The organism is Sphingobacterium sp. SGR-19 (assembly GCF_011043555.1).
Taxonomy (GTDB): Bacteria; Bacteroidota; Bacteroidia; order Sphingobacteriales; family Sphingobacteriaceae; genus Sphingobacterium.
The window spans coordinates 173,014-230,684 of the sequence record NZ_JAAKGS010000009.1 but is presented as its reverse complement, the minus strand read 5'-3'; the positions used below and the strand labels follow the sequence as shown (position 1 = coordinate 230,684).

At 41.0% G+C, this 57,671-nt stretch carries 53 protein-coding genes, 1 tRNA gene and 1 pseudogene; 26 read left to right on the top strand and 29 right to left on the bottom strand.

All coding sequences use genetic code 11. The annotated features are described in order from the left end of the window. Positions 1–258: 258 nt before the first annotated feature. Positions 259–456, top strand: coding sequence for a hypothetical protein (locus tag G5B43_RS16305; protein WP_206367396.1), 198 nt, complete (start codon positions 259–261; stop codon positions 454–456). On the opposite strand, the gene G5B43_RS19440 is transcribed toward G5B43_RS16305, so the two are convergent. The 7 genes and pseudogenes from G5B43_RS19440 to G5B43_RS16275 all read right to left on the bottom strand — a co-directional run bounded on the left by G5B43_RS19440 (position 453) and on the right by G5B43_RS16275 (position 5,001). Next, the gene (locus tag G5B43_RS19440; protein ID WP_240904895.1) at positions 453–659 is read right to left on the bottom strand and encodes a hypothetical protein; all 207 of its coding nucleotides are present in this window, start codon (positions 657–659) and stop codon (positions 453–455) included. The genes G5B43_RS16305 and G5B43_RS19440 overlap by 4 nt on opposite strands. A gap of 63 nt (positions 660–722) precedes the next feature. Next, positions 723–809: pseudogene (locus tag G5B43_RS19705) on the bottom strand (hypothetical protein); the annotation flags it as partial. A gap of 222 nt (positions 810–1,031) precedes the next feature. Further along, a complete protein-coding gene (locus tag G5B43_RS16295) occupies positions 1,032–1,265 on the bottom strand; it encodes a hypothetical protein (protein ID WP_165295860.1) in 234 nt (77 codons plus the stop codon). A 1,184-nt stretch (positions 1,266–2,449) separates the two neighbouring features. Beyond that, positions 2,450–3,496, bottom strand: coding sequence for an ACR3 family arsenite efflux transporter (gene arsB / locus G5B43_RS16290; RefSeq protein WP_165295859.1), 1,047 nt, complete (start codon positions 3,494–3,496; stop codon positions 2,450–2,452). Between the two features lie 3 nt (positions 3,497–3,499). Further along, positions 3,500–4,114, bottom strand: coding sequence for a low molecular weight phosphatase family protein (locus tag G5B43_RS16285; RefSeq protein WP_165295858.1), 615 nt, complete (start codon positions 4,112–4,114; stop codon positions 3,500–3,502). Positions 4,115–4,133: 19 nt separating this feature from the next. After that, positions 4,134–4,598, bottom strand: coding sequence for a DUF6428 family protein (locus tag G5B43_RS16280; RefSeq protein ID WP_165295857.1), 465 nt, complete (start codon positions 4,596–4,598; stop codon positions 4,134–4,136). A gap of 70 nt (positions 4,599–4,668) precedes the next feature. Beyond that, positions 4,669–5,001 (bottom strand): ArsR/SmtB family transcription factor, encoded by a 333-nt coding sequence (locus tag G5B43_RS16275; protein WP_165295856.1) that lies wholly within the window; start codon positions 4,999–5,001, stop codon positions 4,669–4,671. Between the two features lie 243 nt (positions 5,002–5,244). On the opposite strand from G5B43_RS16275, the gene G5B43_RS16270 reads away from it, so the two are divergent. Continuing rightward, on the top strand, positions 5,245–5,538 hold the full coding sequence (locus G5B43_RS16270) for an RNA polymerase alpha subunit C-terminal domain-containing protein (RefSeq protein WP_165295882.1): 294 nt from the start codon (positions 5,245–5,247) through the stop codon (positions 5,536–5,538). 23 nt (positions 5,539–5,561) lie between these two features. On the opposite strand, the gene G5B43_RS16265 is transcribed toward G5B43_RS16270, so the two are convergent. Continuing rightward, positions 5,562–6,428: an alpha/beta fold hydrolase gene (locus tag G5B43_RS16265; protein ID WP_165295855.1), complete on the bottom strand. Its 867-nt coding sequence runs from the start codon at positions 6,426–6,428 to the stop codon at positions 5,562–5,564. A gap of 138 nt (positions 6,429–6,566) precedes the next feature. Between G5B43_RS16265 and G5B43_RS16260 the strand changes: the two genes are divergently transcribed. From G5B43_RS16260 to G5B43_RS16235, 6 genes are all read left to right on the top strand, one after another. After that, positions 6,567–7,166: a TetR/AcrR family transcriptional regulator gene (locus G5B43_RS16260; protein WP_165295854.1), complete on the top strand. Its 600-nt coding sequence runs from the start codon at positions 6,567–6,569 to the stop codon at positions 7,164–7,166. Positions 7,167–7,247: 81 nt separating this feature from the next. Continuing rightward, positions 7,248–8,456, top strand: coding sequence for an efflux RND transporter periplasmic adaptor subunit (locus tag G5B43_RS16255; RefSeq protein WP_165295853.1), 1,209 nt, complete (start codon positions 7,248–7,250; stop codon positions 8,454–8,456). A 12-nt stretch (positions 8,457–8,468) separates the two neighbouring features. Next, positions 8,469–11,666 (top strand): efflux RND transporter permease subunit, encoded by a 3,198-nt coding sequence (locus tag G5B43_RS16250; protein ID WP_165295852.1) that lies wholly within the window; start codon positions 8,469–8,471, stop codon positions 11,664–11,666. Positions 11,667–11,682: 16 nt separating this feature from the next. Then, positions 11,683–13,101: an efflux transporter outer membrane subunit gene (locus G5B43_RS16245; protein ID WP_165295851.1), complete on the top strand. Its 1,419-nt coding sequence runs from the start codon at positions 11,683–11,685 to the stop codon at positions 13,099–13,101. A 178-nt stretch (positions 13,102–13,279) separates the two neighbouring features. Beyond that, complete coding sequence (locus G5B43_RS16240) at positions 13,280–14,749, top strand: tetratricopeptide repeat protein (RefSeq protein WP_165295850.1); 1,470 nt, start codon at positions 13,280–13,282, stop codon at positions 14,747–14,749. A 268-nt stretch (positions 14,750–15,017) separates the two neighbouring features. Continuing rightward, positions 15,018–15,575, top strand: a complete 558-nt coding sequence (locus G5B43_RS16235) for a hypothetical protein (protein WP_165295849.1) — start codon at positions 15,018–15,020, stop codon at positions 15,573–15,575. 69 nt (positions 15,576–15,644) lie between these two features. Here G5B43_RS16235 and G5B43_RS16230 read toward each other — a convergent pair whose 3' ends face one another. The 11 genes from G5B43_RS16230 to G5B43_RS16180 all read right to left on the bottom strand — a co-directional run bounded on the left by G5B43_RS16230 (position 15,645) and on the right by G5B43_RS16180 (position 29,388). After that, positions 15,645–16,292 (bottom strand): DNA alkylation repair protein, encoded by a 648-nt coding sequence (locus G5B43_RS16230; protein ID WP_165295848.1) that lies wholly within the window; start codon positions 16,290–16,292, stop codon positions 15,645–15,647. 1 nt (position 16,293) lies between these two features. Then, complete coding sequence (locus G5B43_RS16225; protein WP_165295847.1) at positions 16,294–16,674, bottom strand: DUF5367 family protein; 381 nt, start codon at positions 16,672–16,674, stop codon at positions 16,294–16,296. A 69-nt stretch (positions 16,675–16,743) separates the two neighbouring features. Beyond that, the gene (locus tag G5B43_RS16220; RefSeq protein WP_165295846.1) at positions 16,744–17,622 is read right to left on the bottom strand and encodes a helix-turn-helix domain-containing protein; all 879 of its coding nucleotides are present in this window, start codon (positions 17,620–17,622) and stop codon (positions 16,744–16,746) included. Positions 17,623–17,683: 61 nt separating this feature from the next. After that, positions 17,684–18,025: a hypothetical protein gene (locus G5B43_RS16215; RefSeq protein WP_165295845.1), complete on the bottom strand. Its 342-nt coding sequence runs from the start codon at positions 18,023–18,025 to the stop codon at positions 17,684–17,686. Between the two features lie 146 nt (positions 18,026–18,171). After that, positions 18,172–19,641, bottom strand: a complete 1,470-nt coding sequence (locus G5B43_RS16210) for a TlpA disulfide reductase family protein (protein ID WP_165295844.1) — start codon at positions 19,639–19,641, stop codon at positions 18,172–18,174. Between the two features lie 13 nt (positions 19,642–19,654). Further along, positions 19,655–21,067, bottom strand: a complete 1,413-nt coding sequence (locus G5B43_RS16205) for a RagB/SusD family nutrient uptake outer membrane protein (protein WP_165295843.1) — start codon at positions 21,065–21,067, stop codon at positions 19,655–19,657. An 11-nt stretch (positions 21,068–21,078) separates the two neighbouring features. Then, positions 21,079–24,600, bottom strand: coding sequence for a SusC/RagA family TonB-linked outer membrane protein (locus G5B43_RS16200; protein WP_165295842.1), 3,522 nt, complete (start codon positions 24,598–24,600; stop codon positions 21,079–21,081). 20 nt (positions 24,601–24,620) lie between these two features. After that, complete coding sequence (locus G5B43_RS16195) at positions 24,621–25,748, bottom strand: FecR family protein (protein WP_165295841.1); 1,128 nt, start codon at positions 25,746–25,748, stop codon at positions 24,621–24,623. A gap of 77 nt (positions 25,749–25,825) precedes the next feature. Continuing rightward, a complete protein-coding gene (locus tag G5B43_RS16190) occupies positions 25,826–26,407 on the bottom strand; it encodes an RNA polymerase sigma factor (protein WP_165295840.1) in 582 nt (193 codons plus the stop codon). Positions 26,408–26,560: 153 nt separating this feature from the next. Then, positions 26,561–28,282, bottom strand: coding sequence for a protein-disulfide reductase DsbD family protein (locus G5B43_RS16185; protein ID WP_165295839.1), 1,722 nt, complete (start codon positions 28,280–28,282; stop codon positions 26,561–26,563). Positions 28,283–28,302: 20 nt separating this feature from the next. After that, positions 28,303–29,388 (bottom strand): PLP-dependent cysteine synthase family protein, encoded by a 1,086-nt coding sequence (locus G5B43_RS16180; protein WP_165295838.1) that lies wholly within the window; start codon positions 29,386–29,388, stop codon positions 28,303–28,305. 151 nt (positions 29,389–29,539) lie between these two features. Between G5B43_RS16180 and G5B43_RS16175 the strand changes: the two genes are divergently transcribed. Further along, positions 29,540–29,998, top strand: a complete 459-nt coding sequence (locus G5B43_RS16175) for an Lrp/AsnC family transcriptional regulator (protein ID WP_165295837.1) — start codon at positions 29,540–29,542, stop codon at positions 29,996–29,998. A 70-nt stretch (positions 29,999–30,068) separates the two neighbouring features. Here the strand turns inward: G5B43_RS16175 and G5B43_RS16170 are convergent, their stop codons facing one another. Together G5B43_RS16170 and G5B43_RS16165 are read right to left on the bottom strand one after the other, a co-directional pair. Beyond that, positions 30,069–33,017: a M16 family metallopeptidase gene (locus G5B43_RS16170; protein WP_165295836.1), complete on the bottom strand. Its 2,949-nt coding sequence runs from the start codon at positions 33,015–33,017 to the stop codon at positions 30,069–30,071. A gap of 25 nt (positions 33,018–33,042) precedes the next feature. Then, positions 33,043–33,489: a protein-disulfide reductase DsbD domain-containing protein gene (locus tag G5B43_RS16165; protein ID WP_165295835.1), complete on the bottom strand. Its 447-nt coding sequence runs from the start codon at positions 33,487–33,489 to the stop codon at positions 33,043–33,045. A gap of 281 nt (positions 33,490–33,770) precedes the next feature. Here G5B43_RS16165 and G5B43_RS16160 point away from each other — a divergent pair, with 281 nt between their 5' ends. Next, a complete protein-coding gene (locus G5B43_RS16160) occupies positions 33,771–33,983 on the top strand; it encodes a hypothetical protein (RefSeq protein WP_165295834.1) in 213 nt (70 codons plus the stop codon). Positions 33,984–33,989: 6 nt separating this feature from the next. Here the strand turns inward: G5B43_RS16160 and G5B43_RS16155 are convergent, their stop codons facing one another. Further along, positions 33,990–34,772 carry a hypothetical protein gene (locus tag G5B43_RS16155; protein ID WP_165295833.1) on the bottom strand — a complete coding sequence of 261 codons (783 nt, stop codon included), beginning with the start codon at positions 34,770–34,772 and terminating at the stop codon, positions 33,990–33,992. Between the two features lie 161 nt (positions 34,773–34,933). On the opposite strand from G5B43_RS16155, the gene G5B43_RS16150 reads away from it, so the two are divergent. From G5B43_RS16150 to G5B43_RS16135, 4 genes are all read left to right on the top strand, one after another. Beyond that, complete coding sequence (locus G5B43_RS16150; RefSeq protein ID WP_165295832.1) at positions 34,934–35,293, top strand: DUF2200 domain-containing protein; 360 nt, start codon at positions 34,934–34,936, stop codon at positions 35,291–35,293. Further along, on the top strand, positions 35,290–35,859 hold the full coding sequence (locus tag G5B43_RS16145) for a Crp/Fnr family transcriptional regulator (RefSeq protein ID WP_165295831.1): 570 nt from the start codon (positions 35,290–35,292) through the stop codon (positions 35,857–35,859). The genes G5B43_RS16150 and G5B43_RS16145 overlap by 4 nt, the downstream gene beginning before the upstream one ends. A 52-nt stretch (positions 35,860–35,911) precedes the next feature. Further along, positions 35,912–36,700 carry a DJ-1/PfpI family protein gene (locus G5B43_RS16140; protein ID WP_165295830.1) on the top strand — a complete coding sequence of 263 codons (789 nt, stop codon included), beginning with the start codon at positions 35,912–35,914 and terminating at the stop codon, positions 36,698–36,700. A 102-nt stretch (positions 36,701–36,802) separates the two neighbouring features. Continuing rightward, positions 36,803–37,102, top strand: coding sequence for a zf-TFIIB domain-containing protein (locus G5B43_RS16135; protein WP_165295829.1), 300 nt, complete (start codon positions 36,803–36,805; stop codon positions 37,100–37,102). A gap of 306 nt (positions 37,103–37,408) precedes the next feature. Here the strand turns inward: G5B43_RS16135 and G5B43_RS16130 are convergent. The 5 genes from G5B43_RS16130 to serC all read right to left on the bottom strand — a co-directional run bounded on the left by G5B43_RS16130 (position 37,409) and on the right by serC (position 42,337). Further along, positions 37,409–37,481, bottom strand: a tRNA-Lys gene (locus tag G5B43_RS16130). A 114-nt stretch (positions 37,482–37,595) separates the two neighbouring features. After that, positions 37,596–38,771 (bottom strand): diaminopimelate decarboxylase, encoded by a 1,176-nt coding sequence (gene lysA / locus G5B43_RS16125; protein WP_410528492.1) that lies wholly within the window; start codon positions 38,769–38,771, stop codon positions 37,596–37,598. Between the two features lie 32 nt (positions 38,772–38,803). Then, a complete protein-coding gene (locus G5B43_RS16120; RefSeq protein ID WP_165295827.1) occupies positions 38,804–40,117 on the bottom strand; it encodes an aspartate kinase in 1,314 nt (437 codons plus the stop codon). Between the two features lie 184 nt (positions 40,118–40,301). Next, complete coding sequence (locus G5B43_RS16115) at positions 40,302–41,249, bottom strand: D-2-hydroxyacid dehydrogenase (protein ID WP_165295826.1); 948 nt, start codon at positions 41,247–41,249, stop codon at positions 40,302–40,304. Between the two features lie 17 nt (positions 41,250–41,266). After that, positions 41,267–42,337 carry a 3-phosphoserine/phosphohydroxythreonine transaminase gene (gene serC, locus G5B43_RS16110; protein WP_165295881.1) on the bottom strand — a complete coding sequence of 357 codons (1,071 nt, stop codon included), beginning with the start codon at positions 42,335–42,337 and terminating at the stop codon, positions 41,267–41,269. 336 nt (positions 42,338–42,673) lie between these two features. Between serC and gyrA the strand changes: the two genes are divergently transcribed. Genes gyrA through G5B43_RS16095 form a run of 3 tightly spaced genes read left to right on the top strand, consistent with a single transcriptional unit; the run spans position 42,674 to position 47,512 of the window. Continuing rightward, positions 42,674–45,229: a DNA gyrase subunit A gene (gene gyrA, locus G5B43_RS16105; protein ID WP_165295825.1), complete on the top strand. Its 2,556-nt coding sequence runs from the start codon at positions 42,674–42,676 to the stop codon at positions 45,227–45,229. Next, on the top strand, positions 45,171–46,337 hold the full coding sequence (locus tag G5B43_RS16100) for a tetratricopeptide repeat protein (protein ID WP_240904893.1): 1,167 nt from the start codon (positions 45,171–45,173) through the stop codon (positions 46,335–46,337). Before gyrA ends, G5B43_RS16100 begins: the two co-directional genes overlap by 59 nt. A gap of 2 nt (positions 46,338–46,339) precedes the next feature. Continuing rightward, on the top strand, positions 46,340–47,512 hold the full coding sequence (locus tag G5B43_RS16095) for a tetratricopeptide repeat protein (RefSeq protein ID WP_165295824.1): 1,173 nt from the start codon (positions 46,340–46,342) through the stop codon (positions 47,510–47,512). 48 nt (positions 47,513–47,560) lie between these two features. Here G5B43_RS16095 and G5B43_RS16090 read toward each other — a convergent pair whose 3' ends face one another. Next, positions 47,561–48,064, bottom strand: a complete 504-nt coding sequence (locus G5B43_RS16090; protein WP_165295823.1) for a lipocalin-like domain-containing protein — start codon at positions 48,062–48,064, stop codon at positions 47,561–47,563. A gap of 121 nt (positions 48,065–48,185) precedes the next feature. Here G5B43_RS16090 and G5B43_RS16085 point away from each other — a divergent pair, with 121 nt between their 5' ends. From G5B43_RS16085 to rplI, 4 genes are all read left to right on the top strand, one after another. Beyond that, positions 48,186–49,067 (top strand): cupin-like domain-containing protein, encoded by an 882-nt coding sequence (locus G5B43_RS16085; protein WP_165295822.1) that lies wholly within the window; start codon positions 48,186–48,188, stop codon positions 49,065–49,067. Between the two features lie 113 nt (positions 49,068–49,180). Next, on the top strand, positions 49,181–49,549 hold the full coding sequence (gene rpsF / locus G5B43_RS16080) for a 30S ribosomal protein S6 (RefSeq protein ID WP_165295821.1): 369 nt from the start codon (positions 49,181–49,183) through the stop codon (positions 49,547–49,549). Next, complete coding sequence (gene rpsR, locus G5B43_RS16075) at positions 49,549–49,812, top strand: 30S ribosomal protein S18 (RefSeq protein ID WP_148920887.1); 264 nt, start codon at positions 49,549–49,551, stop codon at positions 49,810–49,812. The genes rpsF and rpsR overlap by 1 nt, the downstream gene beginning before the upstream one ends. Before the next feature lie 12 nt (positions 49,813–49,824). Further along, positions 49,825–50,268 (top strand): 50S ribosomal protein L9, encoded by a 444-nt coding sequence (gene rplI / locus G5B43_RS16070; protein WP_165295820.1) that lies wholly within the window; start codon positions 49,825–49,827, stop codon positions 50,266–50,268. Positions 50,269–50,324: 56 nt separating this feature from the next. On the opposite strand, the gene glmM is transcribed toward rplI, so the two are convergent. After that, positions 50,325–51,707, bottom strand: a complete 1,383-nt coding sequence (gene glmM / locus G5B43_RS16065; RefSeq protein ID WP_165295819.1) for a phosphoglucosamine mutase — start codon at positions 51,705–51,707, stop codon at positions 50,325–50,327. Positions 51,708–51,913: 206 nt separating this feature from the next. On the opposite strand from glmM, the gene G5B43_RS16060 reads away from it, so the two are divergent. The 5 genes from G5B43_RS16060 to G5B43_RS16040 all read left to right on the top strand — a co-directional run bounded on the left by G5B43_RS16060 (position 51,914) and on the right by G5B43_RS16040 (position 57,652). Next, complete coding sequence (locus G5B43_RS16060) at positions 51,914–52,513, top strand: phosphatase PAP2 family protein (RefSeq protein WP_165295818.1); 600 nt, start codon at positions 51,914–51,916, stop codon at positions 52,511–52,513. Continuing rightward, positions 52,510–53,313: a ZIP family metal transporter gene (locus tag G5B43_RS16055; protein WP_165295817.1), complete on the top strand. Its 804-nt coding sequence runs from the start codon at positions 52,510–52,512 to the stop codon at positions 53,311–53,313. The genes G5B43_RS16060 and G5B43_RS16055 overlap by 4 nt, the downstream gene beginning before the upstream one ends. 146 nt (positions 53,314–53,459) lie before the next feature. Next, a complete protein-coding gene (locus G5B43_RS16050; RefSeq protein WP_165295816.1) occupies positions 53,460–53,696 on the top strand; it encodes a ferrous iron transport protein A in 237 nt (78 codons plus the stop codon). Between the two features lies 1 nt (position 53,697). Then, positions 53,698–55,800 (top strand): ferrous iron transport protein B, encoded by a 2,103-nt coding sequence (gene feoB, locus G5B43_RS16045; RefSeq protein ID WP_165295815.1) that lies wholly within the window; start codon positions 53,698–53,700, stop codon positions 55,798–55,800. A 229-nt stretch (positions 55,801–56,029) separates the two neighbouring features. Continuing rightward, positions 56,030–57,652 carry a DUF4139 domain-containing protein gene (locus G5B43_RS16040; protein ID WP_206367395.1) on the top strand — a complete coding sequence of 541 codons (1,623 nt, stop codon included), beginning with the start codon at positions 56,030–56,032 and terminating at the stop codon, positions 57,650–57,652. Positions 57,653–57,671: the final 19 nt, after the last annotated feature.

The following is a 57,671-nucleotide window of genomic DNA, read 5'->3' as shown; positions in this document are numbered from 1 at the left end:
AGCATTATTACTTCTCAAATTTACTATTTATTTCGGGATTATGAATGTACATTGGCATTAAAGGCCTGAACGATTTCTGTAAATTTTCGTTTTAGAGCGATATGCTCATCCGCTATTGGCTTTGGTATCGGTACGCGTGCCGAGCTTCTGTCAAATTTCAGGACTGGGAAGCAAGTGGAAATCAGTAAAAAAAACGCTAAATATTACCGGACTGCAAAACGATAGATCCTCGCGAAATGTCAATTCGTAAAAAAGGTTGTGAATATAGATTTACAGCATTACGATTGGACAGATGAGGTGAAAAATATCAAGTGTCCGATATTTATGGCCATCGGTGATGCCGACGGCGTACGGTATGAGCATGCATTGGAATTGTTTCGCACCAAAGGTGGTGGAAAACAAGGGGATTACCACTCATATCGGTATGATGCAACAGACGGAACACACCATTGCTAGGTTTTTTCCATGGCGAACTGTGTAATTTGCTTTTGTAAGTTTTCCTGTATTGCTTTCAATTGCATTTCACCAAATTCGGCGATAAGCAATTCGTCGATTGATTTAGATTTTATACTGGATAAAATATACTGATGTTTTTGTTCGGTATCACTAAGGATGTTGATAACGACTTGCTTATCTCTGTAATCTATGTCATGGTACATTAAAAGAGTTGGTTTATACAGTAATTCGTAAAGATGGAACAATACTTTTTCTCCTTCAGGAGTGAGACTTACCAGCTTTGCTCTCTTATCATCAGGATCGGGGCGTTCAGATATATATCCTTGTTTTTTTAACCGGTTAAGCGTATCAATTCCAGTGTTCCCTAATTTCCTTCCCGGATAGCATTGGCTTCAATATTTTTGAAATACATTATCAGTATCTTCGAGGTTAATGCCCCTAAGATAAAAAAACATATGCTTTATATCCTGTCCTATCCTGCAGTGAATTTATCGATACTATGGGAAGGCTTAATGCTTACAGACCATTTTTGACATCGGTCCGAAACGGAATAGCGGGTAATCCATTTTCATTAATCAAATTAGCGACTGGTGCACCTTAAAAGCATATCGTACATTTACCGGACGATCTACATGAGGACTAGAAAGCACGACCGTTTCGCCATCGATTACGGCATGAGCTGGAAAAAGCAGTCCACTCTTATCGGAAATTTCAAAACCCGTTAGTATACGTCCTGTTGATAGTTTCAAGCCTTTTGCGTGATCAAACCAAATACGGACTACTCCTCCCGATTCGTAGGTAACCTGCATGTTTGCGACTTTTTTACAGGGTTCTTAGAATGTTGCCTAACTAGCGTCATGTAGAATTAACGATTTATAAACCCATCCGTAATATTGGATGCTTATGTTTATGGAGTTAAAATCCGTTAAGTGAAAAAGCTGATATTAAAGAGCATTCTGATTTTTAATCTTGGTCAGGTTCCCCGTAACTACGTAGGAAGTTGGAGTTTCCCTATTTGTTTGCTCAGTCGGCATATCGACACGGGACGATCAGGGGAAAACATTGAAGGAGCTTAAAAATATAACTGTTTTTAAAAAAGTCGAATTAATGTAGATTTTGAACAATATGTCACTAGACCATAAACATTTTCTGAAAGAGATATTTCGTGAGCAAAACTTTAAAAGCGACGAGATTGATCTGATACTGGAACAGTATAAAAAGGGTAGAATTTGCTAAGAATGATCTTCTGCTAAAACAAGGAATATGATTTACTTGCATATGCTAAAAAATAGCCCGCAACGAAATCATACGTTTGAAGAACGATTTAATTTTTAATAATGGATTGTCTGATTCAATATCCGGTCGCCGAATGGGTAAAGATTACCTTCTTATTAACTATACCAGTCCCGATAGTATTGGCAGTTTTACTGGCAAGGTCTGCATTTTCCGGCAACAGTTCCACAAAGGCTGCATATACGATTGGCACCTTCTTTTTTTATATTTACTCTATGTCTTCATCATGGGGATGGCAGGCCAGTTCAAAAAGGTTCTATTTCCACCCAGGGTATTGCTGCTCACTACCTTTCCCTTCGCTTTCTTTCTGTTTCTGTATGTTTATGCTTTTGTTTAGGTTTGAATCAGACTTTAATGATGTACAATCAATTTGTAGGTATAGAGGTGCACATTGAAAAACCGTTTAAGGCCAATCCGAAATTCGAATATACGATTAAAAGTGTTGGGGTAAAACGGAAGTTATACAGCGGTTTTTATTGCAATCTGGATTGATTGATGCATTCTTCATGTGGCTTTTCGGTGTAAAGAAAGAAATGTCGGCCACCAATAGACAGGGATTGGAACTGTTGAAGAAAGCTTGCGAAAACTAACTCAGTGAGCACAGGGATACGTCCTTTCCCATTGTCGAAAAGGACGTATCCCTGTGCTCGCTTTTTTTATAATGCGTAGAATACTAGACTTATCAAGGGTATGCGCACGTTTATGCTGTTGACTTCGACATGTAATATACTTTTTTTAACCACAGGCTCGCCCTTACCAGTAGTATCAGTACAGGTACTTCTACAAGTGGGCCGATAACACCCACAAATGCCTGCGGAGAGTGAATGCCGAATACCGCAATGGATACAGCGATCGCTAATTCAAAATTGTTCCCTGTGGCGGTAAATGCAATTGATGCGTTTTTGTCGTAGGGAACATCTAAAGATTTGTTGATAAAGAAACTCACGAAAAACATTAGCACGAAGTAAATGATTAATGGCACAGCTACCTTTACAACATCCATTGGCAATTCCAATATTTTATCACCTTTCAGACTGAACATCAATACGATGGTAAACAGCAACGCATATAAGGTAATCGACGATATTTTGGGCACAAATTTACGGTTATACCATGCTATACCTTTTGACTTTACAAGTGCATAACGGCTGATAAAACCTGCGAAAAAAGGAATACCCAAATAAATCAATACGCTTTCGGTTACATCTTTCATGGATACCCTTACATTGAAATTGGCTAAGCCTAATTTGTTCGGCAATACGTTGACGAACAGCCAGACAAAGAAGCTGTAGCTTATTATCTGAAAGATACTGTTCAGTGCCACCAATAATGCCGTATATTCCCTGTTCCCTTTTGCCAGGTCGCTCCATACGATGACCATTGCGATACATCTTGCCAAGCCGATAAGTATCAGACCTGTCATATAATCGGGTTCGTTCCGTAGGAACAGAACGGCTAAACCGAACATCAATACCGTACCGATAGCCCAATTCAGCAATAAGGATATGCCGATTACTTTCGTGTCTTTGAACGCTCTGGGCAACAGCGAATAATCAACCTTAGCCAACGGTGGATACATCATCAATATTAGACCTATCGCCAAAGGGATATTGGTCGTGCCTAAGGATAGGGCATCGGTAGCATTGGAAATGCTCGGAAAGAAATGCCCTACCCCTATACCTGTCGCCATAGCAAGGAATATCCATAGGGTAAGGTAACGGTCAAGAAATTTTAGTTTCGGTTGCATCGGCTAACTTTTAATCATTGAAAAAACATAGAACATCTCCTGCGCTATCTGTAAACTACGTTCGGCATATACCTGTGCCTGTTCGGGTGAGCCGTCCGACATCTTGGGGTCTTCAAATGTAATGGGTATTCGTTTTTCCGCACCTGCGATGAAAGGGCATCCGCCGTCTGCCTGAGAACAGGTCATAATGGCGACAAATGCTGATGCAGGATTGAAAGAACTATCGTATTTTTTGGAAAATCCGATAATGGGCAACGCATTATCGCTGTATTTTATGGCATATACAGGGTTATCGGTTTCCGCAATCTTGAAAATATTAAATCCTTGATTGATCAACGTTTCCGCTACTTTCGGGAATAGTGCCGTTTCTTCCGTACCGCCCGAATAGCAGAGCACATTCGGGATATTGTAGTATGCACTTGCCACCTGCGCCCATACCTGCGCTAAATGGCTCCTACGTGAATTATGGGTACAGATAAAATTGAGGTTTATATACGCTCCACTGTTTGCTTTTCGCTGTACAAAGTCTATCAGCGGTTGCAGTATCGTTTTGCGTTCCTCACTTACGGTCTGAACGTCTATAGTCCCTTTTATGGTTTCAGCTAAATTCTTATACATGACGGTTCGTCTTTCGTGTTTAGCAACATCCCGAATCAGGTGTACAGCAAGTGCTGTTCAACTCCGATAATTTTACTTTCTGTTTTTCCGCAGGGATACCGCAGGCATCGTTTGCCAAGCATGCCGTCTGTTTGTTCTTTAGGATGAAATACTTTCCGTCAAAACCCAAGTTAAACTTGCCGATCGTTTCTCCTTGATATTCTACTTCGATTTCGGCATCCTCAATACCTAATTTTTCTTCGGATAGCTTGATAATGTTTAATAGCTTGGTAGGCTTTAACCTGTGTTCATAGTCGCCCGCATCCCATAATTGGAAGTTTACTGTTTTCTCTGTACGGACTATACCGCCGCAATCAATAAAATGTTTGGTAATCTGTCCTACTTCCGTAACATGGAAATGTTCGGGAACAGATGTTCCGTTCTCTAACTTAAATTTTACATTGTCCAATGTTGGCAGGATTTCTCTGATTTTTGATAGTTTCATAAAAGTAAGATTTGAAAGTTAATATTAAATGATATATTGCAATATTACGATGATAAGGGTTAATAAAATATTATGAACAGCAACTGGTTGCTTTTACCTCTTGATTGAAGAATGCATTAAATTCTTCTTGGATTTGTTTCCATCGTTTTTCGTCAATACAATAGCAGATGGATTTCCCCTCGATTGTTCCTTGAATGATACCTATACTTTTTAACTCTTTTAAGTGTTGTGAAATGGTGGCCTGTGCTAATCCCAATTCATCAACCAGATCATTACAGATACAGGCTTCCTGATTGATGATATATTGTAGAATGGCAACCCTTGCAGGATGCCCTAGGACTTTAAACAAAGAAGCCAGTTTGTTCTGTTCGTCCGTAAATATTTCTGATTTTGTAAGTCCCATTATTACATGTTTTGATCGCAATATTACGATAATATTTTTGAATATCAAAATGAAATCCATCCGGAAAGAGTAAGATTAGATATGGAGAAAGAATTTTTCTTGCCATAAGATAATCTGACCAAAAGAAAGTTGTGATAACTTTATGATATATACTTGAACGAATGGAATGATGAAAAGGGAAAACTATTTATCGACGGAGGAAATCCGCTAAAAGAAATCCCGCTTGATGCATACAGAAATAAGATGGCAACACCCAAAACATTGCGCACTTGCAAACAAGGACATCAATATTACAAAAGCAGCGATTGCCCAACCTGCCCCATTTGTGAAAAAATAAAGGCGCCAGCTTCAGGTTTTCTTAGCTTATTAAGCAGCCCCGCAAGAAATGCTTTGCTTCATTACGGCATTGATACCATTGAGAAGTTGGCGGAACATACCGAAAAAGAGATCCTTGCATTGCACGGCATCGGAAAGGCTTCTCTACCCCCTTTAAAAAAAACGTTGGAAGAAGCGGGGCTAAATTTTAAAATCAACTGAAATCATTACGGGGTGGTATAGAATCAGCTATTGGAAAAAAATCTGTCTATCAATTTCACCACTTCGTCAAAATTTGTTTCTAACAGCATATGTCCACCCTCTAATATGTGAATTTGAGCCCGTTCTAAATCTCTTTTATAGCAATTCGCTTCCGCCACATCAAAATACACATCATACTTGCCCCAAATTATAAGAGCAGGCGGCTGATATTTGCGGAAATATTCTTGAATAGCAGGAAACAGCTCAAAGTTGGTTGGATACGTACAGTTAAGTTTAAACTGCATGTCTAGGTTTGCTGGCCTGCTAAGTCGTTCCCAATCAATGATCCAATTCTCGGGGCTGATGTTTTGCTTAAGATTTTCTGGAACGCCTGCGAAATACTGCTCTTTCGTTCCTTCAGCACTTAGGAAGGCATATACTTTTTTCTTTTTTTGTTCGGTAGGATTTTCCCAATAGTCTTTAGTTTCATCCCAATTAGGCCCGTGTCCTTCAAAATAGTTATTCCCATTCTGTACAATAATTGAATCAATTTTATCGGGATTTTTTATACAAAGCCGCATACCGATATAACTTCCATAATCGTGGAAGTAGATGGAAAAAGCATCTAGCATAATCGCTTTCGTGAATTCATCGATGTACAAAGCGATATTTTCAAATGAGTAATCAAACTCCTCTACCGATGGAAAATCGCTGAAGCCAAAACCTGGGTAGTCTGGTGCAATAAAGTGAAACTTATCAGAAAGCGCTGTCATTAAATTTTTAAACATTAATGACGAGGTCGGAAAGCCATGTAACAAAAGAATTGTTGGATTTTTTGGGTCGCCTGCTTCTCTGTAGAAAATCTTTATGCCATTTACGTGAACTGTCCTATTAACTATTTGTCTCTTCATGGTTATCTTATAAACGTGATTAATCCACATCTACCTCGATAAAATTAAATAAATTATAATGACATTAGGATGTCACTGGAAAAAATTAAAATACGCAATTTTGCCTAACAGTGTTAAATGATTTTATAGAATTAAAACATGGGAAGCAAAGAGCGCATTCAACGCCTTAAAGACGAAAACCGGAATTCCATTCTGGAAGCGTCCCTTCAGATTGTCAAGGAAGAAGGGTGGCAGGCGCTGAGCATGCGTAAAATCGCCGATATTATCGAATACACAGCTCCCATGATTTACGAATATTTTGCCAACAAAGAAGCTATCTTGAATGAGCTGTCGAAACAAGGGCACCTTTTGTTAGCGAAACGGGTCAAACAGGCTCAAGCTAAAGAAAGCATGTTAGAAAAGCAACTTGAGGCTATGTGGTTTAGCTATTGGGATTTTGCTTTCGAAGAACGTGAGCTCTACCAACTCATGTTTGGCATTGGAACAGCTTGTTGCGGAGCGGAGAAAAATGAGAGCGGCCGACCGTCTTTTGGTGAACTCATTGCCGATGTAATCCGAGAGATTATGGCCGAGCAGCAGCCATCCGAAGACTTAATTTGTCGAAAATACTTCACCTATTGGTCTGTTATCCACGGTCTCATCTCCATAAACTTGGTAGATAAAGGAAATGGAGAGATTACCAATCAACAGGTGCTTAAAGATGCCATTTATGGGATCACACGTTCGCTAAACGACTAATTTTTTTCGCAAAAAAGATACAACGTTAGGTTATTTAACACTGTAAAATATCAACTTTAAAATTAAAAACAACCTTTACAAATGAAAACGCAACAATCCACTAATTTACTGCATCTTCAGGCTCTATTATTTAACACTGTTAAATCACTTAATCACGTAAGGACATTCTTTATTATAGGGATGATACCTTTTCTTTACAGCTGTACGACGGGTACCGGCAAACCCGCTGCGTCCACGCCACCCGCATTACCTGTCGTTACGTTAGCCAGTGATGATCAGATCATCTACCAAGACTATCCGGCGTCTATCGAAGGAGCTTCTACGATTGAGGTGCGCCCGCAAGTAGAAGGTGTCCTCGACCGGATTTATGTTGACGAAGGGGCTAGAGTGCAGAAAGGGCAGCTATTGTTTAAGATCAATGACCGGCCATACCAAGAACAACTCAATCAAGCAAGGGCTAATTTACAAGCGGCTGAAGCCGCTGTAGAAAATACGGCGTTGGAAGTTGAAAAAAAGACCCGTCTTGTCGCAAACAAGGTCTTAACCGATTTCCAGTTGAAAGCCGCGGTCAGCGCTCACCATGCAGCGAAAGCGAGTGTACAACAAGCAAAATCCGCGGTGGAAGCGGCAAAAATCAATGTTGGCTACACAGAGATCAGAGCCTCCACTGCAGGGTTTATAGGACGTTTGCTAAAAAAACAGGGAAGTCTGGTCAGTCCATTAGACAGCGAACCACTCACACAATTATCTGATGTAGAAACATTACATGTATACTTTTCGCTCGGCGAAAACGATTTTATCGCCTTTAAACGTGATACAAAGGGAGAGACGTTGGAACAAAAAGTACAACATGTACCTCCCGTGACCCTACTGTTATCTGATCGAAGTATTTACGAGCATACTGGAAAAATAGACATGGTCGATGGACAATTCGATAAGCATACTGGGGCAATTACGCTTCGAGCTACTTTTCCAAATCCTGAGGGCGTTCTACGGAACGGAAACACCGGAAGAATTCGCTTGGAAAAACGTTACCAAGACGTCATACTTGTTCCTCAATTGGCAACGATAGAAATTCAGGATAAGATTTTTGTATATACGGTAACAAGCAACAACAAGGTTAGTCAGCAGCCTATTACGGTTGTGGGCAAGAGTAACGAAAACTACCTCGTAGAAAAAGGGATAAAGCCGGGAGATCGTATCGTATATAAAGGGATAGATCTTTTACAGGAGGGGCAGACAATCACGCCTCAAACAATAGCTACAGAAAACATTCACAAATCTCATTAATTCCAGCGCAACATGTTCAAAAAATTTATAGAACGCCCCGTCCTCGCCACGGTTATATCGATATTACTTGTCATTCTAGGAATTATCGGTATCCTGAAACTTCCGTTACAGCAGTTTCCGGATATTGCACCACCAGCAGTTCAGGTTGTAGCGCTATATCCAGGTGCCAATGCCGAAACGGTGTTACGTGCAGTAGCTCCCTCGCTAGAAGAATCCATCAATGGTGTTGAAAACATGAGTTATATGAGTTCAACCGCCAGTAACGATGGATCCCTGATGATTACGGTATATTTCAAGCTTGGCACCGATCCTGATCAAGCGGCTGTTAACGTACAGAACCGTGTGTCCCAAGCTACGAGCCAGCTTCCTACGGAAGTTGTTCAAGCAGGTATCACGACTGCGAAACAGCAAAATAGCTTGATCATGGTGTTGGATCTGTATACGGAAGATGACGCAAAATACGATCAAACGTTTATTACAAACTACGCCCAAATCAATATCATTCCAGAACTTAAACGGATTCCTGGAGTGGGACAAGCAATTGCCTTCGGCGGAAGTAAGGACTATTCGATGCGTGTTTGGTTGGATCCAAATCAGATGGCGACTTACAAGCTAACACCCGCGGAGGTAATGGCTGCTATTCAGGATAAAAATATGGAAGCTGCTCCCGGTAAGTTTGGCGAAAACAGCAAAGAAGCATTTGAATTTGTCATTAAATATAAGGGAAAACTCAACCAACCTACGGATTACGAGAACATCATTATCCGTTCCAACACGGACGGATCTGTATTGCGACTGAAAGACGTGGCTCGTGTCGAGCTGGGGTCTTATACATACGCCAGTCATACACGTATTGATGGTAAAGCTGGTCTGAATATCGGTATTATGCAATTAGCAGGTTCCAACGCCAATGAAATCCAGATCGCCATACAGGAATTTATGGACAAAGCGTCTCTCCATTTTCCAAAGGGTGTAAAACACCTTGTGCTCTATAACACCAAAGATGCGCTTGATCAATCTATTGATCAGGTAAAGCACACTTTGATAGAAGCATTCATTTTAGTCTTTCTTGTCGTTTTCTTGTTCTTACAAGATTTCCGGTCTACGTTGATACCGGCAATAGCTGTTCCGGTAGCCATTATAGGTACGTTCTTTTTCATGCAGCTTTTTGGTTTTTCGATAAATCTACTCACATTGTTTGCGCTTGTGTTGGCCATCGGGATAGTGGTAGATGATGCCATCGTCGTCGTGGAAGCTGTACACAGCAAAATGGAGCATACACACTTGCCTCCCAAGTTAGCAACCACATCCGCAATGGGGGAAATAACAGGAGCTATTATATCGATTACGCTGGTGATGTCGGCCGTTTTCCTCCCCATTGGCTTTATGGAAGGATCCACGGGCGTATTCTACCGACAATTTGCTTTTACATTGGCGATAGCTATTGTTATCTCTGCCGTCAATGCATTGACGTTAAGTCCCGCACTTTGCGCGCTGTTTCTGAAACCTGTCCATCATAGCCCCGCAAACGGTAAACGGCTCGGTTTTAAGGAAAAGTTCTTCGCTGGTTTTAATGTTGGTTTCGAAAAGCTAACTCGAAATTATGTGGGAAGCCTGCGCTTTTTGATTCGTCGCAAATGGGTGGGCCTTTCTGGACTCGCGATATTAATCCTTGTGACTGTTTTCATGGTACAGCGAACACCGACAGGTTTTATTCCTTCGGAAGATCAAGGCTTTATCGCGATCTCCTTGTCAATGCCTGCCGGAGCATCGTTAGATCGGACATCCCAAGCCTTAAAAGAAGCAGAGCAGCAGCTGCAACACGCCTCCTTCACCAAAACACTCAACGTGATGGCCGGATTTAACATCTTGACACAATCCACAAGTCCTTCAGCTGGCGTCGCTTTTATCTTGCTTAAGCCACATGAGGAGCGTGGCGAAGTTAAAGATATCGATGCTATCATGGCGGACGTTAACCAAAAACTATCCAGCATCAAGGGTGCCAATTTCTTTGTATTCACCTTCCCTACCGTGCCAGGATTCAGTAATGTTGACGGTTTGGATATGGTTTTACAGGACCGTACCGGTGGCGAGCTCGGGGAGTTTAGCGATATAGGACAAGGATTCATCGAGCAATTGATGCAGCGTCCCGAAATTGCGATGGCCTTTACAACTTTTAAGGCAGATTATCCACAGTACGAACTGCAGGTTGACGATATAAAGGCTGAACAACTAGGCGTCCGGACGAGGGATATCCTCCACACCATGCAAGCCTATTTCGGTAGCGCGCAGGCCTCCGATTTTAACCGCTTCGGTAAATATTACCGCGTCATGGTACAAGCTGATTTCACAAACCGTACAGAACCTTCCGCGATGGATGGTATATATGTTAAAAATCAAAACGGCGATATGGTGCCCATTACGACCCTAGTTCAATTGCAACGTGTATACGGTCCAGAAACGGCGTCCCGGTATAATCTTTTTAATTCTATCGGTATCAACGCTATACCGAACCCCGGTTATAGCTCTGGCGACGCCATAAGAGCCGTAGAGGAAGTTGCCCGTCAGCATTTACCTACTGGCTTCACTTATGAATTTTCAGGGATGACCAAAGAGGAATTGGTTTCTGGAGGCCAATCGACGATCATTTTTATCTTATGCCTTGTATTTGTTTACTTCTTACTCGCTGCGCAATACGAAAGTTACATTATCCCATTGGCGGTAATTTTATCTATTCCTACCGGCGTATTCGGTGTATTCGCAGCTATCGGACTAACGGGCATATCCAATAATATATACGTACAGGTAGCCCTCGTTATGCTGATCGGGTTATTGGCAAAAAACGCCATTCTTATCGTCGAATTTGCTCTTCAGGGAAGGAAGCGGGGACAGTCTATTACCAGGGCCGCCCTAGAAGCGGCTAAACTACGCCTCCGCCCTATCATTATGACATCGCTTGCTTTCATCGTAGGTATGATTCCCATGATGAGTGCCGTAGGCCCTTCTGCGCAAGGAAACCATGCAATCAGTATAGCGGCTGCGGGAGGTATGCTTTCTGGTGTCGTATTAGGGCTCTTGGTTATTCCGATTTTATTTGTCGTATTCCAATATCTTCAGGAGCGCGTCAGCGGATCCAGAGTCAACGAACAGGTGTTACCTTCTCATCACCAAGAACTTGTTTTTGTAGACAGGACATCCATACATTCTTAATTTTAAAATTATACAGATGAAAATAAAAAGTAGTTTTCTCTTTTCCTTGGCCATTTCTGCTTCTTTGTGGGCATGCCAAACCAAGAAGCTAAGCAATGACATCACACTAGCTCCTCCTACGTCCTTCCGTAGCGAGCAAGCAGTATATGCTGATAGCAGTATCGGTAATGTTCCTTGGTGGGAATTTTTTCAAGACCCTGTGTTACAGCAATTGATCGATACCGCGCTGCAGCAGAACGTGGATATGCAACTTGCGCTCAAGAATATCGAATCGGCGCAATTAATGTTCACCCAAGCTAAAGCAGGAAATCTACCCAGCTTGCAACTACAGGTACAGGCCAATAGCACCAATCCCTCTAACAATAGTCTAAACGGATTGAGTTTAGGTCAATTTTTAGGTCAGAACCATCTCGAAGATTATACTGCTGGTTTAGGTCTATCCTGGGAAGCTGATATTTGGGGCAAGATTAAGGGGAAAAAGGCAGCTGCATTGGCGTCGTATTTAGAGACCGAAGAGGCTCGAAAAGCGATTCAAACACGGCTAGTTAATCAGGTGGCCAAAGGCTACTACCAACTGTTGATGCTCTATCGCCTCCAAGAAATCGCGCAGCAGAATTTACGGTTGAGCGATAGTACCCTTCAAGTGGTTCAGCACCAATATGAAGTAGGCGATATCAATTTATTGGCTTTGGAGCAAGTTGCCGCGCAACGGCAGGCGGCAGCTGCATTAATCCCCGATTTTCAGCAGCAGATCTTACTTCAGGAGAATGCTTTGCACGTTCTTAGCGGAGACTTTCCAAAAGAAATACATACTGCGGCGACGCTAGATGCTGTCAACCTCCCCACGGATTTGGCTGTAGGTGTACCCGCCGAATTATTGAGTAAGCGCCCTGATGTTAAACAAGCCGAATTATCGGTAACGGCCTCGCAAGCTTATCATCAAGTAGCTAAAGCCCAGATGTATCCTTCCCTATCTATCACGGCGCAAGCCGGTGTTAATGCGTTTAAAGCCAGCAATTGGTTTAATATCCCTGCATCCCTTTTTGGGGCTGTGGCTGGTAGTATAACGCAACCTATTCTTCAACGAAAAGAATTAAAGACCCAGTACGAGGTTGCACGCGTTGAATACGAAAAAAGTGTGGTTAGGTTTCGGCAATCCGTCGTTAATGCAGTAGGTGAAGTATCAGACGCGTTGATCTCCATACAAAAGCTAAAAGAGCGGCAGGAGATTGTACAGGACAAAACAAATCGGTTAAAAACAGCTGTTAAGCACGCTGATTTACTTTACGAAACCGGTAGCGCCACCTATTTGGAAGTTATCACCGCGCAAAGCAATGCCTTACAAAGTGAATTGGAATTAATACAGATCCGTAAGGCTGAGCTTGTCGCTGTGGTGGATCTATATCGGGCGCTGGGTGGAGGCTGGTCGAATTAGAAGTGGCCTGGGGGCCGGGTGCCAATATGCCAGATCAGTTCATGTAATGTCACGGTTAAAATTAATATGGTTTAATGTTCAAAATGATTAGATTTGCGCACAAATATATTTTATGGCTGAATCAACCTGAAATAGCTGTGATAAACAGCTACCCTAATAAATAATTGATGACCTATACATGAAAAAACGGGTTTTATTTTTAATTCTATTAGTATTTACGCTCAAGGCAATCGCTGGCGATGGACGGAAGCAAGAGGTTGACTCCATCTTGAGTAAAGCAAAAGAATTCGAGACTAAAGGTGAATTTTTGCTGCAGCTGGAAACTGCTTTGAACGCCCTGACTCTATCCAATGTGCATAACTATGATGAAGGAAAAGCAAGAGCTCATTTTTCGGGAGCTAATGCGCTTGTAAATGTTGGGGTCTTCAAAGAGGGCCTTAAACATCTCGAACGTGTTGAGCACACGAAATATTATAAGGAAAAGATCCTTATGCAGTCCGAAGTCCATCGGGTGCGAGGAAGGGCCTACACAAAACTTAGGTTATATCAGCAAGCCATTCGGGAGTTTCGTTTGCAGCTAACCTGTATAAAGGGTTTGGAAGGGGATGCGCAGAAAATATCCTATGTGTATACCTACGGAAATTTAACTACTGTTTTTGATCAAACGGAGCAACTTGATTCCATGCAGAAATATATAGAGCTTCAATTGACGGTTTTGCGGGATTTTGATGAAGAGAGTGCCGCTGCGATGTATCTAGGGGCTTACAATGACCTAGGGCAGCTATATGTTAGGAAGGGCAATTTTGTGAAAGCAGAAGACTACCTCGATAAATCCCTTGCCCTTGTGGAGAAATATAAAATTCCTGAATTTTATAATACATTAACCTATCTGGGCAATTTGCAGGACAGGAAAGGAAATCGCGAAAAAGCACTGGCTTTTTATCAAGAGAGCTTAGCGAATATGAGGGAAGTCGGTAATAGAAACGCAATTAAGAACACCTATAGGTATTTGGCAGATTATTATGTCGATAACAAGTTAGATAAGTCCAAAGCTGACGAGTACGAGCTGGCATTTAGCCGGCTCAACGATTCTTTGGAAAAGGAAAATAGGCAGGTCGTCGATATGGTGCTTAACCAGATTTTGAAATCAAAAGATCAGGAATCTGCTACGAAGGTTTCAAAATCAATTAGGATTTCAATAATTGCCCTGGCTTTGCTTTTTGTGGTGATCACATTTTTTGTATGGCGCTCTAGACGCCACCGTAGGATTCTGGATCAAAAAGATGAGACTCTACAGGAAACAGAAACCATCAACAGGGAGCTGACAGAGCAGATTGGAGAAAACAAGTTTAATAATTTGATTGAGCTGGCTAAAAGCAATAATCCGGAGTTTCTGACCTTATTTAAAGAATTGTATCCGCAGTTTATACAAGCGTTGAAATCACGTGATCCAAATATTAGAAGTACCGAGCTTGAGTTTTGTGCCATGGCCTTTCTCAACTTTTCGACAAAAAATATTGCGGAGTATACTTTTGTTACAGTCAGGGCTGTACAGGTCAGAAAGAACAGGATACGGAAAAAATTTGAGATCCCATCGGACGCAGATTTCAATAACTGGATGCGTGGGTTGGTGGATACAGCAAAATAAGCTATTAAACCCATAGTTACGGGGGCAAATTCCGGTTTCTTTTTTGAAATAAAGCTACCTAAGGATAGCTGTATTGTTGTAAAGTGATTCTCGTACTATCGCACTGATAACAGCGTATACGATGAGAACGGTAAGATTTGCATCAACATGAGCCTTGACGATTAGTACTTTGGTTGACCTCTAGATAAACCTTTACCCATAACAAAAGTCATACTTTGAAAAAGAAATATGGTATGATTTTAGTTTGGTCTACCAGAAAGGACAACAGATGACAAAAAAAATTATAATAGCTATGGTGCTGTTCGCTGTGTCGGTTTGCTACGTACAGCCCGTTCTCGCACAGCGTGGTGAAGGGAATAAGAAATATTGGGAAAAGCGAAGGGAGGCTGAGAAGAAACGGAACGAGTATTACCGCGAACGGGATAAGAAACGCGAGGAGTATGCCCGGGAAAGATATAAAAAGGCGGGAGAATACCACCGGGAACGGGACAAAAAGGAAGCCGAGTATTATCGGGAAGCTGCCAAAAGAGACCGGGAATACAGAAAAGAAAGGCGCAAGCATAGCCTCCCGAGATGGGCAAGATCGCACAGGTACGATGCCCGTCACCATGTGTATTTTCGAGATTACAGGACTTTTTACGACCCTTACAGGGGAGGTTATGTGTATCTTGACGGTAGGAACTGGACGTTCTCGTCAGGCATTCCATCCTTTCTGATCAATGTGGATTTGGGTAGGGCAAATATCAGGGTGGTCAGGGACATCCCTATCGAAAGACATCCCGAAGATTTCTACGATGATTACGACGAAGACTACTGGGATGATTAGAATTGGCGCATATCTGTGGTGAATAATTAGTATACTGATGTCGCGGGGGCTTTGATGTAAATATTTGTTTCATCGGGCCGACCGATATTTGTCCACTTGAATGGCTATTAACTTAGGCAAATAACTAGGTGTACAATTTTTAGCAACTATTTCGTCTTTATACAACCCGGTACGTTCTCCGAGTGCAATGCATCTTGAACGATATTTTTCTTCAAAAATTCCGATCTGGGCCGCGGTGAAATTCATTGCCCATTGGACTTCCGGCACTTCTTTTTCAATGTTTGTTTCGATTTTGGAAAGCAATTCTTCCGTGTTTGGCGAGGGTGTTTGCCCAACCCAACGTAAACGCGCTTGATAGTACCAAAAAACTCGTCTTTGTAGGGCTGACTGGCTGTTTTCCCAAGTTTCCATTAATGAGATCGTCCTTTTGTCTTTGGAAAGTTGGTTGGCCATTAACCAGTCAATTAATTGGAGTTTTTCATCGCCATTATGCTGCCTAATGTCGTTGTCTAAACTGTAGATGAGTTCTTGGGAAAGTTGCCTTTTGTCCATGATTAAAATGGCAAGCTGTCGAGGTAAAAATTGACCTGTTGACCAAAGTTCTAAAGCCAGTTCGTGATCTTTTTTGATCTCACTCGCAATTTTTCGTAGGTCTCCCAGCTTAGTTTCCGTATTAATCTGAGCCAGGATGTTTCCTGCTTTGGAAGAGTGTTTCATATCAATCGTTGTTTTTTAGTCTCCAATAGACATATATTGTTCCAATGTTTATAAAAGCAAGCAACCACAGTAGAGGGAATGAATAGAAACTCTGGTAACTACCGCCTCTGGGTATTTCTATAAGTGGTACGGTAACCAAGGCGTCTAGAATTAAAGCGGTTAGGGCCATAATGACACCTACTTTCATTCCGTTTTCTTCATTACCGTTCCTGTAAAAAATGGATGCTCCAAATATTGCATATGGCACAATTAATATACCAACAACTAACATCTGCAGGTTTAAAGAATCTTTAATTGCAGGGACAAATTCTAAAACTGCAAATGTTAAGAATATAAATGCCCAAACCATGGCACCTATTGAAATTGCTCTAAAATGTTTCATTTTTCAGTCATTGATTGATGATAGCACTAATATACAAGGACTTACTCATTTCTATTTGTCTTAGAAGAATTATGATTTGTTCAAAAAGAACTGTTGTTTGATTTCATTTGGCCGGACACCAAATTTCTGCCGGAATGCATTGGAGAATGAACTTAGGCTATCGTATCCAACATGCCAAGCCACCTCTTGTACGTTTTCACCGGTGTTACTTAACATTTCATAGGCTCGGTTGAGGCGTTCTTCTTGTAGAAATTTAAAAACAGGGATACCAAAAAGTTCTTTGAAATTCTTCTTGAGTTTACTGTTATTAAGTCCAATAAGTTTGGATAGTTCGCTCAATGAAGGAGGACTGGAAATATTACTTTCCATAATCTCTTTAGCTTTGAAAAGCTTTCCTTTATCTTCATTAGAAATACTTTCTTTCTTATCAGAGGCAAGAAATGCAAAAAAATGAGAAAGCAATTCATTTACCTGACTCTTTAAAAACATTTGTCTGGTGTTTCCTTTGTAGGTAGTGGTCATAATTTTATGAACGGCATTTTGCATATAGGGCGTCATGTAAAATCTTGGGCCTTCGACAAAGTCTGCGATAGGGTTCAATAATTCGGGCAAAAAATCGCTAAAAATCTCTTGCTCTTCTTGTGGTAAAATATGTAGGTTATTTAGTTTTGAAAAAATACTGACAGATTGTAGTGGTCTGTTAGGTCCAATTTTATGAGAAAACTCTACCTTACTGTTGCCGAAAAAAGAAATAGCAATACCTTTTGTGTTCGTAACTATTTTTGTTTGGTTTTGATGTTTAATTTCCAATTTTACTTCACCAGAACCATAAAAAGCAAAGCCTACTGCATCTCCATCAATGGCACAAGTTTGTACAATCGGCTGATCAGCGTTGGATTGCTCAATTAAAACTATGAAGTTGTTAACTTCTACAATATCTGTTGTCATTTGAAGATCCTTGTTAAATTAAGCCTCCTCTGGCTTACGGAGTTTTGTGAAGCGGGTGTGCTTACATGTTGTCAAGTTCTTCTTTAGTGTAGCCTCCCGAACAATCCATACAGGCGTTAGCATATGCGTCGTATTCATTGTAGGCCGCACCGACTTTTCCGAAAAGTGTTATGATACGATCTATTCTTACTCGAAGTCCATTGTCCATTAAGATGAATACTCCTTCACTTTTTTTTTCCTTTATTTCAACGATTCTTCCTCTTGCTTCTTCCAGTTTGTTGTTTTCGTCAAAATAGAACACTTTTCCACTATTTTTTTTATCGATCTGCTCTTCGATAATTTCACGGTATTCCCATGCTACGGGAAGATAGGAATTTTTGTTGTTTGTAGCTTTGTTAGTCATCACATCTAAATTTCAGCCAGTACGTTTATACAAAGGTACATAAAAAAGTATGCCCTATAGCTTACGTAATCTTGTGAAAAAATAACGACTGCGGCATCATGCCGCAGTCGTTAACTATAATGCGTGTCTTAACGTTCTCTTTGTTTTCACTTTTTATGGGGTTTCTTTGCGGCTTCTATCAGTTCTTTCATTTCCATCTTAATATAATCCACATTGGGCGATGATCCTGTTAAGAAATAACGAATATTGCCTTCCTTATCAATAATAAACTTGGCTGGAATTCCTCGTACACCGTATTTGGCTGCCAAAACTTCCCCTGTCTCAGCATCTTTTTGGTCATCGTACAATACTTCAAACGGGTAGCTGTTCTTTTCGATAAACGCCTTTACGTTTGCCTTGTAATCCTTGTCTCGTTCCCAGGTGTTAATAAACAGAAACTGCACTTCCTCGTCGTCTTTATACATAGCTTGTGCAGCCTGCATTCCTGGGAAAGAACGGATACAGGGTTGACACCAGGTTGCCCAAAAGTCTAGCACCAATACTTTACCTTTCAAACTCGCCAAAGACACTTTTTCACCGCTCATATTGAGCAGCTCAAAAGCAGGTGCAGGCTTGAAAGTCTCCATTTCTTTGATATGGTTACGTATAGACGAAACAAGGTCTTCTTTTAACGATTCGTTAAACCGTTCGTAACCGTTTAGGGAACCATTCAGATCAGCATATAATTCTTTCAGATCATCTTCTACACCAAACTGACCTTTTGCATATAATTTGGTTAAGATATTATAAGCTTCCAATTTTCTTCCGGTACCCAACAATGATTTGTAATATACGGTTGATAACGCATCTGCCTGCTCAGGTGCGACATCCAATGCATTTTCAATCTGCTCTAGAGCTTCAGCATACTGTCCGCGGTTCACCAAAATATCGACATATGCCGACACGGAATTTGCATAGCCCATGGATGCGAATCTGGCTTTATTATCTTTTTGGTCTTCGGGAAGGGAAATATAGTGATACGAGTCGTCTAGAACTACTTTCAAAATAGGCGCCGCATTTGTCGTATCCCCTTGTGCTAAAAGTGTCTTTCCCACAGGAAGATATCCGTTTCCACGCCAAAATCGTTCTTTCATCTGGCCTAAATAATACTTTGCCTTCTCCGCATTTCCTTCTTTCGCAAAACTTTGTGCAAGCGAGCCCAGCGCGTAATCGTAGTTCAGTTCCTCTCCAGGGAATTTTTCAACGGGCCACTTTTTAACAAGCTTTTTGTAAGCCTTTTCTTTGTCTGCCGTGTTCTCCGCTTTTCCATATACCTCACGAAGGTAAAAATCTCGGCTGAGGCTTCCTTTGGGATATTTTTTTAATGCTAGATTTTCCAAAGGTTCGATTTCTTCTTCGTGCCCTAGAACACGGAAAAGATTGAGAGCTTCACGGTACTCGGATTCACTTTTGAAACCCTTTATTTCCTTCCGTAGCTTGTCTGCCAATGAGTCTTTCTGCGCCTTGGAACCATTTTCTAGAATAGGTTTATATTTTTCGAATTTATTACTTTCCTTTTGTTGTCCATAGCTTAGACTTGCACTAAGTGCGAACGCAACGATTAATATCTTTCTCATATTTATATATTTTTTATTTTTCTACATTTTGCTCAATAGTACCGTTACCTGGATTTTTGATCGCACCAAGTGGAATAGGCATGGTCCATAGATGCGAATCTGGGGTAAGGCTGTATGTTGTACCTCCTTCTGTCTTGGTCATGGTTGACCGATATATTTCCTCTTGATTGAGCCTGCGCGCATCCGCAAACGGAACGATCGAAAATATCAGTTCATTCTGTTTGGTACGCTGTATCCATTTAATAGCCTGTACAGGATTACTTGTTTGTAGGTCTTCATATTTATCTGCCAATATCCGTGTTTTGCGGACGGAGTTTAACACGTCCATGGCGTCGTCAACTTCTCCCGTACGAGCTAATGCTTCTGCTTTAATCAGGTATACTTCTACCGTGGTAAGCCCTTGTAGATTATGATAGCCCGTCATCATACTGGCGTAGTATGTATCTGGACCTACCGTACGTAATTTCCAACGGGCAATAAACTTAACATCACCGTCTTCAAAACGGTCTATACGGTCTAAACGTAAGTTATACTCAGCCGTTCTATAGGTGGAAGCATCGTTACCGTGACGGAAATAATAGTTCTCTATATAACCGTGATTCATAGGCGTTTCTTTGAGTGTATAGTCTGCAGGGTCATCTATCCGCGTCTTATTCAATTCATAGTAAGCCAACCAATCAAAGAGCTTGTCGTTTATCTGCAAGGCCTTATCTGCATGTTGCAATGCCAACGGATAATTGCCCATTTGTAAGTAAATACGCGCCAATAAAGCCTGCGCAGCACCTTGTCCAGGATGTAATACCGTTAAGCCGGTAACCGGCAGATCAACCAAAGCCGTTTCGAGTTCATCGATCATAAAGCTATATAACTGCGCTATATCAACTTGTGTATGAGGCGCACCGACATCCGCACTTAAAATCAAGGGCACCGCTTTTTTATCATTTGCTGTATTTGCATCATAGGCTGCGGCATAATAATTGGCGAGGATAAAATAATTGAGCGCTCGGATAACTCTTGCTGTCGCTATCAGCTCTGTTCGTTGTTGTTCCGTACACTCCGTCATCTCCGCTCCGTTTTCGATAATAAGATTACAGGTAGATATGCTGGCGTAACTTTGATAATAGGTATCTTCATCAGTATTGTTCAGTTCTTTCCGATCAACATCTTCCCTCCAAAAATAGTTCGCATCCCACAAACGATAGTAGCTGAGTGAGGAGGCATTGACGAAACGATCATTGAGCAAAATCGTTGCCTGCGTCGTACGCGTGTGGTGTACACCCGGTTCATCACGTAAGAGCGGTTCAAAGTCTGCATAGGTTAAAGGTATTTTTTGACCCGTAGGCAAAATATTTAGATAATCATTGCAAGAGGCCACGCCTGTCGCGACCAAGCCTAAAAAAATATAGTTTATAAAACGATTTTTCATGGTGTAAACAGTTATAAAGTAAGGTAAAGTCCGAAAACGTAATTTGGCCGGCGGTAGCCCCCTAGCATATTCTTCGCATTTTTACTTTTTGCAACTAGTGCGACATGCTCCGCATTTATCTGGATACGGGCACCCGGAATATGAAATTTTTCCAGATAACCGCTCGGAATACGGTACGCCAGACTGACATTCCGTATATTCAGATTACGCGCATCAAGCACATTAACATCGGCATTTCTGTATATATTTTCACTTTGCGCATTATAGAGACCTTCTTCTTCGGGAAAGACTAAACGCGGGATATCTGTATTTGCTTCGTCTCCCGGCTCCATCCAGCGATGGGCAATATCTTTATTGATCATACGGATATTCGCAAACCGGGAAGTTCCTCCGAGATAAGGCAGATCAGCGTTACGTATTTTATGTCCGGTTTGATAGGTCATCATAACGGAAAAATCAAAATTTTTATACGTTAAGCTGTTCGTCCAGGAAAAGGTGTGGGTAGGTACAGTTGATCCTGCATAAACCACGGATTCCAAAGTAGAAGGTGTCGAAGTAAGCTTTTCTCCGCTCTCATTGTATACCTGCGGCATACCATCGGCATTTAAACCTGCCCAAGCATAGCCGTATATTGCCTGATAAGGATTGCCGATTCTTGGAAAAGCATTCGGATAGTCAATCTGTAGAAAATAGACCGGTGCCTCTACATCGACATATGTCACTTTGTTCTTATTGTATGCATGCAGGAGGTTCGTATTCCAACTGAATTTATCCTTTCTGAAGACCGTTGCTCCCAACGTGGTTTCTATACCGTGATTGGTCATGCCCCCGTTGTTTAGATCGTATGTACTATACCCAAAGCCTTCTGTGGGTATACCTTGGGCGCTGGCCAAAAGGTCTTCCCCTTTTTTCTGATAGTAGTCGATACTACCCGTGATGCGATTATTCAAAATACGGAAATCGGTACCGATATTGATGGTGGTTGTTTTTTCCCACGACAATAAAGGGTTGGGACGACTGCTGACGCTGCCGGACATCCCACCGACATTTGGATTGAGGTTATAATAGGTGGTAAGATACGGACTGACATCCTGCGCGATGTTTCCACCAATACCGTACGACGTCCTAATTTTCAACTGATCGATCCAGTCAACATCAAAGAAATCCTCTCGATCCACATTCCAACCAGCGCCTAACGACCAAATCGGTTTATTTTGATATTTCGAACTCGTTCCCCATAAATTCGACCGATCATAACGTATGCTTCCACTCAATAAATAGGTGTCCCGATAAGCGTATCCTGCATTGGCATACAGAGATACATAGCGTCGAACTTGGTCAAATATGCCGTATACATCAGAGCGTTGATCGAATTGAGCGTAAGTGCCCAATATGCCTCCACCAGAACTAATACCTGGGGATAGCATTTCATAGGTAAGCGCTACCGGATCATAATGATGCAATGTCTGATTGGTACGGGTAAAGTGACTCTCCCGGATTTCAGTTCCGGCAATCGCATGCAGGCTGTGATCTTCACCAAAGGATTTATTTACATTGACTTGCTGTCGAAAGATATAGCTGTTGTTATTTTGCTCGTTTGTGGCAAATATATGTCCGTAGGGAATCGGATATTCCACCTGTCCTCTAGGTCCACGTGCGAAACTATTCACCCGGTTACGTACGTAAAAGGAGTTCTTATCATACAAGGTTTCACCTTTGTTCCGGTTAAACTCATATTGAAATGAGCCCGTATACGAAATCCAGTCGGCAAAATCTACATTCAGTTTGATGTAACTCCTGTTCCCAAAGCGCTTCTCTTGTTGGATATTGTTCGCCATCTCGTTTAAGGGGTCAATATCCATGTTGTAAAGATTATTCGTACGAATCTTGTCCCGCATATCCTGGCTTAGCCGCAATTCCTCTGTAGAAATATAATTGCTACCGTCCACGTTTTTAAGTCCATCATAGGGCATATAGGTAAACTTGGGATCAAGCAGATCATAGGTTTGTTGATTCGCACTACCGTATGTTAAGAATGAGCTCAATTCCACAGAGAGCCATTTGGTGATCTGCGTCGTGTTGCGCAAATTGATACCAAGATTGCCGTTCTTACTATAAATATCTTCCAATAGATTTTTCTTGTACGTCGCGGAGGCATAAAACCTGTTTTTCTCACTGCCGTTGGCGATATTGACATTGTACTGCTGTGCGAATGGATTGCGTTTTCCATATCGCTCTACATCATCAAAGTATCGGTAGCCACTGCTTGCCATCTCATCCAGAAGACTGTTCATTTCCGACTCGGATATCTTGCCTGCATATCGCTGGAGAATTGTTTGTATACCACGTGTAGGATATATCATTTGATTAAGCCACGAATTAGCACCTGCTGCTGACAACGTGTCTAATTGTGGGTTACGCATAGCCCATTCACGCTCTATGCCGATAATATCTGCGGCGGAAGTAATCCGACTGGTATTATAATAATAGGGCGTATGTGTGACAACCGCTGAGGCATTTACTTCCGTACCCTGTGCCTTTCCTTTTTTTGTGACAATAACTACTACCCCATTGGCTGCCCTCGCTCCATAAATGGAGGCCGCAGCCGCATCACGCAATACCGTGATGGATTCGATATCTTCTAGGTTTAGATTCGGTAGCGCTTCCTCGATATTCCCGTTAAACTGTATAGCACTGGTTTCGATCGGGAATCCGTCCACAACAAAAAGGGGACTTGTAACACCATTCATCGACGTCGTTCCGCGGATTCGACCGTCATGGTAACCGGCAATACGTCCTTCAAGTAGTGTATTTAAATCGTTTAGCCTTTGTTGTTCTAAGCTTTCCTTCGGTAAAGAACCGAATGCACCTGTTGCTCTTTCTTTAGGGATAGTCTGATATCCTGTATTTACATTCACGGTCACTTCACTAATCTCAGAAGCCAATATGGGCAATACAACGGTTCCCATTTGTATTTTTGCCGGAACTTCTATTATTTCATATCCGATGAAAGATATTTGTATGATCCCCTTTTGTGTTTCGCTTTCGAGAACAAAGTAGCCGTTTTCGTCCGTGGAGGTAGCTATATTAGTATTCTTCAAGCGGACGCTAGCACCGCCTAGCGCGATTCCTTCTTCATTTTCAACATTCCCCGTAAATGTATAACGTTGTGACATATCTCCACGATTATTTGGGCTCTTTACACGGCTGGTAGGTTGAACTGTATTTTTTAATAAGATATTCTTCTTAACAATTTTATATTCGATATCGGTGTTAGCAAATATTTTAGCAAGTGCCTGTTCAATAGAAGCATTAGTGAGTTCCACATTGACGACCGGAAATTGAATGCTGTTCTCATCGTATACAAACCGATAATTGCTTTGTTGTTCGATGCTATTCATGACCTTCCTTGCATCAACTTGTCTTGCCTTTACGCTGATTTGTCCAATAGAATGTGAGGAGAACAAAATGATTGACAGCAATAAAGATGCCAGCCATTTTAGATTAATGGTTCTTCTTTTTTTATAGTTCATGGTTGATTATTATGGTTGTGTTATTTTTTTACATCCAAGAGTATGGTTCTTCCTTCGATCTTACAATCGATCTCGAAGTAAGAGAGTATCTCCACTATATCGTACAAGTTAACGTTCCTGGGAATTTCTCCGGTAATCTGCTTTGTGGGTACCGATCTATTTTTAAAAATAAACTTGACATTATACCAACGTTCAAGTTCGGTAGTAACTGCCTGCAGGTTACTTTTCTTGAAATTGAAAAATCCATTCTTCCAAGCAATAATTTGGTCGACATCCGCAACTTCCTGTTGTAAACCGCTTTGAGCGGAAATGACCTGCTCTCCTGGCTTCAGTATTACCGAATGTTCCCCACCAGCATTTTTTTGATCCACTTTTACCTTACCATGTACCAAGGTTGTTTTCGTTACATTATTAGGATATGCACTAATATTAAAGCCTGTTCCCAACACTTCGATCTGCTGATCGTCTGTATTGACGAGGAATGGCTTTCTGGGATTATGACTTACTTCGAAATACGCTTCTCCTATCAACTCGACTTCTCGATAGTTTCCCTCAAATTGGGTAGGATAGCGGAGTTGAGACCCTGCATTAAGCCACACAGTAGAACCATCGTCTAACACGACTTTAAATTGTCCTCCCTTGGGGATACGAAGGGTATTCCATGCTGTTGATGTTATTCCTTGATCCTGTAAATTTACTAGGCGGTTGCCGACAAAGATATTGCCCTTGTTAATCGATAGGCTTGCACTGCCATCCAATATAAACTGTTTTCCATTTGCTAATTCCAAAACGGCTTTATCTTTTCCCGCTGTAATATTTTTAAATAGTATGCGCTGTTCAACGTCGTTGTTTGCCAGATTATGTACGCGATAGAGATACAGCGATGCAGACAAAACACATATCATAACCGCTGCAGCTATACTGTATTGTGTTTTTTTGAACCAAATCAATTTTGGTTTAGATGTTTTTTCTCGAATTAAAGATTCAACTTCAGTGAGATTTTTCTGAAGATCAGACGCACTTATTTTGTGTTCTGTTTTTTTTGCCTTATACAGATAAAAACTATCTAACCAAAGCTTCTCTTCTTTGCTCAATGTTTCTCCCGCATGATATCGCGCGAATAGATTTAAGATATCTTTTTTATCCATTTTTAAAATTAGGTCTAGCCCAGCATTTCAGCTGTTTTGTTTATTATAGTAGACGACTAACTAAGGAAAAGGGAGTACTAAAAAAGTAAAATAAAAAAAGAACAAAGTAGGGTGGTTAATTTAGTACGTAAATATCGGAGAGCGTTATGCACTTGCTTCTTTGCTGTTTTCTCAGAAATGTGTAGCATCTGGCCAATTTCTTTGTAACTAAGATGCTGCTCGCGATTCATTTCAAAGATCTCTTTGGTACGTGGAGGTAATTCAGATTTTTCATTTTCAATTAGGGCGATCAACTCGCGCACCAATACGGATTCTTCCGTATAACACCGTCCATTTTTATCGAAATCATGGATTTCTTCCAAGTAGCGTTCGACCACTTTTTGATGGCTTATATGATCTAAGATCCGGTACTTTACAGCCTGTGTCAGATAAGCGGTAACAGACGTTTTAACAACAAAAGTTTTGTGTTTTGTCCAGATAGCGATAAATACGTCCTGTATGATATCATTACAGATTTCATTATCGGGAATCATACGATACGCATGGCGGTAAAGCCGTTCCTTATATCGATGGAATAGCTCTTCGAAAGCACGATGATCTCCGGAGTTTATTTGCAGAGTTAGCTCTGCATCTTCCACATATGTATATCGATTGTTCATTTCTATCTGAAATGTAAATTTACCAGATTCTTCCATCAAATGCAAAAAAGAGCAATCTCTCGACTACCCTCTTCATTAACTAAACAAAACTATAAAATCATGTCGTTAATTTACCTGTTCTATACCCATGAGCGGGCACTTTATAACCAGTAATTATAATTTACCTTTAGACGCATCAATGCCGCTTTGTAGATAGGCTGCATAGCTGTTCACGTCATAGTCAGCGCCGCTAGGCGGTACCAGCACATTCCCGCCTGTATCCACGATGACGTATAGCGGTTGCGAATTGCTGTTGAATGCAGAAGCCTGAAAATCGCTGTTCTTCTTGCCGATGGTGTTGATCTTCTTTCCCGAGTATTCCGATACGTACTGTTCCTCGGCGGCCAGTTCCGTCCGGTCATCCACGAACAATTCCACCATCACGAACTCCTCCCGGAGCAGCGTCGCCACTTTCGGATCGGTCCATACGTTGGCCTCCATCTTGCGGCAGTTCACACAGTTCCAGCCCGTAAAGTCGATGAGCACCGGTTTGCCCAGCTCTTTCGCTGCGGCAAGCCCCTCTCCGTAGTCGTAGTACGGGTCAAACCCTTTGGGTGTGCCCCGCTCGTGGAAGATCTCATAGTATTTCTTCTGCTTTCCCGTGCTGGATGTTCCGGTGGCAGCAGGGCCGAAACTCACGGTGGACAGATCGAAGTCCTGTGTTGCCGACGGTGGCAGGAATGCCGATATCGACTTCAGCGGTGCTCCCCACATGCCCGGCACCATGTACACCACAAAGGCAAATACGATGACCGCCAGCATGGTGCGCGGAACGGACAGGTGCGGTAACGGACTGTCGTGAGCAAAACGTATCTTGCCGATCAGGTACAGCCCCAGCAGCCCAAAGATCGCTATCCAAAGGGCCAGGAAAACTTCCCTGTCCAGCCAGTTCCAATGGTAGGCGAGATCTACGTTGGACAGGAACTTCAATGCCAGTGCCAGTTCAAGGAAACCTAGCACCACTTTAACGCTGTTGAGCCATCCGCCCGACTTGGGCAGGGACTTAAGCATCGAGGGGAAGAAGGCAAAAAGCACAAAAGGTATGGCCAGGGCAATGGAGAACCCGAGCATGCCGATAGCAGGCCCCAGACGCTCACCCTTGGAGGCAGCTTCTACCAGCAACGTGCCGATGATCGGCCCGGTGCAGGAAAAGGATACCAGCGCCAGACTGAATGCCATGAAGAACAAGCCCAATAATCCACCTCGGTCCGATTGCGCATCTATCTTATTGACAAAGGAACTCGGCAGGGTGAGTTCGAAAGCACCGAAGAAGGATGCCGCGAAGATGACCAGTATCAAAAAGAACAGAAAGTTAAATATGCCGTTCGTAGACAGGGCATTCAGGGCGTCGGAACCGAAGGCGATGGTGATGAGCATACCCAGTGCCACATATATGACGATGATAAAAAGCCCGTATAAAAGTGCCTGTGATATACCCCTGGCACGGGAGCCGCCTTTCTTGGTGAAGAAGCTGACGGTAAGCGGTACCATGGGGAATATGCAGGGCATGATGAAAGCTGCGAAACCGCCCAGCAACCCGGCAATGAAAATCCCCCAGAGGGACTGCTGTTCCGTTTCGCTGGCATCCACCGGCTGTACAGGCGCATCTACTGCCTGCTCCTCTTCCCGGTCTTCACTTGTCGCTCCATCTTCAAAGACGAGGTCGTCCGGTACCTCCAACAGGGTATCTTCTCCAGTAGAAGCCGAACCATCTTCTACCGGGCTTTCGTTAAATTCGATACCATCTAATGAAATAAGCGTGTCTGCCTCTTGTCCCCACACGATAAGAGGGATTATCAAGGCTAAACTTATAAGAAAGTTACGTATGCTATTCATACATGTTGTTTTTAAAAAAGTTATGCAAGTGAAGCAGATGTTGGAAGTGATATAAGTGGCTGCGAAAGACGACTGATAGGGTGAAAACCATCAAACTCCACGTCGGTTGTTATAAATCCATCCCTAACAGGTTCTTCTTTAACCAAATCTGTACTCAGGTATTTTTTATTGTCGTCACATAGGAGCGTTACAATTGTTGCATCAGGCCCAAGTTGTTCTTTCAGCTTAATTGCTCCTATCACATTTGCTCCGGACGATATACCTACCGCGAGCCCCAGCTGTTTTGCCAGTTTTTGTGCCATTAATATAGAATCACCGTCTGAAGCCTGAATGACTGGGTCCAATTGATCAAGTTTAACAATCGCGGGAATAAATTCATCTGAAATTCCTTGTATGCGGTGTGATCCTACTTTATATCCTGTCGTTAAGGTAGGGCTTTCGGCAGGCTCCAATGGATGCACCTTCACGGAAGGATTTATTTGGCGGAGATAATTTCCAACGCCCATTACCGTACCTCCTGTGCCCACGCCTGCCACAAATGCGTCTGCTATTTTCCCGATCGATTCCAGTTGTAATGCAATTTCCCGCCCGGTAGTTAACTCGTGCGCTTCGGCATTATACTGATTCTCAAACTGACGCGGAAGAAAGACACCGCCTTTTGCAGCCAACTCCTCACTCAAACGGATACTACCGAGAAATCCCCCCTCCTCTTTACTGACCAACTGTATATCCGCCCCCATACTCTTGATAATATCCATACGCTCTTTACTAAGCCAATTGGGCATAATAATCTTGACCTGATGTCCCAGCGCCTTGCCAATAGCGGAGAACGCTATCCCGGTGTTTCCACTCGTAGCTTCTACAATCACATCATCGGGACGTATCGCGCAGTTCATATAGGCTTTATACAAAATGTATAACGCCATTCTATCCTTGATACTACCTGTTAAGTTGTAATTCTCGCACTTCACATAAATCGTTCCAGGTCTACCCTGGTAAACATATTGTAACGCCAGCATCGGTGTATTACCTATTAGGCACCATAAGTGTTTAAATTTACTATCCAGTTTTGGAGACAGACATTCACTGATTACCTCTTCCATCATATTTAAATAATTATCTCACAAAATTTGCATTAAACAAAATAATATTCAATAGTTTAGTATCATATACGAAAATATTATCGAAATTAAAGATTTAACAATAATTATTTCAACTTTTCATATCTTTGAAAGATCAAATCAAGAAAAACATACCATGGAACTTGACAATGTGGATATAAAGCTGTTGCGTCTTCTGCAAAAAGACGCTTCGCTCAGTAACAAAGAGCTATCCTATCATCTAAACAAATCGATCGCCGCGGTTCACGAACGGGTGAAGAAATTAAAGGCAAATGGATATATTAAGCGTACCGTAGCTATACTGGACCGTGTAAAAGTGGGAATCGATCTTATCTCTTTTTCCCAGGTATTCTTGAAAGCACATACCGCCGAAGTGCTAAACGAATTTGAAAAGGAGGTCGCAAAATTTCCGGAAGTGATGGAGTGTTACCAGATGGCCGGTTCGTATGATTTTATGCTACGCATCGCAACAAGGGATATGGAAGCTTACCATCAATTCTTACGGTATAAACTGGCGGTATTACCGCATGTCAATACGGTACAGACTTATTTTGTACTGTCGGAAACGAAAAGCGAAACAGCTTACCCGATATAGCCTAAAAAACAAAAAAAGGCGCCCTTCTCTACGGAGGACGCATTCTTCTGCAGGCTAAGGATGGATAATCTTAATAGCCAAATATTTCCTCGAGGCTTAACTTCGTAAGTTTTCCGATATGACCAAGCTGTTCATCCGTAATGTTTTTCTCGGAGGCAACAATACAATATGTATAAGGTTTATTGGCCAACTCCGTCTGGTGAACTTTTTCAATATCGGCGAACTCCATCGTTTTCACTTGGCTATACCAATCTTTACGTCGGTCATAGTCGATACCTTTTTTAAGATTTTGCAGGTAACTAAAGATGACAGCATCCTTTTTTATCCGTTGTGTTTCGATATCGCTAAGGAAGCTTCTCTTAGCTGTATTAAATGCTTTCTCTGAGCGTGGTAGGGCATCCAGCAGCGCATTCATCCCTTCTACAGCTTCACTGATTTTGTCAGATTGCGTACCGATGAACGCCGAAACTGCAAAAGGATCTTCTTTCTTTGCGGGAGATGAATACGTCGCATAGGTCGTATATGCCAGACCTTTCGCTTCGCGTAGATTTTGAAAAACGATGGATCCCATTCCGCCTCCAAAGTACTTATTAAACAGGGCAACGCCCGCCTCTTTACCAGGCTGATAGTCACTTCCTTTTCTATACCAACTGATATCTGCCTGTACCATATCATAATTGGCAAAGAGCACGGTATTTTCCGTCTGATCCAAACGTGTATATTGGCGTTTGGTAGGTATGCTGTTATAAGATTCGGGTGACTTATGGTACTGGCTAAGTTCAGCTTTATATTGTTCCAAATTCAGCGGGCTATAGGCAATAACTTTATGCTCGTAATCCAACAGATTATGCAGCAGCGCTACCAGTTCGTCCCCCGTTACAGCTGTTAATTCCTCTGTAGAGAGTTGGTCGTTGAAAGGATTTTTAGCACCATATGCCGCATAACTCATCAAACCCTGCATAATATAGCGTTTGTTCGTCTTATTGTTTTGCCGTTGTTGCAACACGTCTTTTTTGAGGTTAACCAAAGCGGCAGTGTCGACTTTACAGTTCATTAGAAAATCGGTAAACAATAGCATCGTCTCGCCATAATTTTCCTGTAGACCGGTCAGCGTAATACGTGTTTCCTCGCTACCAATATTTATACTGTAGTTACTGGCTAATTTGTAGAAGGCCTCCTGCACCTGAGCCGCCGTCATCTTGTCGGTACCGAGATAGGAAAGATAATTACCTGCTAAGGGCAGCAAGTTATCGTTCCAGCTTCCCATGTCAAAAAGAAATGTTTGCCGGAAAAGCTGATTATCCTTATTCTGAACATAGAGAACATCTGCTTGCCCCGCTTTGGCCGATTGGATATCGCGTTTGTAGTCTAACCATTCGGGCTGAACAGGTAATGATGGCATTGCAGCTATTTCGTTTAAATAGGCAGACTGCTTGTCTGCATTGGTATGGACGGGGGTAATCGGTGGTTTTTCTACTTTAATGATATCGCCAGCCTCCCCTTGTTTTTTATTGACAATGACATAGTTATCGTTAAAAAAGGTCTTGGCGAAATCCACAATATCTTTTTTGGTGATCTTAGCTAATGCATCAAGATAACCTACCTCTCGGTCCCAGCCTGCACTTTTAGTACGGATAAAATCGGTGACTAGGTGTTGCGTACGCGCTGTGTTGTTGTCCAACCCCTGCAAAAAGGATAGCGTACTGTTCGCCCGTATGGCATCTATTAATGATCCATCGAATTCCCCGCTCTTCAAAAGCGCTATCTGTTCCAGCAACAGCGAGCGCACTTCTTCTAATGTTTGACCTTGCTTCGGATAACCATAGAGCGTAAAGAATCCATAGTCTTTTTGTTGATTCACATTCGCACCTGCCCCTAATACAAGTTGCTTTTGGGATAAATTTAGATCGATCAGACCGGCCTTGCCATTAGATAGCAACGAAGATGCTACATCGGCTAGCAATGCTTCCCGACTAGTGCTGTTACCGACGCGATATCCCATGATCATATACTGTGCACTTGGTCCGAAAACATCAAGGACGGCCGATTGTTTAATGGGATCTTCCGAAACATCACTATCCTGCACAGCCTCACCCGATGGGTAAGTACCGAAATAGTGATCTACCTTTTTTATCATGTCGTCCGAATCGAAATCTCCCGCCAGTACAATAGCCATATTATTGGCTACATAATAGGTATCATAAAATGAACGTATTACTTTCAAGGATGGATTTTTAAGATGCTCTACGGTTCCCAAGGTAGTCTGCTGCCCATAGTTCGTTTTTGGAAAAAGTTTAGCCAATAGTGCTTCAAAGGCACGTCTCCCATCATTGTCTATGCTCATATTTTTTTCCTCATAGACGGTCTCGAGTTCGGTATGGAAAAGCCTGAAAACAGGGTATCTAAAACGCTCGGCCTGAATCATCAAAAATTTATCGATCGAGCTCGAAGGAATATCTTCCTTGTAGACAGTTTCGTTAAACCAAGTGTGCGCGTTGGTACCCTGTGAACCAATTGTCGACATCAGCTTATCATACTCATTTGCAATCGAGTAACGGGATGCCTCCACCGATAGGCTATCAATCTCTTTATAAATTGATCGACGTTTAGCTGCATCGGTTTCCCTTGTATATGTTTCATACAGTTCTTCGATCTGATCTAATAGCGTTTTTTCTGATACCCAGTCGGATGTTCCGATTTTGTCGGTGCCTTTGAATAAAAGATGCTCCAGATAATGTGCCAACCCTGTATGGGTAGCCGGATCATTGTTGCTACCGGCACGTACGGCAATCTGAGCCATTATACGAGGTTCGGCTGTATTTTCTGTCAGGATAACGGTAAATCCATTTTTCAATGTGTAGAAACGGGTATTCATCGGATCATTACTGACGTAACGATATGTGTATCCCCCGGCTTCTGCTTCTTTCCAACTATACTTTTCCTGTGCAACAGCATGTAGGACAAAACCCAGACCAATGAAAAGGATACAGATACGGAAAAAACTATGTTTGATATTCATGGTTGTTCTTTTTCTAAAATGAAACTTATTTTACAGTAATAGCAAAAGCCCTTTCATCGGGAGGAAGGCATTGCTGATCGTTACAGACCATAAATTCGACTGCCCCTTTGATAATCGTCTGGCCTTTCTTCAGTTTTATCTTTTGCTGAAAAACCACCTCCTTACTGAAATACAAAACCTGCATGTTAAAGGTCTTTTCAAACTTTTTGTTCGGTGTTGGTTCCAGTACCTTTCCAACGAGCTGATAATCGTTTGACGGTGTGAAGCTGAACGAAGTCGGAACGGGACCGCCCTCACCGATATGCTGCGAATAGATGTTCCAACCATTATCTATCGTGGCCTTTAGAAAGAGTACTGCTTCATCTTTACCAGTCTTCTTAGCCGCAAATGTCCACTTAACAGGATCGAAGATCTGCGCCTTTACAGCATTTATTGCTAATAGGGCGATAATCACTATTGTCAATTTTTTCATATGATTTGTATTTGATAATATATTTTGCACGCCAAATATCACGGCAGGAGCATACTGATTTCATCAAACCTCTTCATTTTCTAAATTATTATCAATAGTATATTATATTTTCAGTAAAATTTTCGGTTTCAACACATAAGTTCCATATTTTTCTTGTCAAAAGAACTTATTTACGTCTAAATTCACAGAATGTCATATCCAATCGCCTTGTAACTTTCTACTAAGAATCGTGAACTTCTTCATCCGATCGTTGTTCACTTTATATAAACAAAAAAAAGGATATGACACAGCATAGCGAGAAACAAAGCAAGACACCTAAAGGAAAACCTTCAGGCACATCACGGGATACCGCTGGACCGATTGAAGTGGACACCACTAAAGTTGAAGATACAGAAAAAGTAGAAAAAAAATATCTAAATGAGGACGGTGAAACGGCAGATTACGTCGATACCAAGAATGTAAATCGGAATACAGACAAGGGAGCTGAAAATTGATGATTTTTAATGATGGAAGTATTTAGGATCTGAATATATAAAATCATATTCTAGTTCGTTTATCAGTCTATTTGAAGAAATCAATCTACCTATTTCCTTTTCGCTCTCGACGTCATGTTGATTTTTCTGTATAGCGATGACCTCTCGTTTTGTAGGATGCTCAGGGGCTACGACATTGTATAATTTTGCACAAGATTTATTTTCAATCATTTTCTCGATTACCGCAGTGACGTCTTTGAAATGGACGTGGTTAACAGGAGCGTCGAGATTCGGAATATTGTATTTGCTCAGTTGCCTATCATCTCCCATGAGTCCGCCCAACCTCAAAATATTAACTTGAGGGTATAATGTTCGTAATAGATGCTCAGCGAACACCTTTTCAACAGGCACATCTTCTTCGGTAAATTCTTTTTGTTTGTTGGGATAAACACTGGTTGAATTTATAAAAAACATTTGTCTGCCAAAACTACCTATGAACGTAGAGAAATTATCAATCCGTTTTTGAATATTATATATATCGTGGTCTTTGCGTGTAGAAATTGGAAATGTAATAATCAAAACATCTAACGATAGAACGGCATCCCAAAGCGAAATCTCATCAGATGACCGATCTGTATTGAAATCCACAAGTGTTGGTTCTAAGTTTTGTGATGCCAGTACTTTTATTTTGTCCGTTGACGTTGTTGTTGTATAGACACGATTCCTGATTTGCCATTTTTTAGCTATTCTGACACCGAGCCATCCACAACCCACAATACCTATGTTTAAGTCAGTTAAATTCGAGGCCATTTATTTTTTAAATATCTCATTAGCTTTCAAAGTTACTATTCTCGATAAAAGCGGAATACTCTTTTTAAATTTTTATTAATCATATTGACATTTTTAGATAAACAGGTTTTGCGTATATTTAAACATTGTAGTACATAGTAGGAAGAACTAAATTACACAACATGAAAACGACTCCTGAACATGATAGACGGATAGCAAAAATGACCTTTGCTTCTGTTTATCCGCATTATGTAACCAAGGTGGAAAAGAAAGACAGGACAATCGAAGAGCTGCATCAGGTCATAGAGTGGCTGACTGGCTTCGACGATAAAAAACTGGAAGAACTCATTGATGAGAAAGTAACTTTTGAGACATTTTTTGAGAGAGCCAACCTGAACCCCAATGCGTCGCTCATAACGGGCGTAATCTGTGGTTACCGGATAGAAGAAATTGAAAACCCGTTAACAAGACAGACTAGATATCTGGATAAGTTGGTAGACGAATTGGCGAAAGGCCGGAAGATGGAAAAGATCCTAAGATGATAATTGAACTGGAGGCATATTTGAGAAAATTAATTCACTTCACGGAAAGTGAAACGGAGATGTTTATCTCACTATTTTCTGCCATTCAACTTAAAAAACATGATTACTTTGCAAGGGAAGGCGAATATTCATCAAAATTGGCATTTCTTTCGAAAGGTGTAATGCGGGCATTTTTCCGAAATAACTCTGGGAATGAATACAATAAAACCTTCTTTGCACCTCCTAATTTTGTAGCGGCCTATTCTTCTATTACGACAAAAGAGAAGAATCTAATAAATATTCAATGTTTAACAGACTGTTCAGTATTAGTGGCAGACTTCGGCAAAGTTACTTCGCTTTACAAGAGCTTTCCAAAAATTGAAAGCCTGGCGAGGATTTTAGCAGAATACAAATTCGCCATAAAAGAAAAAAGGGAAATTGAACTTGTAACGCTCGGAGCGAAAGAACGCTACGATATTTTTAAAAAAGAACACCCTAATTTAGAACACCAAATTAGCCAATACCATATTGCTTCCTATTTGGGTGTCTCACCAACACAATTAAGCCGAATCAGGGCAAAGAAGTAAAATCTTTACATATGTAAATGTTTTCCGTTTTTCTTCTTGGGAACTTTACAGAATGAAAATTAAAATAATATTGGCATCGGTTCTTTTTACCAATATGGTTTACGCACAAACCAACAAAGTTTTATTTGTAATGAGTGCAGCGAATACCTTAGAACTGAACAACGGAGAAAAACTTCGACAAACTGGCGTCTTCCTGAACGAATTTTACCTCGCTTATAAATCGATTATTGAAGCTGGATATACCGTGGATTTTGCAACACCAAATGGGGTTGTCGCGACAATAGATGAAGAAAGCGTGAAAGACAAATATTGGAAAAATAGCTTGGAGATAAAAAACGAGGCTTTAGCATTCACCCAGACAGATAGTTTGTTTAACAACCCCAAAACACTGGAGCAGGCTGTTGAAAGAAAATCGGAGTATATTGGTTTGATCATCCCAGGTGGACAAGGTTTGATGGTCGATTTGCAAAACGATATTAACATACCTGTCCTCTTAAAACACTTTGCAAAGGAAAACAAGCCAACTGGTCTTATTTGTCACGCACCAAGTCTGATATTAACTATTCCAAAAGATGAAAACCCATACATTGGTTTTAAAGTTAATTCGGTCTCGCTATTTGAAGAATTCGTAATTGAACGTTTTATTATGAAAGGGAAACCCAAAAACAGAAAAATAGCGAAGAAATTAAAAAAAATGGGGCTACAACATAAGAGTAGGCTACCGAAGGCAAACTATGCAGTGAAAGATAGAAATTTAGTGACGAGTCAGAATCCGTTCTCTGGAACTTCATTTAACAAATTATATTTAGATGCACTAAATGAATATCTAAGAAAGGATTGACCAGAGTCCCTCGGTTTAAGGAATGTTAAAAAAAGCTAATGTGGCACTATCTGTGTTTTTTTTAGTTAAGTTTATACTTTGACAAACATAATTTTGAAGAACATGAAATGTCCGAATTGTAATGCGACCCTGTTAATGACGGAACGTCAAAACGTTGAAATTGATTATTGCCCACAATGTAGAGGAATTTGGCTGGATAAAGGTGAATTGGATAAGTTACTGGAGTATTCTGCTCAAAGAACCCATGGGAATAATCCTGACAAAGGAAGTTATAGCGATGTTGAGAAGCGACCCTACTCACAGGATTACGAACGGAATGATAAATATTCAGACAGGAATAAACACCCCCAATATGGGCGTAAAAAGAAATCTTTTTTATCTGATTTTTTCGATTTTGACTAGCATCTTTTCTTCGATTGCAGAAGTGAATATACTGTCGGTAGCCTTTCGTCTTAAAATCAAAATCGTGCGATAAGCGTTTTTTATATTCAACGCCCCAGCCTACCCCTTCTGTTATCATCCCAGCTTAAATAACAAAAGCCACTCTTGTGAAGAAGTGGCTTTGTGCTTTGTGATCCCCCTGGGATTGGTTCAGTCCCACATTGCCCAAACTCATGCCTGAACCTTCGAGAATCGAACCCATCCCGACCCTTCGTTCGAATCTTGCGGGCACAAAAAAAGCCCAATCTTTCGATTGAGCTTGTTTAGTGATCCCGCTGGGATTCGAACCCAGGACCCATACATTAAAAGTGTATTGCTCTACCAGCTGAGCTACGGAATCTTACTTCGTTTTCTGAAGCACCGCTTCGTTGTTTGAAGTGATGCAAAAGTAGGAATTTCGATTTAAAATGCAAACATTCTTAACCTCTTTTTTTCCAGAAAAACAAAAAACCATTCATATTGAGGGGGATAAATTTAATGCGTCGCTATATAAATAGCGTACCTCGTCCCGCAAATTGTAGCGCGAGGCCATAACTTCACCATAGGCGCCTGCTGTACGGATGGCTATTAAGTCCCCTCTTTCCGATTTTGGCAGGGGCACTTCTTTACCGAAACAGTCAGAACTCTCGCAGATCGGCCCTACTACATCATACTGAATGGTTGGTTCTTCGTCTGTATCTACACGTTCTATTTTATGGTATGCTTGATAAAGTGCTGGTCTCATTAGCTCTGTCATCCCCGCATCAACTACCAGAAAGTGTTTCTTTACACCACTTTTAGTATAAAGCACCTTCGTGATAAGCGATCCAGATTGCGCCACTAAAGCACGTCCCAATTCGAAATGTACCTCTTGATGTGCATTCCGTTCCAAAAACCGGTCGAATATATCAAAATACGTCTCGAAATCCGGAATTGGGTTCTCGTGTGGATGCTGATAATCTACGCCCAATCCGCCACCAACATTCAATACTTTGATCTGCGTTCCACGTTCTTCAAACCAATTTTTCCACTCGTTTACTTTTACACATAAACTCTTGAAGACGTTCATATCGGTAATCTGCGAACCAACATGAAAGTGTAACCCCACTAACTCTACATGCTGTGCCTGCCGGATAACTGATGCAGCGCTTTCAAGTTCAGAAGTCGGAACGCCGAACTTGTTTTCGTCGAGTCCGGTAGTGATATAATGATGTGTGTTTGCGTCGATGTTCGGATTAATTCTTAACGACACATTAGCAATGACACCCACCTTACCAGCCAACTCATTGATGACTTCCATCTCTTGAATCGATTCCACGTTAAAAGCAAAGATACCATGCTGCAATGACAAGATTATTTCTTTGTCCGATTTACCAACCCCTGCAAATGTGATCTTATCAACTGCAAAGCCTAAATCAATTGCTTTTTGCACTTCATTTCCACTCACACAATCTGCTCCGAGTCCCTTCGATTGGATCACAGACAACAAGCGATCGTTAAAATTGGCTTTCAGTGCATAGTGCACATGAAAGCCCCGTTTATCTGCCGCACGTTTCGCTTGCTCCAATGTCTCTTCCAACAGATTTAGATCGTAGTAGTAGAACGGCGTTTCTAATTCTTTAATTCTTTCTCGCTGACTGTTATTAAACAACATATAATCTCTATTCGTAATTCGTGAATCTTCTAAAATAACCTATTATGCAAAGAACGGAGTGCTTCTGTTTTATGACTGGTATCCAAAAGGATAGAGACATTATAATCCGATCCTCCATAAGAAATCATCCGCAAAGGAAGGTGCTTGATTGCATCCAATACTTTGGCTGCGTATCCATGCGTATTGGCACTAAAGTCTCCTACCACACAGACGATGGTCTGATCACGATCTATATGTACAGAACCGAAGTCTTCGACCTCTTTGATGATGTCTTCTAAATTTCTGGTGTCATCCACAGTCAGCGAAACAGCCACCTCCGATGTTGTAATCATATCGATAGGTGTTTTATAGCGTTCAAATATCTCGAATATCTTACGTAAGAAACCATAAGCTAACAACATACGGGAAGAGTGGATATGGATGGCCGTAATTCCATCTTTAGCCGCAATCGCCCTAATTTGTCCATTGCTCCCACCCTCTTTGCTTATTAGCGTACCTGCTGCCTGTGGATCCATTGTGTTCAGTAAACGCACGGGCACATTATATCGTTGCGCTGGGAAAACACTTTGTGGGTGCAAAATCTTTGCACCGAAATAAGCTAGCTCTGCGGCTTCATCGAAACTAAGATTGGCTATCGGATGCGTTCCTTTTACGATACGCGGATCGTTATTGTGCATCCCATCAATGTCCGTCCAAATCTGTACTTCGTCTGCTTGGATAGCGGCGCCAATAAGCGAAGCTGTATAATCAGATCCTCCACGACGTAGATTGTCTATTTCGCCAAACGAGTTCCGACAGATATAACCTTGCGTAATAAATAGGGTATTATCGGGAAATTCTGCCAGCAAAGTAGAAAGCTTCTCGCCAATATAGGGTACCATGGGCTCGTTATCTTCATCTATTTTCATAAAATCCAATGCTGGCAACAATACCGATGGAACGCCGATTTCTTCTAAATGGAAGTGAAACAACGTGGTCGACAACAGTTCTCCCTGCGCCAAAATTATCTTTTCTTCTACAGGTGTAAACATCTCATTACCCAAAGAAGCGATATAATTGAAGTGATAGTCAATTAAATCCTTTCCTTTTTCGAGTCCTTGTGCTGTGGTGAAAAGCTCCTTAATTAAGTCTTCGTACTTATCCTTATGTTGTTTAATTAGACTTAATGCCTCCTCCGTCTTTCCAGCTAAAAATGCATGCCCTATTTCGACCAAAGCATTGGTTGTACCGGCGACTGCCGATAGAACGACAACCTGGCGCTCCGTAGGATTTACAATATCCAACAACCCTTTGATACGTTGGGCACTTCCCACCGATGTGCCACCAAATTTTAGAATTTTCATTAGAGTAATTATCTATGAGTGTTAAGTTTCAAGCTTGCATAAATTTGTATTCTTTGCGATGTAATTTATGCAGGTCCATCTGAATAAATTGTCTATAAAAACCTGTAAATGTAGTTATTTTACACAAAAAAGCGGCACAAATGCTTTTCATTGCTTTTGTGCCGCATATTTTTATGCGGAAGAACTACTTCTTCAGTGCATCTATAAGCAGCGTCGCCAATTCGATACCGATCCGCTCCTGTGCTTCATTTGTTGCCGCTCCGATATGCGGTGTCAAAGAAATCCGGGGGTGGCTCAAAATCTCCTGTCTTGGCGTTGGTTCATTGTCAAATACGTCTAATGCTGCAAAAGATACTTTACCTGAATCAAGTGCGTTGATTAGCTCTAGTTCATCTATTACGCCACCACGAGCAGCATTTACTAACCCTACTCCATCTTTTAACAAAGCAAATTCTTCTTTTCCGATAGCAGGTTTATCCAAAAAAGGAACATGAAGTGTAATGAAATCAGATTGCTTTAATACTTCTTCGAAAGCCACTTGTTTCACAGGCAAGTCCACCTGGATTCCACCGGTGAACGTCAGCGATAAGGATGTCGGCCCATCGAATAGATCGGTGTAGATAATGTCCATACCCAACCCGAGGGCTACCTTGGCAGTCTCCCGACCAATCCTTCCAAATCCAACAACACCTAAAGTTTTCCCTCTTAATTCCACACCTTTCGCGTAGGCTTTTTTAAGTCCTGCGAAATTCGTGTTCCCTTCTAAGGGCATCTTGCGATTGGAGTCGTACAAAAAGCGTACACCATTTAAAAGGTGAGCAAATACAAGTTCTCCTACAGATAACGATGACGCGGCAGGTGTATTGATGACGGCAATACCTTTTGAGCGTGCATAATCGACATCAATGTTATCCATTCCTACACCACCACGTCCAATAGCTTTAATATTCGGGCACACATCAAGCAATGCTTGACGAACTTTCGTGGCGCTGCGTACGGTAATGGCATCATAAGCCTGTAATTTTTCTGCAAGCTCTTCTTGCGGAATATGGTTTGTATCTACCTCAAATCCGGCATCTTCCAACAGTTTCTTACCCGCTGCATCAATGCCGTCGTTTGCTAATATCTTCATTTAATAAATTGTTTTTTCTATTTATTACTCAATTCTTCAAATTCTTTCATCACATCTACTAAGGCATTAATAGAACTAATACCCAAGGCGTTATAAATCGATGCTCTGAAACCTCCTACTGAACGGTGCCCTTTGATTCCTATCATTCCACGCTCCTGTGCAAGCTTCAAGAAAGCAGCTTCCTGCTCTGGCGTATCCATAACGAACGTCACATTCATCCGAGAACGATCCTCTTCATTCGCTGTTCCTCTGAAATACGGGTTCCGTTCTATCTCATCATACAACGTACGTGCTTTAATGATATTTTCTTGTTCAATTACGGATATACCGCCTTTCTCCTTTAACCAACGTAGGTTCAACATCGACACATAAATAGAGAATACCGGGGGAGTATTATAAAGTGATTCGGCTTTTGCATGTGTTTGATAATCAAATATAGACGGTATGGTACGACCGGTTTTCCCTAAAATATCATTTTTTACTATGACCAATGTAACGCCCGCAGGCCCCATGTTTTTCTGCGCACCGGCATAAATCAAATCATAATCAGCCACATTGATTACACGGCTCAATATATCTGATGACATATCAACTACTATTGGCAAATTAATATCTGGCGTTTCAAAAACTTCCGTACCGTAAATTGTATTATTTGATGTGTAATGGAAATACGCAGCATCTGCAGGTACCGAAAACTTCTTAGGAATATAGGTATAGTTTTTATCGGATGAGGATGCCACAATCTCGACTTCTCCTATTTTCGACGCTTCTTTTGCAGCTTTTGTCGCCCAAACTCCAGTATCTAAATAGGCCGCTTTCCCCCCTTCGGGCAATAGATTCATCGGAACCATGGCAAATTGCTGACTTGCTCCTCCTTGTAAAAATAAAATAGAATAGTCAGCCGGAACATCCATAAGCTCACGTACCAAAGCCTCCGCCTCTTGAATCACTTGCTCAAATTCTTTGGAACGGTGCGATATTTCAAGAATAGAAAGCCCAGTATTATTGAAATCAATTACCGCTTGCGAAGCTTCTTGAAATACTTCCTTTGGAAGTATGCATGGTCCTGCCCCAAAATTGTGTTTCATCATGAATTTATTTTATGTGAATAAATGAACCGCAAAAATAGCACATTTTTTAATTTTCCTCATATTTCTTAAACTTTTATTGACAAATAAATAAGCATTTCTTTTGTTTTATAAAAAAATGACATATAATAAACGAATTGCACAATATCTTCTTATCCTTCCGATATCTCGAAAATATACAAATATTCCCGATGTCCGTACTTTACTCCCCGCTTTATACCAACATATATTTTAGACACTTGAACGCTCGGTGATTATCAAAAAAAATCGTAACTTCGCATGCGATGTGTGAATATTTTTTTGGGGACACATTAGTTTTATTGAAACCACATAAATATGGCTGAAGAAACAGAAAACGAAAACAATCTAGTACCTGCAAACGACAGAATCATTCCAATCAATATCGAGGATCAAATGAAATCTGCCTACATAGATTATTCTATGTCGGTTATCGTTTCTCGCGCTCTACCCGACGCAAGAGACGGCTTGAAACCTGTACACAGACGTGTATTATACGGGATGTTAGATCTAGGTGTAACGAGTGGCAAACCTTATAAGAAATCCGCTCGTATCGTTGGAGATGTGCTGGGTAAGTATCACCCACATGGTGACTCTTCAGTATATGATGCCATGGTGCGCTTGGCGCAAGACTGGAGCATGCGCTACCCATTGGTAGATGGACAAGGTAACTATGGTTCTATCGATGGCGACCCTCCTGCGGCCATGCGTTATACAGAGGCACGTCTAAAGAAATTGTCAGAGGAAATGCTTTCCGACATCAACAAGGATACAGTAGACTTTCAACTGAACTTTGACGATTCGTTGCAAGAGCCTACTGTATTACCCACCCGTATCCCTAACCTTCTTGTGAACGGAGCGTCAGGTATTGCTGTGGGTATGGCTACAAATATGGCTCCTCACAACCTGACCGAAGTGGTAGATGGTACCATTGCCTACATTGATAACCGCGATATCGAAATTTCGGAATTGATGCAGCACATCAAAGGACCGGATTTTCCGACCGGTGGTATTATATATGGTTACAATGGCGTAAAGGATGCTTGTGAAACGGGTAGAGGACGTATTGTCATGCGCGCTAAAGCGGAAATCGAGACACTTAAAAACGGGCGGGAATGCATTATCGTGACTGAGATTCCGTACCAGGTGAACAAAGCCAATATGATTGAGCGGACAGCGGAACTGGTCAATGAGAAAAAGATCGAGGGTATTTCGACTATCCGCGATGAATCTGATAGAGAGGGTTTCCGGATTGTATATGAAATCAAACGTGAAGCAAATGCGAATGTTGTATTGAACAACCTTTATAAATATACTGCTTTACAAACTTCTTTTTCTGTAAACAACATTGCTCTAGTAAAAGGGCGTCCGATGTTGTTGAACTTAAAGGACATGATCCACGAATTTGTGGAGCATAGGCATGAAGTGGTTATTCGCCGAACCAAATTTGAATTGGCAGAGGCGGAAAAACGAGCGCATATATTAGAGGGATACCTTATCGCGCTTGACCATCTTGATGAAGTCATTAAGCTTATCCGTAACTCCGATACACCGGAAGATGCTCGTGTAGGCTTAATGAGCAGATTTGGCTTGACTGATATCCAAGCACGCGCTATCCTAGACATGACGCTTCGTCGTTTGACAGGACTGGAGCGTGATAAGATCAAGGAAGAATATGCCGAGCTGATGAAAACAATTGATTATTTGAAATCAGTACTTGCAGACGAAGACCTGCGCATGGAGATAATCAAAAAAGAACTTATCGAGATAAAAGAGAAATATGGTGATGAGCGTCGCTCTGTCATTGTGCATTCTGCAGAGGATATGCGCATGGAAGATTTCATCGATGATGAAGAGATTGTTATTACGATTTCACATAATTCATACGTGAAGCGCACACCGCTGACAGAATATCGCCGTCAGGGACGTGGTGGTAAAGGCTCGATCGGATCGACAACACGTGACGAGGATTTTACAGAGCACATTATCACAGCATCCGCACACAATTATCTGTTATTGTTCACGGATCACGGACGTTGTTTCTGGCTACGTGCTTTTGAAATTCCAGAGGGTAGCCGTACCTCCCGTGGACGGGCGTTGCAGAATATCATCAATGTACCGAAAGAAGAGAAGATCAGGGCCTTTATTAAGGTAACCAATCTTAAGGATCAGGAATATCTTGAGAACAACTTCATTATCATGTGTACGAAAAAAGGTACAATTAAGAAAACGTCTTTAGAGGCGTATTCAAGACCTCGTGCAAATGGTATAAATGCAATCAACATCAATGATGGCGACGAGTTATTGGAAGCATGTCTAACTACTGGAAACAGTGAAATTGTCATGGCGTTGCGCTCGGGACGTGCAATACGTTTCAACGAGTCCACTGTACGTCCGATGGGAAGAACAGCTACAGGGGTACGCGGTATTACGCTCGCTAACGACAAGGATGAAGTAGTTGGCATGATTGCTGTAGATAATTCCGAAACGACGGTACTTGTTGTTTCTGAAAAAGGTTACGGCAAACGTACCGATATTGAAGATTATCGCGTAACAAATCGAGGAGGTAAAGGTGTAAAAACCATTAATGTTACGGAGAAAACAGGTGAACTGGTTGCTATTAAAGGGGTTACCGATGAAGATGATTTAATGATCATCAACAAGTCGGGCATCGTGATCCGTATCGGTGTCGATACCCTTCGGGTGATGGGACGTGCAACACAAGGCGTGCGTCTGATTACACTGAAAGATACCGACGCTATAGCTTCAATTACGAAAGTAGAACGTGAGGAAGAAGTGGAAAACGGTGATGATAATGCAGATGAAAACAGTGTACCAAACGACACAACAGATGCTAAAGAAAACGAAGAATAAAATAGGGTTAAGCTTGCCCGTAATCGTTTCGGGCCTGCTATTGTTAGGATCTGTGCAAACTTTTGCTCAATCCAACTATAAAGAAAGCAGCAATAGTTTTGCGCGGTATACCAAATCGGGTGATATAAAGAATCTGGAAAGCGCAAAAAAATTCATAGACGAAACCTACAAAAACCGCCGTGACTCCAATAGTACGCGTGTAAACGTCCTTCGTGCTATGATATATAGTTCGATAGCATATGCGGATTCTACACGTAGTATAAAAAACCCAAGCGATCCCATTGACATTGCTTATGAGTCATTAAACAAAGTCAGAAAACGGGATTGGGAAAACTATCCTTCCGAGTTTAATTATGTCAAGCAGAATTTAGCAGCATCACATATTTATAAGGCAAAAAAATCGTTAGAAAAAGAAGACTATGCGGGCGCCTATGAAAGCTACCTAAAAGTACGGGATCTCAACATCCAAAATTATGATGTCACTTATAATCTTGCACTTTTAGCAGCACAAACCGAACAGTACGCCGCAGCAACTGCCTATTACAGTAATTTATTAAAGAGAGGCGATGCACCAGTGGAGTATTACCTGGAACTGGCAGAGGTTCACAAAAAAAATGGAGACAATCAAGCTGTACTAAATACATTACACGATGCGCGCACGAAGTTCCCAGAAAACAAGCAGGTATTGATGAACTTGATCCAACTGTTTGCTCAGAATAATGAGTACAAGGCTATTGCCCCGATTATTGACGAAGCAATAGCCCATGAGCCGGAAAATATCGATCTGAATTATCTTGCGGGATACGCAAACGAAACGGTTGGAAATATTGAAATTGCAAAAAGATATTATAGTAAGGTTTTACAGCTCGACCCAAATAATTATGAAGCAAATCTAGCATTAGGACTTATCTTTCTTAATGGTTTCCTACAAGACAGTGATAATGTAGAGGCCCAATTCCAAGCGCAAAATTTATTGCTAAAAGCAAACGAAATTCGCCCTTACGACGTTAATGCTTTGAGATCTCTTTCTTTGTATTATGAAAGATCAGGGGATCTCGCACAATTAGATCGTGTAAAATTATTATTGAATCAACTATCAAACAATTAGATATGAATATAAAAAAAGCAATATTATTTTCTTTATTGGTAGTAGCAGGAACTACTGCGTTCGCTCAGACCAGCAACTTACGAAAAGCAAAGGCAGGATTGCAAAAATTTCAAGAGCTACAAGGTGCCGGTTCAGCAGAATTAGGCAAAAATAGCTTAGAAAGTGCAAAAGAAGCGATAGACCAAGCTATTACCCATGACAAAACAAAAGACAATGCCGAAACTTGGACAATCTATGCTTTGGTCAACGCTAATTTAGCCACTTTAGAAAAGTCAGCAGAAGCAGTGCAAGCAGCAGAAGAAGGTATCAAAAAGGCGACAGAGTTGGACAGCGACGAAAAAAATAAAGAAAACATCGCGGTTGCCGGTCAGCTTTTAGGTCAATTTAATTTTGGCCAAGGTGCGGATGCATTTAATAGCCAAAAATATGACGAAGCTTATGCAGCTTTTGATCAGGCGCTGCGTTATCTTCCTGGAGATACGACATTACTCTACTATTCAGGCTTGGCTGCTATCCAAAAGCAAGACTATCCAAACGCTATTAAAAGATATGAGGAATTGATCCCGCAAAAGGAATTTTCTCAACATAAGTCGGTTATGGTAGATTTACCTAAACTATACCTATCAGCTAAGGATACCACCAATGCATTGGAATATGCCGCCAAAGCAGCGGCTGAATATCCGGAAGACAACGACGCTTCTGTACAAAATATCGAATTAAACCTTATGACTGGTAATGAGGATAAAATAATTAACGATATCGAAAATCAAATAGCAAAAGATGCAGATAATAAAGCGTTACACTACTATCTAGGTATTGCATATTCAGCATCGAATAATAATGATAAGGCTATCGAGGCGTATAAAAAAGCTGTCGAAATCGATCCAAATTACGTGGAAGCCAATAAAAATGCTTCGGCAACTATTATAAATGGTGTAAGGGACCAATTAAATGCACTTAACGAAGACAAAACGTTATCAAATAACGATTATAGCAAAAGAGTAGAAGAACTTAAGGTGCAGATTAAGGAAGCTTTACCCTATCTTGAAAAGGTAGTGGAATTGGATCCAAACGATATCGATGCATTAAGAAGTCTGAAGGGCTATTATGACTTCCAACAAGATGAGGCAAAATCAGCCGAAACACAGGCTAAAATTGAAGCATTACAACAATAATAGTGTTTGAAATAAAAAAAGAGCGTTGAAAACGCTCTTTTTTTATGCTTAGTTCTTTAGACTAATTTCCCTTAATAAATGTTCATCGACGAAGTCGTCAACCGAACGCCCCATACGTTGCCAAGTCATATAGGAGTTAACAAACACACCATTAGAAAGAATAGGCTCTGTAGATTTAAGGTAAAGCACATCGCCCTCAAAATCTATCTTCCGATGCTGCAGCTGATTTTTCCAGTTCGGGAACAACGAGCTTTCTATGCAATATGTAACGATAGCATTATTGTTGTCTATTTTGTATTTTCCAGAAAAGGCTATATATCCCTGCAAGGAAGAGGCCATTTCCTCCTGCGTAGCCATCATCTTATCGTTACTTTTATAAAGCAATCGTTCCTCTTTAGATATTTGTACCGCCATGTAGCCATCAGAAGAATACATAAGTATTCCATAAGGGTTCTTTCCCATTGGGAAAAGTGAATCGTCACCTTTTATGGGGACTTCAATATAGGATAAGAGTTTCCAAGTTCCTATTAGTTCGTTTTTTATTGATGTCATAATAGATGCTGTAGCACTAGTTTGTAATAGTAACGCTTTTCTTCTCAACTTAGTTTACATGATGATGATGTATGATGAAATTTTGACATTTTTTTTGTTACTTTAAACCATAAAAAGAGCTATGATCCTATCGGAGATTGATATTGTGGACGACATAAGCAAGGAAGTGTTTTTAGAAAAATACTTCAAGCCTCAAAAACCCGTTCTTATTAAAGGGTTTGCAAAAAAGTGGGAAGCATACGACAAGTGGAATTTAGATTATATATATGAGCAGGCGGGCGAACAAGTTGTCGGGCTTTATGATAACAAACCAGCCGATCCCAATAAAGCGACAGATGAACCTGCTACCCACATGAAGATGCGAGACTACATCCGTCTTATCAAAACGCAATCGTCCGATCTACGGATTTTCTTCTATATCATTACGGATAAACTACCTGAATTACTCAAGAATTTCTCTTATCCTGATTTAGGCTTTAAATATTTCAAACGCATCCCAACACTATTTTTTGGAGGCAATGAAGCTCGCGTGCTTATGCATTATGACGTCGACCTAGGCGATTTATTGCATTTTCAATTCGAAGGCAAGAAAAGGGTCTTATTGTTTCCTCCAGAAGAAGCCGCTTTTTTATACAAAGTTCCCCTTGCTGTGCATACCATTTATAATGTAGACTATGAGCGCCCGGACTATACGCAGTTTCCAGCATTACGCTATGCAAAAGGGTATGAAATTTTCATGGAACACGGCGATGCGCTCTTCATGCCGAGTGGTTATTGGCACTTTAACCGCTATTTAGAAGCGGGGTTCTCCATTACGCTACGCTCTTTTCCCAGTTCGCCACAAAGACTTTTGAAAATGCTGAACGAGGTCTTCTTTATCCGATACACCGATAAATTTATGCGTAAACTCTTCAAACAAAAATGGGTGGATTACAAACAACGAAAAGCTTTTGAACGGAGTCAAAAGGCTTTAAACGTTTATTTGAAACAATCAAATCCGTAAAATGTATCACGATGCATTTCTTTTTCTTTTCACTTTGTCAAATAATTAGTTATCTTTGCACACTCGTAAAAAGTACGAGTATTAATTAAATTAAAACAAATTTATTAAACACAATGCAACAGTACGAATCTGTCATTATTCTTACCCCGTTGCTTTCAGAGGACGTAGCGAAAGAAGCAATCGCTAAATTCAAAAGCATCCTTACTGAAGGCGGAGCCGAAATTGTCGCTGAAGACAATTGGGGTTTGAAAAAATTAGCGTATCCAATCCAGAAGAAAACTACTGGATTCTATCACCTAACTGAATTCAAGGCTCCGGGTGAATTAATTCAAAAACTAGAGCTTGAATACAAACGTGACGAGCGCGTGATGCGTTTCTTAACTATTGCTTTAGACAAACATGCAATAGCTTACAACGAGAAAAAACGTAGCGGTGCATTCAACAAAAAAGCTGAAACTAAAACGGAGGAGGTAGCAAACTAATGGCAAACGAAAATATCCAATACGTAACAGCTCCTAAAGTAGAGGACAACCGTAAAAAATACTGTCGTTTTAAAAAGAACGGTATTAAGTATATCGACTATAAAGACGCAAACTTTTTATTGAAATTTGTAAACGATCAAGGTAAAATCTTACCTCGTCGTCTAACGGGTACATCATTGAAATTCCAACGTAAAGTAGCTCAAGCCGTTAAACGTGCACGCATCGTCGGACTATTACCTTACGTAGCAGATTCATTAAAATAAGGAGGAAACGACATGGAAGTTATATTAAAACAAGATATTAAACACCTTGGCGAGAAAGATGATATCGTAACGGTAAAACCAGGTTATGGTCGCAACTATTTAATTCCTCAAGGATTTGCAAACTTAGCTACACCGTCTGCTAAGAAGGTATTGGCTGAGAATATTAAACAAGCTCAGTTCAAACAAGAAAAAATCAAGAAAGACGCAACAGAATTAGCGGGTAAATTGGAAAGTATCAAACTTACTATTGGCGCTAAAGCTGGTGAATCCGGAAAAATCTTTGGTAAAGTAAATAGCATCCAAATTGCGGAAGCTTTGAAAACACAAGGATATGACGTTGACCGTCGTCGCATCACTTTTGAAACTGAACCTAAAACAGTTGGTGAATACATCGCTAACTTAAACTTGCACAAAGAAGTTAAAGTTCAGATTCCGTTTGAAGTGGTGGCTGAATAATAAAATTAGACGCTTAAAAAAGAAAAGGAGATAACGATATGTTATCTCCTTTTCTTTTATTTGATGATTTCTTCTATTTCGCGGATGATCTTCTGTGCGATAGCATCCGCAGCTTCTGGTGTTGGCCCTTCCGAATAAATACGAATAATAGGCTCTGTGTTCGATTTTCGAAGATGTACCCATTCGTTTTCAAAGTCTATTTTCAAGCCGTCAATCGTCGTATATTGCTCCTCCTTATATTTTTCTTCCATTTTTTGAAGTAGGGCATCGATATCCAAATCCGGTGTTAACGTAATCTTATTCTTCGACATAAAATATTGTGGCAACGCTGCACGGTATGCTGATGCGGTTTTCTTCAATTTAGCTAGATGGCTTAAAAATAGCGCTACGCCCACAAGTGCGTCACGACCATAATGCGAATCCGGATAAATTACTCCTCCGTTGCCTTCGCCGCCAATGACGGCGTTTACCTCCTTCATTTTCGTTACGACATTGACCTCTCCCACCGCAGCCGCAAAATATTCACCTCCGTGTTTTACCGTCACGTCGTGTAAAGCACGTGTAGAAGAAAGATTGGAAACGGTGTTACCTTTGGTATGCTCGAGAATATAATCCGCGACCGCTACCAATGTATATTCTTCACCAAATAATTCTCCATCCTCCATCATAAACACCAAACGATCCACATCAGGGTCTACCGCAATCCCCAAATCTGCTTTATTGCTCAATACGGCTTGAGAAAGATCTGTTAAATGCTCTTTTAAAGGTTCCGGATTGTGTGGGAACTCTCCATTAGGTTCACAATGTATCTTATAGACCGTGTCCACACCCAACGCATTTAGCAAAGCAGGAATAAAGATACCTCCGGTACTATTCACCGCATCTACCGCTACCTTAAAACCTGCTTGACGAATAGCCTCTTTATCCACTAAAGGAAGTGCTAAAACGGCATCGATATGTTTTTGTAAATAACTATCATCTTTTGTTTCCTTACTCAATACACTTACTTCCGCAAAATCAAAATCTAGACTCTCGCCCAATGCCAAGACCTCTTTTCCTTCTTGATCACTAATGAACTCGCCCTGGCTGTTTAGTAGTTTCAAGGCATTCCATTGCCCAGGATTGTGAGAAGCTGTTAAGATAATACCGCCCGCAGCTTGCTCTAGGGGTACAGCAATCTCCACCGTAGGTGTAGTCGACAATCCTAAGTTGACCACGTCTGCACCTATCCCCTGCAGAGCGCCTACCACCAGGTTGCTAACCATTTCTCCGGATAAGCGTGCGTCGCGTCCTACAACAATCTTTTTGTTACCTGTCTTCTGCAAAAGGATTTTGCCAAATGCTGCCGTAAACTTAACAACGTCGATTGGTGTAAGCGCCTCTCCCGGCCTACCTCCAATTGTACCTCTAATACCTGATATTGATTTTATAAGTGTCATATTTCAAATTTAAAAAAGCTGATATATAAGCTCGGTGCTGTAAGCAGTCGTAAAATTAAGTTTATATCTTAAAATTTCATATAAAACTTTTAAAATTAAAAACGAAAGCTTACTTTTGTTGCAACATTGTATCATTTGATTAAAAGCCGATAATGTTGCTAATTATTCTTTACTTTTGAAGGATAATTTTAAATAAGCACAAATCTATGTTGAATCAACTCATTCATTTTGACCAAGAGATATTCTTGGCCATTAATCAAGGATTAAGTAATCCTTTTTTTGATTGGTTGCTACCTATTCTGCGAAATCCATACACATGGGCGCCTTTATATCTATTTCTGATTATTTTCTTCATCAAGCATTACGGTAAGATGGGGATATTAATCGTTGCTTTTACATTGGCCAATTTCGGTATTTCAGATGCGCTGTCGTCTCACGTCATCAAAAAAAATGTAAAGCGTGTACGCCCTTGCAATGATTTGGTTTTTAAAGAAGAAGCTAACGTTCGCGTACGTTGTGGCTCAGGATTTAGTTTTACTTCTTCTCACGCCACCAACCACTTTGCCATGGCTTTCTTTTGGATAGTCCTATTTCGCAGGCGATGGAAACATACGCTATGGCTCTGTATAACCTGGGCTGCGTTAATAAGTTTTTCCCAAATATATGTAGGAGTTCATTATCCTTTTGATATTCTTTGCGGTGCTATTCTCGGCATCTTAATTGGAACTGGAACGGGCTATCTTTTTAAACGCTTTTTTTCAGACTTTTTCAAAATAAACCATACTACAGAAACAGCAACAACATGAGTTCGTCATTAATCGTCAGCATTTTATTTATTTCGGCTTTTTTAAGTGGATTATCGGTATTTTTTGTCAAGAGAGACAACACAAATTTACTTAAACTTATTCTCTCTTTTAGTGGTGCTTACTTGTTTAGTATTACTGTATTACACTTAATCCCACACGTTTACATTAGTCAAAACACTAGTCCGGAAATAATTGGCTTGTATATATTGGGCGGTTTTCTATTCCAGCTCGTATTGGAGCAATTTTCTCAAGGTATTGAGCATGGTCATATCCATCATAGCGCCCATAGTGCTTTTCCGTTGGGTATTATGATAAGTTTGTGTTTACATGCTTTTTTAGAGGGCATGCCACTAGCCGCCGGACATCAGGCAGAGTTAGTTTTTGGTATTGCGATTCACCACGTACCCGCTGCTTTTGCTTTAGGAAGTTTGTTGCTTAATACACGACTCTCCAAAACCAAAATAACTACCTTTCTCCTCCTGTTTGCGGTTATGACCCCATTGGGCTTCTTAACGAGTAAAGGAATAAGTGAAGGAGAAATCGGGAATATAACACAGTACTTCGATAAGATTATGGCAATTGTTATCGGTATATTCCTTCACATTTCCACTACGATTTTATTTGAATCGGGTTCGGCAGACCACCATAAATTCAATCGAAAAAAAATGATCGCTGTTATACTGGGTGTGTTGGTGTCGTTAGCTAATTTCCTATTTGACGGACATGACCATCATCATCATGGGCCAGGTCATGATCATCATCACCACAATCATCATCACCACAATCATCATGAGCACTAAGCTTAATTATTAAACATATTAGTCTAACGAAATTAACAAATACACCTGTTTATACTTTAAAATCAGTCTAAATTAGCTAACTTTGGTGCGTACGTCAGATATTCTGAAATAGAGAATATAATTATATCATTTTTTAACACGATAAAATGCATAAAAGTTTCAGTCTTGATTTATTGGAAGTGGGAGAACAAGCGACTATACGGCAGCTTGATTCGTTGGAATTGCCTTCTAAATTTTACGAAATGGGGCTCCTTCCCGGAGCCGTTGTAGAAATTAAACATAAAGCCCCGTTTCATGGACCAATAGGTCTTCAAATTTCGAGCTCCCAAACATTAATTGCCATACGTAAGTCTGAAGCTTTACACATTTTCGTCGAAAAATAATATGAAGAATCCAATAGTAGCTTTTTTAGGAAACCCGAATGTAGGTAAAACTTCGCTATTTAACCGCATCACGAAATTACACCAACATGTAGGAAACTATCCGGGTATTACCGTAGAAAAAAGAGAAGGCTCTGTGAAAGCTAACGGTAAAACGTATCGCATCATCGATTTACCAGGTACTTATACGTTATTCCCTACGTCAATGGACGAGGAAATTGTATACAATGTTTTAGCAGATAAAGAGAATCCAGCGCATCCCGATTTAGTTGTTGTCGTTGCCGAGCCCAACAATATCAAGCGTTCTATCGTATTATATCAACAGGCTCGCGAATTAGGTGTTCCAGCCATTTTCGTTGTCAATATGATTGATGAAGTAAATGCCAAAGGAATGGACATTGACTATCAAAAATTGGAAGCCTATCTCCATACCAAAGTCTATACCACCGATGCCCGAAACGGAAAAGGAATAGCGCAGCTTATCCGCGCCTTTGACGAACGTCCGGGCTATTTCCCAAGCCAGTTTGAAGTTGATAATATTTACACAACTGCATTGGAAGAGGCGAAAAAAGCTTTTCCATTACATACAGAATATCAAACTTGGCAATTTATTGCGCAAGAGAACATCTCTTTTTTGACAACAGAACAACAGCAGACTTTAGTTGGTATTAGAGAAAAGCATCAACTCTCTTCCAATTCACTTCAACAAGCTGAGGCTATTAAACGTAACATAAAAATTGAAGAGGATTTAAAAACTATTATTCTCCAAAAAGATAATCATCATCTTCATCGAACGAATAAAATTGATAAAGTTTTGCTGCACCCTATTTGGGGTTATGTTATTTTCTTTTTCTTACTATTTCTCGTGTTCCAATTGGTGTTCATTTTATCCGAGCCTATCATGGATTGGATAGATGAAAACTTTTCAGCCCTTATCGATTATACCGCCAGCGTACTACCAGAAGGTCCGTTATCAGACCTGTTAACACAGGGTGTATTAGCTGGAATTGGCGGGATTATAATTTTTGTTCCGCAAATAGCCATTTTATTTTTGCTCATATCCCTTATGGAAGAAACAGGTTATATGAGCCGTGTCGTCTTTCTAATGGACAGGTGGCTTCGTCCTTATGGGCTAAACGGAAAATCGGTCATTCCGCTCATGTCGGGCGTAGGTTGTGCTGTTCCTGCAATTATGGCTGCCCGTAACATCGAGAATACAAAAGAACGATTGTTAACCATGTTGGTTACGCCTTTTATGACCTGTTCGGCACGCCTCCCTATTTATGTTGTCCTGATATCCTTAGTTATTCCGAATGAAACATTTCTAGGATTTGGCTTACAGGGGCTCGCATTGAATATACTTTATATTCTTGGAGTGGTAGCAGCTCTATTGTCTGCTGCTATCTTAAATAAAATCATCAAAAACCAACACAAGTCGTTCCTTATCTTTGAACTTCCCTCCTATAAGACACCTGACTGGAGAAATGTGGGTATGAACATGTGGGAGAAAACATCGGGTTTTCTATTCCAAGCGGGTAAAATCATCTTGGCAATGGCTATCATTTTATGGGTACTTGGTAATTTTGGCCCGAATGATAAATTTAGTAATGCCGACGAATACGTAAAACGAGCTAACCCGGCATTAAATGAAGATGAATTGGATGAAGAGGTGGCCTCCTTTAGATTGGAGCATTCTTTCCTAGGCTACATGGGTATGGGTATCGAGCCTCTTGTTAGACCTTTAGGCTACGATTGGAAAATGGGTATAGGGCTTATTTCATCGTTCGCTGCAAGGGAAGTGTTTGTGGGAACAATGGCCACGGTGTACAGTTTGGGTGAAGAAATTGACCCTGACGACGACGAAGAACGAGAAACGCTATTAAGTAGGATGCGATCGGAAATCAATAGAAATACCGGACAACCGTCTTACAATTTGGCATCAGGAATTTCGCTCCTTTTGTTTTACGCTTTTGCGATGCAATGTATGAGTACCATTGCGATCATGAAACGTGAAACTGGCTCGTGGAAATGGACATTGATACAGACGGTTATGATGACTGGTATAGCTTATATTGTTGCTTTTATCGCTTATCAGCTGTTGAAATGATTCGTGATTAACTTCGTTGAGCTCATTCGCAGGCGAGGTAGTTTAACTTTTAAATACGACAATAATGGTTCAATATATTATTATAGCTGTCCTTTTTATCATTGCATTAGTTTTTATGGTCAAAAAATTTCTACCTTCAAAAAATAAACAACAGGGTTGCAACAAAGGTTGTGGTTGTGCGATGACAGAGAAAATAACCTCTTAAATCAGCTATTTTAAATTTCATATTATGATAAAAAGCAGTTTGTTACTTTCCGCCGGACTGGTTTTAGCAAATCTATCTTTTGCGCAGAAAGCCATTATACAAAAAGCAGATTTAAAAAACGTAACGGTATTTACGAATGCGGCAGAATTAAATCATACCGCGAATATAAATCTCCCATCCGGTAGTAGTGAAATAGTCTTCACCCACGTGGCAAACGACATAGACGAAAATAGTATACAGATCGGTACCGGTACCAATGTCACTATTCTATCCGTGCGCCCCGCGTTAAATTACATTGATGCTGATGTCAAGACGGAAGCTTACAGCAAAGTTGAAAATGAGTATAAAAGCGCCTTAACGGCGTTAAAGAAATTACAGAATCAAAAGGCGACGGAAGAAAGCCTGCTAAAACTTTTGGAGCAAAACCAGAAAATATCCGGCAACAATAGTAGCACTACGGTCGCTGAATTGGCGAAGATGACGGAGTTCTACAAACCAAAATACCTCGAAGTAAAAAATAATATCACCGCTCTCGACGAAAAAATAACGGAGCAGCAAGATCTAGTGGATAAAGCGACGGTTCAATTTGACGAAGTCAAAGGACAAACATCGGGTTCGGGCGGGCAACTGATCGTACAGGTCATGAACAACCAAACGGGAAACCAACCATTTAACATTTCTTACTTAACAAGACAAGCGAACTGGAACGCTTCTTACGAATTGCGCGCTGCAAACACTACCTCCCCGCTCCAAATTGTGTATAAAGCCAATATCTCACAGCAGACGGGTGTCGATTGGCAACAAGTCAATCTACGGCTTTCTACATCGAATCCCTCACAAGGCGGTGTAGCACCTACTCTATCGCCTTGGCATTTGTATTATTACGACTTCGGAAGACAAAATACGTTGGAGGAGGTCGTAGTTGTGGGCGCAACTGCGCGTGCGAAACCTCAAAATCTCAGGATAAGAGGAGCTGCAGCTAACACCATAGCTGAGACTCCCCAAGCATTGGACGGCTATGTACAGCAAGTTGAAAATCAGCTCAACACCACCTTTGATATCGATATTCCATATACCATTGCTTCAAATGGGAAACAGCACGCTGTCAACCTTAAAGAATACACACATCCAGCGAGCTATCAATATTACGTTGCTCCACGTATCAACCAAGAGGTATTTTTATTGGCGGAGCTGATAGATTACGAGAAGTTAAATCTCGTTTCGGGGCAAGCGAACGTCATGTTTGAAAACATCCTGGTCGGAAAAACATTCATCAATCCGAATGAAGCCACAGACACGCTGAAACTAAGCTTGGGAAGAGACAAGATGATTTCCGTTAAACGGGAGAAAATCAATGATCTTTCTTCATCGAGATTGATAGGAAATAGCAGAACGCAAACGGCTATTTATGAAATAACCATTAAAAACAATAAGAAATCGCCTGTTAGCTTAACGCTGCAAGAGCAATTTCCATTATCTACAGATAAGGGTATGGACATTACGCTCGAAGAATCCAGCGGCGGAGAAGTAAATAAAGATACGGGTATCGTTACATGGAAATTGAATATTCCCGCTGGAGGTACACAAAAACTAAAATTCGGTTATTCTGTTAAACATCCGAAAGACAAACAAGTTAATTTGTTTTAGTAAAACTTGAACAATACAT

What these genes read in the sequence shown, in the direction of transcription:
- G5B43_RS16170 (WP_165295836.1), bottom strand. Translation starts at nt 33,017, where the DNA reads ATGAATATCAAACATAGTTTTTTCCGTATCTGTATCCTTTTCATTGGT.
- serC (WP_165295881.1), bottom strand. Translation starts at nt 42,337, where the DNA reads ATGAAACACAATTTTGGGGCAGGACCATGCATACTTCCAAAGGAAGTA.
- feoB (WP_165295815.1), top strand. Translation starts at nt 53,698, where the DNA reads ATGAAGAATCCAATAGTAGCTTTTTTAGGAAACCCGAATGTAGGTAAA.
- G5B43_RS16275 (WP_165295856.1), bottom strand. Translation starts at nt 5,001, where the DNA reads ATGGGACTTACAAAATCAGAAATATTTACGGACGAACAGAACAAACTG.
- G5B43_RS16210 (WP_165295844.1), bottom strand. Translation starts at nt 19,641, where the DNA reads ATGAGAAAGATATTAATCGTTGCGTTCGCACTTAGTGCAAGTCTAAGC.
- rpsR (WP_148920887.1), top strand. Translation starts at nt 49,549, where the DNA reads ATGGCAAACGAAAATATCCAATACGTAACAGCTCCTAAAGTAGAGGAC.
- gyrA (WP_165295825.1), top strand. Translation starts at nt 42,674, where the DNA reads ATGGCTGAAGAAACAGAAAACGAAAACAATCTAGTACCTGCAAACGAC.
- G5B43_RS16240 (WP_165295850.1), top strand. Translation starts at nt 13,280, where the DNA reads ATGAAAAAACGGGTTTTATTTTTAATTCTATTAGTATTTACGCTCAAG.
- G5B43_RS16250 (WP_165295852.1), top strand. Translation starts at nt 8,469, where the DNA reads ATGTTCAAAAAATTTATAGAACGCCCCGTCCTCGCCACGGTTATATCG.
- G5B43_RS16295 (WP_165295860.1), bottom strand. Translation starts at nt 1,265, where the DNA reads ATGCAGGTTACCTACGAATCGGGAGGAGTAGTCCGTATTTGGTTTGAT.
- G5B43_RS16040 (WP_206367395.1), top strand. Translation starts at nt 56,030, where the DNA reads ATGATAAAAAGCAGTTTGTTACTTTCCGCCGGACTGGTTTTAGCAAAT.
- G5B43_RS16195 (WP_165295841.1), bottom strand. Translation starts at nt 25,748, where the DNA reads ATGGATAAAAAAGATATCTTAAATCTATTCGCGCGATATCATGCGGGA.
- G5B43_RS16175 (WP_165295837.1), top strand. Translation starts at nt 29,540, where the DNA reads ATGGAACTTGACAATGTGGATATAAAGCTGTTGCGTCTTCTGCAAAAA.
- G5B43_RS16090 (WP_165295823.1), bottom strand. Translation starts at nt 48,064, where the DNA reads ATGACATCAATAAAAAACGAACTAATAGGAACTTGGAAACTCTTATCC.
- G5B43_RS16180 (WP_165295838.1), bottom strand. Translation starts at nt 29,388, where the DNA reads ATGATGGAAGAGGTAATCAGTGAATGTCTGTCTCCAAAACTGGATAGT.
- G5B43_RS16145 (WP_165295831.1), top strand. Translation starts at nt 35,290, where the DNA reads ATGATAATTGAACTGGAGGCATATTTGAGAAAATTAATTCACTTCACG.
- arsB (WP_165295859.1), bottom strand. Translation starts at nt 3,496, where the DNA reads ATGCAACCGAAACTAAAATTTCTTGACCGTTACCTTACCCTATGGATA.
- G5B43_RS16155 (WP_165295833.1), bottom strand. Translation starts at nt 34,772, where the DNA reads ATGGCCTCGAATTTAACTGACTTAAACATAGGTATTGTGGGTTGTGGA.
- G5B43_RS16190 (WP_165295840.1), bottom strand. Translation starts at nt 26,407, where the DNA reads ATGAACAATCGATATACATATGTGGAAGATGCAGAGCTAACTCTGCAA.
- glmM (WP_165295819.1), bottom strand. Translation starts at nt 51,707, where the DNA reads ATGACACTTATAAAATCAATATCAGGTATTAGAGGTACAATTGGAGGT.
- G5B43_RS16140 (WP_165295830.1), top strand. Translation starts at nt 35,912, where the DNA reads ATGAAAATTAAAATAATATTGGCATCGGTTCTTTTTACCAATATGGTT.
- G5B43_RS16285 (WP_165295858.1), bottom strand. Translation starts at nt 4,114, where the DNA reads ATGTATAAGAATTTAGCTGAAACCATAAAAGGGACTATAGACGTTCAG.
- G5B43_RS16255 (WP_165295853.1), top strand. Translation starts at nt 7,248, where the DNA reads ATGAAAACGCAACAATCCACTAATTTACTGCATCTTCAGGCTCTATTA.
- G5B43_RS16220 (WP_165295846.1), bottom strand. Translation starts at nt 17,622, where the DNA reads ATGACAACAGATATTGTAGAAGTTAACAACTTCATAGTTTTAATTGAG.
- rplI (WP_165295820.1), top strand. Translation starts at nt 49,825, where the DNA reads ATGGAAGTTATATTAAAACAAGATATTAAACACCTTGGCGAGAAAGAT.
- G5B43_RS16165 (WP_165295835.1), bottom strand. Translation starts at nt 33,489, where the DNA reads ATGAAAAAATTGACAATAGTGATTATCGCCCTATTAGCAATAAATGCT.
- G5B43_RS16200 (WP_165295842.1), bottom strand. Translation starts at nt 24,600, where the DNA reads ATGAACTATAAAAAAAGAAGAACCATTAATCTAAAATGGCTGGCATCT.
- G5B43_RS19440 (WP_240904895.1), bottom strand. Translation starts at nt 659, where the DNA reads ATGTACCATGACATAGATTACAGAGATAAGCAAGTCGTTATCAACATC.
- rpsF (WP_165295821.1), top strand. Translation starts at nt 49,181, where the DNA reads ATGCAACAGTACGAATCTGTCATTATTCTTACCCCGTTGCTTTCAGAG.
- G5B43_RS16245 (WP_165295851.1), top strand. Translation starts at nt 11,683, where the DNA reads ATGAAAATAAAAAGTAGTTTTCTCTTTTCCTTGGCCATTTCTGCTTCT.
- G5B43_RS16225 (WP_165295847.1), bottom strand. Translation starts at nt 16,674, where the DNA reads ATGAAACATTTTAGAGCAATTTCAATAGGTGCCATGGTTTGGGCATTT.
- G5B43_RS16150 (WP_165295832.1), top strand. Translation starts at nt 34,934, where the DNA reads ATGAAAACGACTCCTGAACATGATAGACGGATAGCAAAAATGACCTTT.
- G5B43_RS16260 (WP_165295854.1), top strand. Translation starts at nt 6,567, where the DNA reads ATGGGAAGCAAAGAGCGCATTCAACGCCTTAAAGACGAAAACCGGAAT.
- G5B43_RS16050 (WP_165295816.1), top strand. Translation starts at nt 53,460, where the DNA reads ATGCATAAAAGTTTCAGTCTTGATTTATTGGAAGTGGGAGAACAAGCG.
- G5B43_RS16205 (WP_165295843.1), bottom strand. Translation starts at nt 21,067, where the DNA reads ATGAAAAATCGTTTTATAAACTATATTTTTTTAGGCTTGGTCGCGACA.
- G5B43_RS16100 (WP_240904893.1), top strand. Translation starts at nt 45,171, where the DNA reads ATGCAGATGAAAACAGTGTACCAAACGACACAACAGATGCTAAAGAAA.
- G5B43_RS16230 (WP_165295848.1), bottom strand. Translation starts at nt 16,292, where the DNA reads ATGAAACACTCTTCCAAAGCAGGAAACATCCTGGCTCAGATTAATACG.
- G5B43_RS16060 (WP_165295818.1), top strand. Translation starts at nt 51,914, where the DNA reads ATGTTGAATCAACTCATTCATTTTGACCAAGAGATATTCTTGGCCATT.
- G5B43_RS16095 (WP_165295824.1), top strand. Translation starts at nt 46,340, where the DNA reads ATGAATATAAAAAAAGCAATATTATTTTCTTTATTGGTAGTAGCAGGA.
- G5B43_RS16055 (WP_165295817.1), top strand. Translation starts at nt 52,510, where the DNA reads ATGAGTTCGTCATTAATCGTCAGCATTTTATTTATTTCGGCTTTTTTA.
- G5B43_RS16215 (WP_165295845.1), bottom strand. Translation starts at nt 18,025, where the DNA reads ATGACTAACAAAGCTACAAACAACAAAAATTCCTATCTTCCCGTAGCA.
- G5B43_RS16185 (WP_165295839.1), bottom strand. Translation starts at nt 28,282, where the DNA reads ATGAATAGCATACGTAACTTTCTTATAAGTTTAGCCTTGATAATCCCT.
- G5B43_RS16115 (WP_165295826.1), bottom strand. Translation starts at nt 41,249, where the DNA reads ATGAAGATATTAGCAAACGACGGCATTGATGCAGCGGGTAAGAAACTG.
- G5B43_RS16160 (WP_165295834.1), top strand. Translation starts at nt 33,771, where the DNA reads ATGACACAGCATAGCGAGAAACAAAGCAAGACACCTAAAGGAAAACCT.
- G5B43_RS16270 (WP_165295882.1), top strand. Translation starts at nt 5,245, where the DNA reads ATGGCAACACCCAAAACATTGCGCACTTGCAAACAAGGACATCAATAT.
- G5B43_RS16135 (WP_165295829.1), top strand. Translation starts at nt 36,803, where the DNA reads ATGAAATGTCCGAATTGTAATGCGACCCTGTTAATGACGGAACGTCAA.
- G5B43_RS16265 (WP_165295855.1), bottom strand. Translation starts at nt 6,428, where the DNA reads ATGAAGAGACAAATAGTTAATAGGACAGTTCACGTAAATGGCATAAAG.
- G5B43_RS16085 (WP_165295822.1), top strand. Translation starts at nt 48,186, where the DNA reads ATGATCCTATCGGAGATTGATATTGTGGACGACATAAGCAAGGAAGTG.
- G5B43_RS16120 (WP_165295827.1), bottom strand. Translation starts at nt 40,117, where the DNA reads ATGAAAATTCTAAAATTTGGTGGCACATCGGTGGGAAGTGCCCAACGT.
- G5B43_RS16235 (WP_165295849.1), top strand. Translation starts at nt 15,018, where the DNA reads ATGACAAAAAAAATTATAATAGCTATGGTGCTGTTCGCTGTGTCGGTT.
- G5B43_RS16280 (WP_165295857.1), bottom strand. Translation starts at nt 4,598, where the DNA reads ATGAAACTATCAAAAATCAGAGAAATCCTGCCAACATTGGACAATGTA.